Below are 55,069 nucleotides of genomic sequence, written 5' to 3' on the forward strand. Positions count from 1 at the left end.
TTGTAACCCGACGGGGTAGTGCCATGAGCCGTCAGGCGTTTTGGCAATTGATCAAAAAATATGCCCTGCTGGCGGATATCAATGCCCCGCTGTCCCCCCATGTATTACGTCATGCCTTTGCCACGCACCTGTTGAATCATGGGGCCGACTTGCGGGTGGTGCAGCTGTTGCTGGGGCATTCCGATATTTCCACCACCCAAATTTACACGCATGTAGCCCGAGAACGGCTTAAAGCCCTGCATGCACAACATCATCCAAGAGCTTGATCATATGGCTAAAGCAAAACACGTATCTGAAACCCCCGCAACCCAATTCCTGAAAAAAAACGGGATTCCCCATGTTGGTCATGCCTATGAGTATGTGGATCATGGTGGTACGGCAGAATCGGCCAGGCAGCTGAAGGTGCCAGAGCATGCCGTTATTAAAACCCTTATCATGGAAGATGAACAGGCAAAACCACATGTCGTGCTGATGCACGGAGACCTTGAAGTTTCGTTAAAAAACCTGGCACGACAAATCGGCACCAAAAAAATGCAACCCTGTCGGCCTGAGGTCGCTTCCCGGCATTCGGGATATCAGGTGGGTGGCACGTCACCTTTTGGTACGCGCAAGCAAATGCCGATATGGGTGGAAGCCAGTATTCTTGAGTTGCCCCTGATTTATATCAATGGGGGAAGAAGAGGGTATTTGGTGGAGATTGAACCGCGGGTACTGGTTGATATTTTGGGGGCGGTTGCGGTGAACGTGGGCAATGAATGAAGTGTTTCAAAATGATTGATTATGCACCTTATGGCTTGAAATACAGCCTGATTAGCCTTTAAAAAACCTGAAGTTGCCAATAAATAATACGGATGATGCGTTAAAACCAATCAGGAAAATAATAAATTCGTGGTTTTATAAGCAAAAAATATATTGATAATTCAATTGTTTATAAGGGTTTGCTTGCAATATTCTAGGGTTTACCCTATAATGCATACATGTTCCATAATATGAAAAAGGAGTTTGTAATGCGAAATTACAGTAATCAAATCGTCTTGTCAGATGAAGTAAAACGTGAATTGATGAAACAGGAAGCCCGTGAGGTGAAATTGGAAAGTATTGTTGCCCCTTTTGTCGCGGTGGCTGTTTCTGTTTACTCAGCCGTTCGTTTTTTTGTTGAAATGTTTGAAGACACCAAAGAAAATATTGCCGAAGTTGAAGAAAGCAGCCAGCATGTTGGAGGTTACTGGCTGTAAGGCGAAGCAGTTGCGGTATCAGGGTAACGGGTCTTGGATAATGATCGTTTACCTGTTTGTTGAACGGTAGATTGAGATTGCCTCAATCCTGTTTTTGGCATTCAGTAATTTGAAAATGGCTGATGCCTGGTTCTTGATGGTTTGAACCGCCAGATTTTTTTGTATTGCTATTTCCTGATTGGAATAGCCTTGGGCAATCATCGCCAGCAACTCAAGCTGAGGCGGCGAAAGCTCGCGTAATAAACCGGTTACCACCGGCGTTTTTCTCTCGCCCAGTCCAGACAGCACTGCCAACACATGACGTGCGTTTGACAAATCACTCAAATAATTCAAACAGATAGAAAAAAAATACTAAATGCCGGCTTGTCACTCGACACTTAAAGTGATGATGCCAGTACCGGACAATTGCGGCAAATTCGGGGCAATGATGTTTCCAGGCTGGAAGAATCTGCCATGCGGCCGTACCGGAAAAATATCCAGATGGTTTTTCAGGACCCGTATGTGAGCCTCAATCCGCGCCTGTCTGTGGTTGAACAGATCAGCCATCGCGTTGCCGTGCTGAATGCCGTGCCGGTTGCCGATCCTGAAAAACGGAGCAGGAAAAAACTGTTCATCAATAAAGGTGAAAAAAAATCACCCATCAAGCCCGTGGGTTACCAGCCTGAAACGCAGGAACACAGGGATTTTGGCAATGGACATATATGGTTTCGGGGGCGACTTAAGGTTTTGGTCAGCCTATCAACAAAAACATTGAATTTGATCATGGATAAATACGCTTGAATGGATATACTGATAGTGAAGGGTTGATCAAGGCATCATCCCCATAACCTGAAATATAAAAGGAACTATCTATGATCCGTGAAGTTGAAGGTGACATCCTGTTAAGCAAGGCACAGTTAATCGCTCATGGCATCGCGCCACAGGAGCATTTTGATACCGGTCTAGCTCGCAGCCTGCGTGAGCGCTGGCCATCACTGGTTCGCGACTACCGCCAGTCGACGCATGTGCACCCGCTCAAACCAGGAGAAATATGGGCATGGGGAGGTGTTAATGAAGATGGCAGCGTTCGTCGTATTGTCAATCTGTTGACACAGGACATGCTGGGAGAAGGTCCTGCAGCGCGTCCAGGCAAGGCAAATACGGAAAACGTAAGCCGTGCCCTGAAAGAATTGGCGCGTTTTGTAGAGTCCGAAGGAATTGAAAGCCTGGCAATCCCACGTCTGGCCACTGGTGTGGGTGGTTTGGAGTGGTCTGACGTTAAGCCTCTGGTGGAAAAACACCTGGCTGACCTGAAGATCCCGGTGATTGTGTACGAAACCTATCGTCAGGGTGAAGCGGCGCAAGAAGGCCTGTAAAGTTCAGTGCTGGTGAAAGAGGGGTGGGTTACCACCCCTTTTTTATATTGACATTGCTGCGATATTTTTTATAATACGAACAAATGTTTGTTATTCGGACAAAATGGCCGGGCAATTAGTATTGTGGTCTTAATGCTGTAAAAACACTACCCGTGGTGGTTATATTGTGCAGGAGGGTATCATTTTTGATACAAGTGGTTGCAAATTTCCTATAATTCACGCTTGCGTTATTTTTCTGTAGTGTGCTTCAAAAAATTGTCTCTGTGCAAATAATCGGGACAGCACTTTATATAATTTTTCAGGATTGGTATTTCAAATGAGTGAGCCGGACTTTGTTAATTCACTGGCACGGGGATTAAACGTACTGGGCTGTTTCGAAAAGGGTCACCAGAAAATGACCCTGACCCAGGTTGCAGCCAGAACAGACCTTACCCGGGGTACGGCACGAAGGTTTTTGCTTACATTGTGCACGTTGGGTTTTGTGGCTACGGATGGCAAGCTTTTCTGGCTCACACCAAAGGTACTTAAATTCAGCAGTGACTACCTGTCAACCTTTGGTCTGGGGGAAGCCGCTAATGCTATTATCCAGAAAGTCACCGATACGCTCAATGAGTCCTCTTCCATGGCCGTACTGGATGGCGATGAGATTGTCTATGTTGCCCGGGTTGAAAAACAAAGTGTTTATTCCAACAGCATTGAAGTGGGGACTCGTTTGCCGGTTCATACCACCTCAATGGGATTGGTGTTATTGGCGGGGTTAAGTGAAGATGAGTTTGAGCGCTGGCTTGAAAAATGCCACTTGACCAAATTCACCAAAAACTCCATCACCGATAAACGCAAGCTGAAGCGCCTGATTACCCAGATTCGTGAAGACGGCTATGCCATTAATGATGGCGGGCTGGAAATTGGTGTGCGCTCCATTTCTGTACCAATTCTGGACAGGGAGCAGAAAGTGATTGCCGCCATTAATGTGGCTACCCTGGCTGCCAGAACGTCACTGGAGCAAATGGAAAACCAGTTTCTTCCAGTGTTAAGAGATGCCGCCAGGAAAATCAGCATGGTGCTGGGGGTTGGTAATTAAAGTATGTAAAGTATGGCGTAGTGCACGCAGACCCGTCCAGGTGAATAGTCTGACAATGAGCAGTTCACCTGGACGGGAGTCAATCAATAAAAAATATCATTACCTGTCTGCGCTGGTTAAACCGTGGCAATGGGTGTAACGGGTGAGCCGACTGCGCCGGGCAATCGTAAAGGGGGCGCGGTTAGCATAAAACGTGAACGCTTGTTTTCCCGCAGCCATTTGGCCAGATCGCTTAGATACCATAGCTCTGCCAAAGGCATGCCCAGCTTGAAAATGCAATGATGATGCAATGGCAGCAGGGCGCAGCACCGGTCGGTTAAAGAGCCCCCCGGGTATTCAACCCCATAATTGTCTGCGGCAATCGCGGCAATGCCAGAATCACTGATCCATTGAAGCAGTTTTTCGTCCTGGCCATTCAGGGTCGTGCAGATATTATGTACGGTATGCGGATCAGGGTTTTTACCGGCTTCCAGCAGGTATTGGGCAAATTCCGTGTGCAGCACAAGAATATCGCCTTGCTCTACGACTACCTTGTCTTTTTCCATGACACGCATTAAATCATCGTAGCCAATGATTTTGGGTTCACGACCATAATGGGCCGCCAAATCGACCATAACGCCCCGGCCCTGAATGCCTTTGACGGCAAAGTTGGCAATGTCCAGCGCCTTGGCTGAAGAGTGTTTCAGGCCGGTATCATTTTGGGCAAAGTTGTTTCTTTCATCGTAATCGGCAGGTCCCTGGATATCCTGGTTGGGCTTGAAGCCGTTGTAATAAACCCGTTCGGCGTGACCGTCACCGTCGGCATCAAAAAGGGCACCGACATGGCTCAGACTGTCCCACTGTGAAGAGTATTGCAGGCAAAGGGTGACTTTGTCGTCGCTAAGCACGTCGTGGGCACCTGGAATCAGCATTGCCATGGGGAAGTTGAAGTAGGGATGGCCTTCGCGCTCGGTGGGCTGAAGTTGTGGCGGAGTACGGCGGGGGTTAAGTATATTGCCACCCGGGTAATCCAGCGGAAGGGAAAGGCAAAAGGTTTTGCCGGTTTTTATTTCGGCTGCCGCTTTCAGGACGACTTCTTCAGTGAGTAAATTTAATCTGCCCAGTTGGTCATCGGGCCCGTAATCGCCCCAATTGGATCCTTCCGGTCTGTTTTTCCAGCGCATTGTTGTCTCCTTTGATGACAGGTTTCATTTTTGTGAGTGGGTGTTAAACAGCATTTTAGGTTGTCTGCCCTTTTTCAGGTATTAGGGGAAAAAGATAATTGACAAAATAAGTTGCTTATCTATAATACAAACAAATGTTTGCATAGTGAACAAAATTAAATATTAAATTGATAGGAGATATAAATAATGTTGTATTGCGTAATGATGGATGTAAACGTACCGGCTGATATGGATCCGGCTGAATTGGCCAAACTGCGTGAAGCAGAAAAAAACCGTGCCATTGAAATGCAGAAATCCGGCAAGTTCGTGCATTTGTGGCGGGTAGCGGGGCGTCCTGCCAATATTTCCATTTTTGACTGTGAAAGCAATGATGAGTTGCATGACTTGCTGTCATCCTTGCCCATGTTCCCTTATTTTTCCATCAAGGTTGTGCCTTTGGCCAAACACCCCAGCTCAATCAAATAAAAATAATTAACACCCATCCACCGTCAAGGAAAGACAATGCAAGTTAAACAAATTGGCGATATTCGGGTAACCCGAATCCAGGAATATTCCGCCCCTTCACATGATCCCAAGTTTTTGCTGCCGGAAATGGATCAGCAGGCCCTGGAAGAAAATGAAAGCTGGATGGCCCCCAATCACTGGATTCCGCACATGAACAAGCTGATTGTGACCATCCAGTTATGGGTGGTGCACGCGGGTTCAAATATTATCGTGGTGGATACGGGCGTGGGCAACTTCAAGAATCGCCAGGATATTCCGCGCATGCACATGCTGAATAACCTGATTCTGGAGTGGCTGGAAGCGGCCGGTGCCCCCCCTGAAAAAGTAACGCATGTTGTGCTGACCCATTTGCACTCTGATCATGTGGGCTGGAACACGCGTTGGGTGGATAACCGCTGGACGCCAACTTTCCCGAATGCCAAATATTACATTCCTGAACAGGACTTCAGGTTCTGTGAACAAGGCAAGAACAAGGAAGAGAAAATAGACGTGTTCGGTGAGTCGTTTAACGATAGCGTCATGCCAATTGTGAATGAAGGCCTGTCTGTGATGATTCGCCCGGGGATGGAAATTGCGGATTGCCTGCAGGTGGAAGATGCTGCCGGACACAGTCCCGGTCAAGTGGCCTTCCGGATTCGCTCACAGGGTGAAGAGGCGGTTTTCAGTGGCGATATTTTCCATAGCCCCATGCAGATCGTGAAGCCGGAAATTAATTCAGGTTATTGCATTTACCCGGACGTGGCCCGTAATACCCGCTATGAGTTTTTAAACAAGGCGGCCGATACGGGCTCATTGATACTGCCCGTGCATTTTGGTGATCCTTATTGTGGCTACATCAGAAGAAATGGACAGGGTTTCAGTTTTGAACCCTCACCATTCTAACTCCATAAAAAACACCTAATTAAATTCACTCAAAAAAGAGTGAGAGGAGACAAAAATGGCAATAAGCAGGCGTGATCTTTTAAAAGCCGGGGCAGCCTTGGCCGTGGTACCTTCATTCAATGTTTTTGCGCAGGGCAAAGAAGCCTATCGGCTGGGAACGCTCTTTCCCATGTCAGGTTCGGTGGCAGAGTTGGGGGCTGTCTTTATGAATGGCGTGATGCTGGCGCTGGAGCATATCAAGCAGGATAACAAACTGTCACGCCCCATCGAACTGAAAGCCCAGGACAGTCTGGCAACCCCTCAGGGTGGTGCCGTGGGTATGTCGCGTCTGGTTAACGTGGACCATGCCCAATATGTGCTGCTGGGCGTGACCGGCGTCTCCAAGGCGGCGGCCCCTATTGGCGTTCGCCAGAAAGTGATCATGATGAATGGCGGAGGTGTCAGTCCCGAGCTGGGTGAGTTGTCTCCTTATTTCTGGAATATTATTCCTTTGGCCGACCAGGAAATTCCACCGGCCATTCAATGGCTGAAAACCCAGGGTAAAAAGAAAGTGGCCCTGGTTTATATTGATGATCCATTGGGGGCGGCGGTATTGAAGCAATTGAAAGCCGAACTGCCCAAAATTGATGGAGAGTTGGTGGACGCCTATAGCGTGCCACCTGGCATGGAGCAGTTTGCCGCGATTGCGGCAAAAATCCGCAATACCGATGCCGAGGCCATTTATTTTGCCAGTTACGGTTCGCAGCAACTGCAAATCGTCAAACAGCTCAGGGATGCCGGTCTGAAACAGTTGTTAATGACTTATTCAATTGGCAGCCTGCCTTCGGTGGCAAAACTGCCCGAAGCGGAAGGTCTGATTTTTACGACACAGCGTAATGACCTGACTTTAAGCGATAGCCTGACATCGCGGTTTATTAATGGCTGGCGTGAAAAGCATCAATCCGACCCTACCAGTTATGCCCAGAACTACTACAACGGGACCCTGCTTTTTGCCTATCTGTTAGAGCATCTTGAGAAGAAAGGTGAGCCGGTGAATGGCGATACCCTGCTGGCAGCTTTGCGTGAAATACGCAGCTTCAATTTTGCCGGTGGTGATATTGAGTTCAGTGATAACGCAACATCAATCATGCCGATCCAGATTAATCAGGTGGTATCGGGTGTGGCCAAAGTAATTGGATAAGCAGGGGGGAAAAATGACATCATCGTTGGAACAACGTTTGCAGAAAGTGGAAGATGAGCTGGAAATTATCAGGTTAAGGGCGCGGTATTGCCATTTGCTGGATGATATGCAGTGGGATGATTTTGTGGATCTGTTTACAGAAGACGGGGTCTTTGAAGGGCTGTCGAAAGTTTCCGGGCATCAGGAAATTATGCGGTTTTTTTCGCAGGATGTACCTAAAGTGGCCGAGCAGTTCTGGCATTTTTGTACCAATGGCACGGTCCAGGTTGATGGGGATACGGCCACGGGTCGTATCTCTATGGAATACATTTCCATTTCCAATGGCGTTTCTTACACGTCGGCGGGTCATTACGATGATGTGATGGTCAGGGAAAACGGGGTCTGGAAATTCAAGTCCAGGAAAATCACCTTCTATTTTTATAGTCCGGTTAATGAGGGCTTTACCGGATCGGCGCCACGCTCTTCCAAATTTGAGTAACGATGCCTTAATGGTTTGTACTGCATATTAGTACAAACCATATTACAAGCATTTTATTTTTTTCTTTATAATTTGGACAAATGTCTGGCATACAAACATTTTTAATGGCTGCCAGTGCAACCTGTCCTTGAAAATCAAATGATCAGGTAATTTATGATTTCAAAGTTTGTTAATTCAGTAGCGCAAGCGCTGGAAGGGGTACAGGATGGTTCAACCATCCTGCTGGGCGGGTTTGGTGCGGTGGGACAAGCGGTTCATCTGATTGAGGGTTTGATTGAGCAGGGAGCCAAAGACCTGACGATTGTGGCGAACAATGCCGGTTATGGCAAGATTGGTTTGGCCCGTTTGCTGGAAGCGGGTCGGGTGCGTCGCTTGATTTGCAGTTTTCCAAGGATTGCCGGTTCTACCATTTTTGAAAATCTGTATAAGGCAGGGAAAATTGAACTGGAGCTGGTGCCACAGGGGACGCTGGCAGAGCGCATGCGGGCTGCCGGTGCGGGCATTCCCGCTTTTTATACGCCAACGGGTGTGAATACACTGTTAAGCAATAATAAAGAAGTCCGTGAATATCATGGTCGCAAGTATGTGCTGGAAGAGGCCTTGCAGGGTGATGTCGCGCTGATTGAAGCCTGGCAGGCGGATCGCTGGGGCAATCTTACCTATAAGCAGTCGGGCAGAAACTTCAATCCAGTATGTGCCATGGCCGCCAAATTAACCATTGCCCAAACCCAGCATACCGCAGAACTGGGAGAGCTTGATCCCGAAGCCATTGTTACCCCTGGCGTCTTTGTGGATCGCGTACTGCATCTTCCATACGGATCACCCCAGCTCTAGGAGAAAAAAATGACAACATTAACAGAGAAAGCATTAGATGAAAACGTGAAGCCATGGAGCCGTCATGAAATGGCTGCGCGTCTGGCACGGGATATCAGTGATGGATGGTTTGTGAATCTGGGGATTGGCATTCCGACACTGGTGGCCAATTATGTAGGCGATGACAAAGAAGTGATTTTTCACTCGGAAAACGGGGTGATCGGTATAGGCCCGGCACCGGGTGAAGATGACATTGAGCCCTGGCTGATTAATGCCGGCAAGCAATATATCACCCTGAAACAAGGGGGTTCTTATGTACATCATGCTGACAGTTTTGCCATGATTCGTGGCGGTCACCTGGACTTATGCGTGCTGGGCGCTTATGACGTGAGCAAAACCGGTGATATTGCCAACTGGGCCTTGTCAGAAACAGATACCGCACCTGCCGTGGGCGGGGCAATGGATTTGGCGGTGGGTGCCAAAAGACTGTGGGTCTTAATGGAGCATACCACCAAAGACGGTAAACCCCGCTTGATGAATCAATGTGCTTATCCATTGACGGCTAGCGGGGCGGTATCACGGGTATATACCAATCTGGCTGTCCTGGATATTTCTGAAACAGGTTTCCGGGTGGTGGATATGGCACCGGGTGTAAGCAGGGAGTATTTGCAGGAAAGGACGGAAGCAGAACTTTCTTTTTAAAAAAAGCTGGAAAAAGTAATTCATATAACGGAGACATCAATGTACAAACACAGGAAAATTACTTCATTCATATCAGGCCTGGCCTTATTGGGTGCGGTTTCAATGAGCGCCAGTGCCCAGTCAGGGCCTTATGTGGTGGGAACCCTGTTCCCCATGTCCGGTCCGAATGCCGAGGCGGGCAGCATTTATACCAATGCCGTGCAACTGGCTTTTGATCATATCAGGGAAGATAAATTGCTTAAGGGCAATGTTGAAATCAAAAGTGCGGACAGTTTGGGTACGCCACAGGGTGGGGCGATTGGCATGAGCCGCCTGACCAGTGTAGACAAGGCTGTTTATACTCTTGTTGGCTTTACCGGTGTCTCCAAGGCGGCGGCACCGATTGGCCAGCGGGCCAAGGCCATGATGATCAACGGTGGGGCGGTGGGACCCGATCTGGCTTCATTGTCTCCCTATTTCTGGAATATTATTCCTTTGGCCAACCAGGAAGTGAAATTCCTGATTCCTTGGCTGAGTGAAAACAATATCAAGAAAATATCGGTCATTTATGTTGATGACGCCCTGGGACAGGGTATTTTGCAAGAGCTGAAAAAAGGATTGCCTGAAACGGGGGGCACGGTTACCTCTGCATACAGCGTTCCACCTGATCTGCAGCAGTTCTCTTCCATTATTGCCAAACTGCGCAGTGACAAGCCGGATGCCATCTATATTGCCAGCCCCAATATTTCCCAGATTGGTCACATCATCAAACAGGTACGTGATGGAGGCATCAAGCAGCAGCTGTTAACCTATGGGGCTGCCAATTTTCCATCCATTTCAAAACTGCCCGAAAGTGAAGGCCTGATTTTTACCAGTCAGGGTGCTGACTGGAAATCGGATCAACCCATCATGAAGCGCTTTGTAGAGAGCTGGCGTGAGAAATTCAAAACTGAACCAACTACCTATGGTCTTAATTATTACAACGGTGGATTGTTGTTTGGTTATCTGGCCAAAGGTCTGGAAGAGGCCGGTAAACCGGTCACGGGCGATACCCTGGTAGAGGAGCTGAAGCGGGTTGGCAAATTTGATCTGGCGGGTGGTGAGGCAACTTTCCATGACGGTACCGTAACCGCTGCCATGCAGATTAATAAAATCACTAACGGCGTGACAGAAAAAATCAAGTAATTGGCTTTGCCTGATTGCAACAGGATAAGGGCTGGTCTGGTGCTGTTATTGCCTACCAGCCTCTATCCGATTTTGTGGGTGTCTGGTTTTTGTATCACTGTTTCTAATGGTTCCTTTCAAAAGGGATAAATAATGCTTTTTCTTCAACTTCTGGCTTCAGGTATACAGACGGGCATTTTATATGCGCTGACTGCTGCCGGTTTTGCATTGATTTTTGGTGCAACCAAAATATTTCACGTGGCGCATGGCGCGACTTTTGTGATAGCCGGATATGCTTTTTATGAGTGTATCCAGCTGGGCATGTGGTGGCCTTTGGCAACCCTGGTTTCCTTTGTCATGGCGATACTGGCTGGCATCTTGATGGCCGTTTTTATTTATCGTCCCATCCAGCGCAGTGAGGGATCGTTTTTTACCGTGTTTGTGGCCGCCTTTGGGGTGAGTATTGCCGTACAAAGTCTGATCCAGTATTTTTTTGGTCGTGGTTCGGTCACGGTCAGTTCGTCACTGACCATGGCCAGTGAGGTGATTGAAGGCCTGTATCTGGCCCCCATACTGGCAGTGGCGATTGGCGTTTCAATTGTGCTGTTCGGCCTGGTCGTACTTTTTCTGGAAAAGAAAAATGCCGGACTGGGCCTGCGTGCCCTGTCTGAAAACCCGGGCCTGCTGGAAGCCTTTGGTTTGAATGCGAAGAATCTGACCGTGTTGGCTTTCGTGATTGGATCGGCCCTGGTGGTGCCTGCTGCCATCTTAACCAGTATTTCCATTGGCATTCAGCCCTCATCCGGCTCCAAGGTAATGCTGATCAGTCTTGCCGCCACGATTGTAGGGGGTATTGGCAGCCTGAAAGGGGCTGCGCTGGCGGGTTTGTTTCTGGGAATTATTGAAAATCTCGTCATTACCGTCGTGGATACGCAATGGAGTGAGGCAGTCAGCTTCTTTATCCTGTTCGCCTTTATTATGTTCCGTCCGAGTGGCCTGTTTGGAGCGTCAGTCAAACGATGATTAACTATATTCTTAACCTGTTAACACTGGCCACCATTTACAGTATTGCGGCGGCCAGCCTGAATGTGCTGGTTGGCTATGCGGGTATTTTCAGTATTGCCCATGCCATTTTCTTTGGCCTGGGAGCGTATGCCGGTGCCCAGTTTGCCTTGCTGATTGTGCCTGATGTTTTGTTAGCCAGCCTGATTGGTGCCGTAGTGTCCGGTGCCTTTTCACTTTTGCTTGCCTTGCCGGCATTGCGGGTGCGGGGTGAGTATTTTGTGGCCGCCGGTCTTGGTTTGCAAATGGTGGGCATTACCATTTTCAGTGAAGCCCATTCCCTGACGGGCGGGCATGGTGGCCTGGTGGGTATTCCACCGGCAACCCTGTTTGGCTTTGATGTCTCTTCGCCGGGGGCTTTTCTGGCAGTGTGTCTGGTTGCCTTGCTGCTCTCACTGGCTGTGATCCAGGTCCTCATGCGAAGCAGCTTTGGTCGTGCCCTGATGTCGATTCGTGACAATGAAAGCGCGGCAGAAAGTTTTGGCAAGAACGTTCCCTTGCTGAAGACCCTGGCGATGGTTGTCGGGTGTGCCATTGTGGGGGTGGCAGGTACGCTGTTTGCGTTCAATCTGGCTTTTATTAACGTTGAAAGCTTCACGCTTGAACAGTCTATCCTGATGCTGGCGATGGTGGTTATCGGGGGGGTTGGCACGCTTTCCGGCCCCTTGATTGGTGCTGTCTTTTTGCTGATATTGCCTGCCATTCTGACCTTCATTCCCTTTATTCCTCCTACGGAAATCGGTACGGTTCAGCAGTTTATTTATGGTTCACTCATGGCTGTGCTGATGATTTTCAAACCATCAGGCATTGCCGGTAAAACAGGAGGGAAATAAAAATGTCGAATGTATTGCTTTCTGTTCGTGGACTGAGCAAGAATTTTGGTGGTTTGGCTGCCGTGCAATCGGTAGACATGGACCTTCAGGAAGGGGTGGTAACGGCGCTGGCTGGCCCCAACGGTGCCGGTAAAACCACTATTTTCAACTTGATGACGGGTAACCTGGTGGCCAGTGCCGGTGACGTGCTGTTGCACGGAAAATCAATTATTGGCCAGAAGCCGCATCGTATTGCACAGATGGGCATCGCCCGAAGTTTTCAGGATTTGCGCCTGTTTACCCATATGAGCGTGCGCGATAATGTGCTGGTGGCCGTTGAGCCGGAATCATGGTTTTGGCAGCCGGGTGGCAAAGCGGCCTGGCATCAACGTCTTGAGACGGTTGAGAAGGCGCTTGAAAGGACCGGTTTGTCTGCCATGGCTGACAAGCGGGCGGTGGATTTGTCATATGCCGAAACCAAGTTCCTGTCTTTGGCGCGTATTCTGGCAACCGGTTCAAAAATCTGGTTGTTGGACGAACCCGCATCGGGTCTGGATCTTAACTCACGTAACCGGTTTATCAATATTCTGCGTGAAGCAACCGCAGATGGCGTCACGATTTGCCTGATTGAACATAATCTGGATGTGATGACCCAGCTTGCCGACCGTATTGCCTTTCTGGATCAGGGAAAAAAACTGGCAGAAGATGTTCCTGAGAAGGTATTGCGCGATCCAGAGTTAATTGCCATTTATTTTGGGAAGAGTCAGAGTGGAAACTAAAAACAATGGGGCAGCCACTGCTGCCGAGCAAGCAGTATCTGCGCTTGAGGCCAAAAATCTGTCGGCGGGCTATGATGACCATAATGTGTTTGAAAACATGAATCTTGAGCTGAGAAAGAATGAGATTTTATGTTTGATTGGCCATAACGGTGCCGGTAAGTCGACCTTGCTGAAAGTCCTGTTCGGACTGCAGCCTTATTCGGCGGGTGAGGTGTTGCTGAATGGTCAACATATTGTGCCTTCACCCAGTGATATGGCGGGGCATGGCATTTCTTATGTACCTGAAGGCAGGGGGGTGTTTCCCGGATTAACCGTCAAGGAAAATTTTGCGCTTGCATTATGGTCTGCCAAAATGACCGGGCAGGTGGCCGACGAGCGTGTTGAGGAAGTCTTGTCGGTTTTACCCAAACTGAAGGATTTCTGGACGCGCAAGGCAGGTCAGTTATCGGGTGGTCAGCAGCAGATGGTTTCCATTGGTCGGGCCATGTTATGCAAGCCTTCCATCCTTTTGCTGGATGAACCGTCTATTGGTTTGGCACCTAAACTGTTCCAGGATCTGCTGGAGCCGATCAGGGCCGTGCAGAAACAAAGAGGGATGTCTATTCTGCTGGTGGAGCAGCAGGTGGGCGAAGCGCTGAATGTGTCGGATCGAGTGGTGGTCATGAAATCGGGTGAAATCATCTACAGGGGTGTACCTGCCGATTTTGAGGGCGATCATGCAAAATTGATGGAAATGTTCTAAGGACTGATATGGCTTGGATGGAAGTGAATGATTGTGCTATCAGGTATGAATTCAGGCAAGGAAAAGGGCCTGTCTATGTATTGATGCATGAAATGGGTGGGACACTGGAAAGCTGGACGCAAACGCTGTCTTATTTCCCGGCATCGGCACAGGTATTGCGATATGACCAGCGTGGGTTTGGCCTGTCTGAAAAGATAGTTGATGAGGTCAGCATTGATCAGCATATTCAGGATCTGGCCATGCTGCTGGATAAGTTGGGTATAGCGCAACCAGTGGTGCTTGCAGGGGTAGCGGTAGGCGCGGGTATTGCGATCGGCTTTGCCGCGCGTTATCCCGAGCGGGTCAGCCACTTGGTGGCGTTTGCTCCGGCTTGTGGTATTGCCGCAGAAAAACGTGACAATGCGGTACTCAAAGCTAGCGAGATTGCCCAGAAAGGCATTCGTGCTGAAGGCCAGGCGATTTTTGATCTTGCTTTTCCTGAAAGCCTGCAAACAGACAAACAGAAATATCATGATTATCGTTGTGCCTGGCTGGCATCCGATTCAAGAAGTTTGGGGGCGATTTATAAAATGCTGGCGGGTCTGGATTTATCCGAAGCACTGGCTAAATTATCCGGCAACGTGGTGTTTATCGGGGGCGAGTTCGACGCGTTGCGTCCACCCGCCGAAATCAGAAGGCTGTCTGGCCTTTGTCCTGCTGCGCAAGCCCTGATTATTCCTTCAGGGCATTTCATGCAGGTGATCAGTCCGAAATACGTGGCCAATATGTTGTTGCGTATCGTGAATGATCAGGAAAGTGTCCAGCAACTTTCCGATGCGTTTTTAAATCATGAAGAAAACCGGGTGGGTGAAGTGCGGCATGCCGCTTGAAAGCGAGCTCCCTTCAGTTAAGCCGCAGGGGAAATAAAAGCCTATTGGCAAACGGTTTGAATGTGCTTGAGAGCCGTTTGCCAAAGTAAGCGCTTAATGTCTTGTGTCTGTCTGCAATGATAACGCCCAGTTTGTCATGGCTTCGCATACCGCCTCAGGCTGTTCTGGGACCAAGGCGTGGCCGGCATTGGGAATGACCGTTACCGTGACACGTTCACCCAGTTCACTTTTCAGATAGCTGGTGTATTGCCGTGGAACGACCGTGTCCAGCTCTGCCTGCAAATCCAGTACCGGCGCATTTCCTGCCTTGAAAAATGCATCAATGGGGGTAGCATGCCAGGCTTCCCACTGCATTTTTTTGGTTTCAGGATGCCAGCCTTGTAGCCAGGAACGGCAGTCGTTGCCAGGGGCAAAGAAGGCTTTGTTCAGGTGCGTGATTCTTTCTGCATCGCTGAGCGCCAGATTGCCACTTTGGCTGACGGATACCAGGATGTCGGGAGGAATGGAGGGATCACCTGAGGGTGTTTTGCCTGGAGAGCCGGCCACTAGCGCAACGCCACGCACTTGTTCTGGAAACAGGGTTGCTGTCATGCGGGCAATGAAATTGCCAAGCGCGTGTCCTGCAATAATACAGGGTGAAATATTTTCGGCTTTAATCACTGCAGCCACATCGGTGGCCAGATCTTTCAGGGTAATACCGGTCATGGGACCAAGGCTGGCGCCGATGCCTCTTGGATGTGGCCTTATTACCTTAAACCCCTTTTGTTCCATGAGCAGGGCTAATTCATCAAAATCATCTTGTCCTCTTCCCAGTGAAGGTAAAAATAGAATTGGCGTGCCGGAGCCCTGAACCAGATACTCAACAGAAACATGATCGTAGCTGGTTTTTTTTATGGTAGGAGACATTGCTTTTTTCCAGTTCCTGATAATGACATAACCCACATAAACAAAAAGACTGCTTATGTGGGATTTACTTATTGTTTATATTTGATCAAGTCGGGAGGACTTTATTGTGGTTCTATACCGGCTTCTTTGATCATGCCTCCCCAGACATCCAGTTGACCGGTAACGAATTGGCCGAAGTCTTGTGATGTGGATCCAAATGCATCAAACCCCATATCTGAAAGTTTTTTGTAGACTTCAGGATTGGCAATGATTTTATTGATTTCCGTATTAAGACGTTCAACGATGGCGGGATCCATATTGGCAGGTCCAAAAAAGCCCATCCATGCGCTTAGGTCAAAGTTATTGATACCTGCAGCTTCCATGGACTCCAGTTCTGGTGCAATGGCACTGGGTTTGGCGCTGGCTACCGCCATGGCCTTGATTTTGCCTGATTGAATGTAGGGCAGGCTGGAGGACAGGTCATTGAACATGACGTCAACTCGTCCGCCCATTAAATCGGTCAAGGCATTGGGTGAGCCTTTGTAAGGAACATGCAGCATATCAATACCAGCTCTTTTGGCAAAGGTCGCACCCGCCAGAATACCGGTGGCATTTCCGCTGGCATAGGTTACCTTACCCGGATTTTTTTTGGCCATGCTAACGAGATCTTGTACTTTGCTGGCTTGCACATTGTTATTGGCAATCAGGACAAAAGGGAGGTTGCCAATTCTTCCGATAGGTGTGAAGTCTTTGATGGGATCATAGCCAACATTTTTTAACAACCAGGGAGCTGCCGAAATTGGCGTATTGGTTGTTAGAAAAATGGTATGGCCGTCTGGCTTGGCATTGACCACATATTTGGCACCGATGGTCGCATTGCCTCCCGGTTTGTTTTCGACGACGACACTTTGTCCTAAGGCGTTACTAAGCTCTGAAGCAAAAATCCGTCCGATAGAGTCAGATGTGGTGCCGGCTGGAAAAGCAATGACCAGACTGATAGGTTTTTGCGGGTATTTTGAGGTACTGGCCTGGATGGCACTGAGGGGGCAAGGCTGAGGCAACTGGCAAGGCCCAGCAGGGCAAGCATTTTCTTGGAAAAAAACATTGAGAGTCTCCGTATTTTATATAATAAAAGTTCGCATGATGAACATATGTTCTTTTGATGAACTTGTGGTTATTATAAAGAAATATGAAGTCGTGTCAATGCTTGAAAATGTAAAACGCCCTGTCTGCCAGAAGGAGTCTGGCAGACAGGGCGCGGGTGATTGTTGTGTTGGTCTGTGTTATTGGATTGGCTGCGAGCAAGCAGAGTATCAATACCCTTCAGGATTCCTGCTTTGCCAGTTCCAGCCATCCCGGCACATATCATCTATGCTGCGAGTGGTTTTCCAGCCAAGCAGGGTTTCTGCCAACTCCGGATTGGCCCAGGCAGAGGCAATGTCTCCCTCCCTTCTGGCCTGAATAATATAGGGCACTTTAATATTGTTGACCCGTTCAAAAGCGCTCACCATTTGCAGGACACTGGTGCCGGTGCCGGTACCCAGGTTAATGGCTGTAAAGCCTCTATGGGCGCTTTCATTAACGTAATTCACGGCTTTTACATGCCCCAGTGCCAGGTCACTCACGTGCAGGTAGTCACGGACACCGGTGCCATCGACCGTATCGTAATCGTCGCCAAAAACATTCAGCTTTTCTAAGCGGCCAACGGCAACCTGGGTAATGAAGGGGAAAAGGTTGTTGGGAATATCTCGTGGGTTTTCACCGATCAGGCCACTTTCATGGGCGCCAATCGGGTTGAAATAGCGTAATGCAATGGCCGAAAATTCCTGATGGGCCACGCAGGTGTCTTTTAATATTTGTTCTACCTGAACCTTGGTCCAGCCGTAAGGGTTGGTGGCGCCAATTCGATGGGATTCGGTATAGGGCAGGAATTCGGGTTCGCCGTAAACAGTGGCGGATGAGCTGAAGACGATGCGGTTTACACCAGCGGCCAGCATGGCCTGTAGCAGGGTAACGGTACCGGCGACATTGTTTTCGTAATACTCAAGCGGGCGTTTGACTGAATCGCCCACGGCTTTCAGGGCCGCAAAATGAATGACCCCCTGGATGGGTGTATTCTGGGCGGCATGTTCTGCAAAAATATCATCCAGCAGTTTACGGTCGCGGATGTCTCCATTGATGACTTTAATGCCTGTCCCGGTAATGGTTTTTAAACGATCAAAAACTTTGTGGTTGCTATTGGAAAAGTTATCCAGTACAACAGGGGTATAACCTGCCTGCAGCATTTCTATAAGCGTGTGGGAGCCGATATAGCCGGCTCCACCGGTGACGAGGTAATGAAGACTCATGCTGTTGAAAACCTTGTGGGATTGACTTGCCGTGATTGTACTATTGTGTTTTATAAAGGTAGTACATCTTGGTTTAATTATTATTAAAAACAAGAAATTGAAAAAAAATGCAAATAACAGGTTGACCTCTTCAGACAGGTTTGTTGTTTACTTATGTGCTTATGTTTTTTACATATTGTTTCTTTTTGGTAATTTTAAGATACTTTAGGTATTATAATGCTGGAAAAACAGAAATTTTTACTGCGAATTTTAAAAAACGAGGGGAATTAAATGGTTTGCGCCACAGCGCCCCAGTATCATAAATATATCTGCTAACTGAGGCTTGAGATGGATACTTACATTTTTCTATTACTAGTCCCGGTCGTTGTATATCTTGTCTGGAAGTGGAATAAACCTTCCGCTTCATATATTAACCTGAACAATCAACGTGTACCCTTGTCTGAAGTAAAAAGTTTTTCGGAAGAAAAAATTGCGGCATTAGTTACCGAGATTTTTCAAGCCAAAGGATATCAGGTTAAAAATGCAAGCGGTGAATTGCAAAGTATTGCAGATTTTCTGATTGAAAAAGAAGGGAACCGTGGTTTTGTTTCTACCCGTCACTGGGGGGCGGCCAAGGTGGGTGTTAGCCAGATTTCGCAGGAAGTGATTGGCATGAACCAGCAAAAAAGTCATCACAGCTACATCTTTACAACGGGGAAGTTTGAGAAAGAAGCGGGTGAAATGGCAAAATACAACCGTAACCTGTTTTTAATTGATGGGCAGCAGCTGAATGTAATGATCGCCAATGCGAAACAGAATATTTAATATGCAGTTTGTACCATTTTTGTGTGCTTAAACCAATCGCCAGTCATGAGCCTGCTTACCAGCAAAATTATTTCTTCTGCCCTGTTAATTCCTTTTAACTTTATTATTCTGTTTTTGATTAGCTGGCTTTTGCTGGGTGGCCGGTTTAAAAAATGGGGGCGGGCATTATTGCTGTTTTGTATTGTGGCCTTCACCGTAGCAAGTATGCCTATTGTGGCCAATGCGCTGGTAAAGTTCTTGTATGACGAACCTGTTTTGTCCTTGGATCAGGCCAGGCAGGCCCAGGCCATTGTTGTTCTGGGGGGTGGGGTTAACCACGATCAGCCAGAGTTTGGTGGCAGTTCCGCCGCATCTTCCACGCTGGAACGTATTCGCTATGCCGCTTACTTGCACCGGGAAACCGGCCTGCCTATTCAGGTTAGCGGGGGCGGGTGGCCGGGGGAAGAACCGGTTGCCCAGGTAATGCAAAGAGAGCTGGAAACCCTGTTTCATACACCGGTTAGATGGGTGTTGCCTGAACCGGCCACGACGGCTGAAGAAGCCCGATATTCAAGGGATTCACTGACCCGGGAAGGGATCAATACTATTTTGCTGGTGACCAATACCGTGCATATGAAACGCGCCAAAATAACGTTTGAACGGGCCGGTTTCAATGTGATTGCAGCCCCTACCGTCAGGCCCGATTATCCGCCTAATTTTCTTAAATATATTCCCCGGGCTGACGCCTTGCGTATTTCCGGTAGCGTACTGCATGAATGGATCGGGATGGCTTGGTATTGGCTACAAAGTCGTGTGGTTCCATGAATCCACCAAGGCTATAATGCGCTCCTGTAAGAAGTTCATTAACTGGTGTGTTGCGGTTGTTGTGAATTTATTGGGAATGGTCAGGAAATACATGGCATTGCCTACTCCTTCGGGCATGTAGTCCTCAAGCACTTCCACCAGTTTTCCTTGTTTCAGTTCCTGGTGAACCGCGTAACGGGGCAAAAGCGTAATTCCCACTCCTTTGAGGGCCGCATCCAGTAAAAAAGTATAGCTGCCCGATTGAAGACTGCAAGACACGCGCTGTCGAATCAGGCTTCGTTCATGGACCAGTTTCAGAAAAAAATTCTTGCCCATGGCAGCCGGCATGACCAATTTATGGTGCAGTAAGTCTGAAGGTAGCAGAACAGGATTTCCTTTTAAGTAGTCAGGGGATGCCGACAAACACCACTGAACATCACATATTTTTCTGGCGACATATTCATTATTGGGGTTTGAGGTAATCTTGATAGCGAAGTCCACCTCAGACTCAATCAGGTCATCCAGCCGGTCATTGATAAGAATTTTCAAGTCTATTTCAGGATACTCTCGAATAAAGTCAATAAAGATGTCTGATAAATACAAATGACCAAACCCGGTTGGAATACGAACGCGGATATAGCCTTTCATGCTTTTTGAAAGATGATGGATGTCCGAACTGACCGACGCTATTTCTTCCAGGATTTTCTGGCTTTTGTCATATAGCAACTCACCTTGCTGGGTCAGTTCAATACTTCGGGTGTTTCTTCTGAAAAGCTGGGTTTCAAGCGTTTTTTCCAGTTTTTTCAGCCGCATGGAAACATTGGATCGTGTCATGCCCGTTCGGCGGGCGGCCTCTGCCAAAGATTTTGCTTCCACAATTTCAACAAACAGCTTCAGAAGGTTTAGATCCAGATTATTGTCAATCATAATTGAACACTGATGAGTAGTTTTAGCGTATTGTCGCATAATTCGCTTTGTCTTAGGATGGAGCTGTTGTGAATGGAAGACGAAATGATGAACGAAAATAACTGCTTTGCCGATTTGAAAGTACTTGATATCAGCCAGGGGGTGGCCGGACCTTACTGCGCCAATATGCTCTGGCAATATGGTGCCGAGGTGATCAAGATTGAACCGCCAGCCGGAGATTGGGGGCGTCATGTGGGCACAACCGTTTTCGGACAAAGTGCGTTGTCTATCAGCTATAACGTGGGCAAACAGAGTGTATGCATTGATGCCAAGCAGGAGGCAGGACGCCAGGCAATTCGAAAAATGGCCGCTGAATGTGATGTGTTCGTGCAAAACTTCAGGCCAGGAATCGTTGAAAAGCTGGGCCTGAGTTACGAGGATCTGAAAATAACAAATCCGGGAATTATTTATATTTCCATCAGTGGTTATGGACCTTCGGGACCTTACGCGTTTGCCCCTGCCACAGACTCCGTCATGCAGGCGGAAACCGGTATTATGTCGGCCAATTATGATCAGGAAGGTAATCCACAAAAAATCGGGATTCTGATGGTGGACGTTTTGTCAGGCATGTTTGCCACCCAGCAGGCTTTGGCGGCGATTTACCGTCGTCAATCTTCCGCAGACGCGCAAGGAGAACATATTCAACTGAATCTGTTTGATGCCTGTGCCGCTTTCCAGCAATCGAACCTGATTGAGCACACCTTGAATCCAGTGAAAATCAAAACGGCAGTCAGTGCTCCCAATGGTGTTTTCGATACACAAAATGGCAAGTTGAATGTCCTGGCTTTGAATAACGATCAATTTGAACGTTTGTGCAAGGCGTTGAGCAGGCAGGACTGGCTGGAAGATACCCGTTTTGTTAATAATACGGAGCGCATGAAACATCGGGCCGTGCTGCACGGTGAGCTGGCCAGGATTCTGGCGGCAAGAACGAATGAAGAATGGCAGGATGTTTTTCGTCAATATGAAGTATTGCACGCCCCCGTGCGCAATTATGATCAGGTCATGCAACACCCGCAGGCCGTATTCAACCAGACGGTGGATTATTTTGAACAGTCTCCCGGGCTGTCGCTTCCCTATGTGTTCATACCCGGTTTGTCACAAAAACCCATATTGAACAAGGCACCGGATATTGGAGAACACACGATTGATGTACTGCAAAAATTCAATTTCAGCCAGGAACAGATTGATGCCTTGATCGCGTCACAGGTTATTCGACAAATCAAGAAGGAAGAAATATAAATGAAAGCATTACATTGCAAAACGTTTGGGGCACCACGAGAGGTGCTTTCTGTTGAAGATGCACCCATGCCGGAAATAACCCGGCCCGATGAAGTTATTGTCAGGGTGCATTACGCCAGTGTCAGTCATGCTACCGGGTTGATGATTGAAGGAAAATATCAGCGCAAACCCCCATTTCCTTTTTCTCCGGGAACCGAAGCAGTCGGGATTGTTGAGCAAAAAGGCAGTGCAGTCACCCATTTATCTGTTGGTCAAAGAGTGGCCTGCATTTGTGATTGGGGCGCCTATGCGGAATATCTGAAATTGCCGGCCTATACGGTTTATCCCATTCCGGATGGGATTGAATATTTGTCAGCCTTGCCCATTCCCATTTCATACGGTACGGCCTATTTGGGTCTGGTACAGCGTTGTCGACTTACACCGGATCAGACCGTTCTTGTTCTGGGGGCGGGCTCTGGTGTGGGGCTGGCCGCCGTTGAAATTGCCTCAAATATGGGGTGTCGGGTCATTGCCTGTGCCAGCACGGCGACAAAGTGTGAGGTGGCGCAAAAGGCGGGTGCCAGTGATACCTTGACAGGTAGTGATCAATTGGCTGTACAGGTCAAGCAGCTTACGGGAGGCAAGGGGGTTGATATTATTTTTGACCCGGTTGGCGGATCGCTTTTTGCTTCAGCGCTCAGGGCAGCCGCACAGAATGCCCAGTTAATCAGTATCGGCTTTGCCAGCGGTCAATTGCCCGAGGTAGCCATGAATATTGTGTTGGTTAAAAACCTGACTCTTCATGGTTTCTTTTTTGGCCAATATACCGGTTGGACACCAGCGGATGAACGCAGCATTCATGCAGGCATGATGTCCAGGGTTATGGCGGTTTTATTTAGATGGGTGAAGGAGAAAAAACTGAATCCGGATGTCCAGAAAGTATTTTCTTTGGATCAGGTGCCTGAAGCGATTGAAACCCTGCACGGTAGAAGTGTGACAGGGAAACTGGCAGTAAAAATAGATTAAAAAAATCAACTAGGAGATGAATATTATGAAACGAACGAATATTAGTAAATTTATTGGCATCGGTTTAGTGACCGCTTGCGGTATTTTCAATATGCAAGCCTTGGCCGCTTCAGACAAATTCCCCGACCATTCCCTGCAGATGGTGGTGGGCTATCCGCCCGGAGGGCCTACGGATATTGTGGCCCGGATTGCCGCTGCTGAAATGTCCAAAGTATTAAAACAATCCATTGTTGTTGATAACCGTTCTGGCGCAAGCGGCATGATTGCTGCGGAGTTTGTCAGTAAAGCCAAACCTGATGGGTATACTTATTTGGCCAATGCGTCTTTGCATGTGATTAATCCCAGTGTGTACCCAAGCATGAAATATGATGCCTTGAATGACTTTACACCCATCACCCAGCTGGTGTCAGTGCCTTTGGTGCTGGTCGTTCCCAAGGATTCTCCATTTAATAGCGTGCAGGATATTATTGATTTTGCGAAAAAGAACCCTGCAAAGCTGAATTTTGGTTCGGCCGGCAATGCCTCTTCCCAGCAATTATCGGGTGAATTATTGAAAATTCTGGCCGAAGTGGATATGCAGCATATTCCCTATCGTGGCAGCTCGCCTGCCCTGACCGATTTAATCGGAAATCAGCTGGATTTCATGTTTGACTCCATGCCTTCGGCCATGCCGTTTATTAAATCCGGGCAATTAAAAGCACTGGCCGTGACGGTAAAAAAACCGGTTGATGCCTTGCCTGGTGTTCCCACTGTGGCGGACTCGGCTAACCTGCCCGAGTTTGATGTGAGTACCTGGTATGGTTTGTGGGCACCCAAGAATACACCTGATGAGGTAGTGCAAACATTGTGGAAAGCAGCCAGCGAAGCGTTGAAAGAACCCAAGGTGATTGAGCAGTATGCACAATTGGGTGCAGAGCCCGTTGCATCTGATCCGGCCACATTCAAAAAATTCAATGAAACCGAATTTGAAAAGTGGGGCAAGATTGTTAAGCTTTCAGGTGCGAAGGCAGACTAGAGAAATTAATAAAAAATTTCTTTCTTGTGGTAAGTGATAAATTTAGCTGTTTTTGAAAAGTAATGCCCTTAGTGAAATGGGCATTACTTTTATATTCGAGAGTGGGAAAAAACCGCTCACTTTCAGTTTTTCAGGGCTTTTTCCAGTAAGGCATTAACCACATCATTAGTGCTGGTGTTTTGTGCAATTGCCTGGGCACGAATTTCTTCTATCAGTGTTTGTTTGATTTTTACCGGGAATGAGACCAAGCCTTGTGCCTGGTCCAGTTTGCGTTGCTCGCGTCGGTCAAGTTGTGCGCCTGAATCGGTGGAAAAACGGTTGGGGATACCTTCCTGTTTCATTTTTCCTACTGTTTTAAGGGCTTTTTGTTTTTCCAAATCAGTTTTTTCATGCAGGTTCTTTGTTGAAGAGTTGTAATAGTAGATGAGTTTTAGCGCATGAATGACGATTTTAAATGAGGCCAGTATGCAAAAAAAGCTGAGCAGATAATATCACCATTTGAAAGTCACAAGGCACTTTTGTTTGAATGGCATATATTAATGGTTTTTATAAAAGACGCCACATGATTACAGTGGCGTCTTTGTTGATGCTGTTAAATAACAGGCATTAACTGGCGTTAATCGTTAATTAACAAATCTTCCAGTTGGTTGTTGGGGTTGGCGGCCAGATAGTTGGCAATAAATGCCGGTCTTTTGCCACGGCCAGACCAGGTTTCTTCCGGATTCTCTTTGCTGCGATATTTGGCTTTAACCGGTTTTGAGATTTTTGCCTGTTTGCCGGTTAAACCTTCAGCAATAATGGCAGGGTCTATACCCAGCGCCTGTGCCATTTTTTTGCCTTCCTGAATATAACGGTTCAGTTCTTCCGTACGGATTTCATTAACACGTTTTTCCAGCAGGTTTTGTACCGCGACGATGTCTGAGGCGGAAGGGAGGTTGGAAACGAGGGCTTCCAGAAACTGGCTGGTTGAAACATTGTGTTTATTGATTAATTCATTAAAAGAACCAATAAGTGCTTTGTGTTCTTCTTTAACGGATTCCAATGCTATAGAGCGAGACATGTTTTTATAGCCTTTAAAATTAACTTATGATAAATAATTGGTTTCTTGTGAATGATTAATAGAAAAACGATTAATCAAGCTAGAAAACTGGACTTAATTATAGATAAGGCAGCATTTATATGCTACTGTTTATTATAAAAATTATTTAAATGGCTGCCTGGGATAGGGTTTTTAAGTTTTTATTTATTAATAACAAAAATTTTCATTAATAAATATGGTTGATGGAACAATCATTAATTGTGAATGCAGTTATTAATTTTAGTGTAAGAGGCGGCCATCCAAAATTGGCAATTCAGTGATTAATGATAAATGAGCCATTCAGGCAAACAAGCAAAGCAAAAGGATGGTTTTGCAACACTTGGGGAGTAAATTTTTAAAAAGCCGAACAAAAACAAAACATGAATCAAAAAATAGGAGGATAATTCCGGTTGTTTATCAGCAGTAAGTACCGTTTTTATTGATCATTACCGGACCGACTATGTTTTATGTTTTCTCCAACCCCCAGGCAATTGCAGAACATGTAAGTGAATTGCTTATTGCACAAATCCAGAAGAAAAATGATTCGGTATTGGGGCTGGCCACAGGCAGTACCATGGAGCCTGTCTATGAAAAATTGTGTGAGCAGGTTGCACGGTTAAATGTGGATGTGTCGGGCTTAACCACCTTCAACCTGGATGAATATATCGGGTTGGGCAGCGATCATCCACAAAGCTATCGTTACTATATGCGGCAGCATTTGTTCAATCGCCTGGCTTTTGCGCAGCATCGCACCTTCCTGCCAGACGGTTTGTGTGCGGATCCGGTAAAACAATGCGAACAATACTCAGGTCAAATCCAGCAGGCGGGCCACATCGACTTGCAATTGCTCGGTATTGGCAATAACGGTCATATCGGCTTTAACGAGCCGGGCACCTCATTTGGCAGCCGCACGCATGTAGTGCCACTTACTGAACAAACCCGAATTGATAACAGTCGTTTTTTTGATTCTTTAGATGAAGTTCCCACCCAGGCGATTACGCTGGGTTTACAGGATATTATGGAATCAAAACAAATTATTCTTATTGCCACAGGCACCAACAAGGCGCAAATCATGGCAGAGCTTTATGAAAGCCCTGTTACCGAGCAGTTGCCGGCTTCGGTGGTCAAGTCTCATCCGAATGCGATGATCTTGCTTGATGAACAGGCGGCGCAATTTTTGCCGGCTGAATTGCGTGATGCGGTGGAGAGCTAAGAAACCAAGGCTTGTATGGGGTAATATGGCTGGCAGTTACACAACGTATTAACCCCTAAACATAAGTGCATCCCATGTTTCAGTCACTGCTTCGTTTTCTTAAAATTGACCGTTTCACTTTTTTGTTGGTGGTAGCTGTTTTGGTTGCCACGGTCTTGCCAGCCTCTGGCCGTGGGATGCCGGTGGCGCAAATGGTGACCAGCCTGGCCATTGCGCTGCTGTTTTTCCTGCATGGGGCTCGTTTGTCACGACAGGCCATCATTGCGGGTGCTACCCATTGGCGCCTGCATTTACTGATTTTTTCTTTTACATTCATTCTCTTTCCCGTGCTTGGCGTGATGTCCAGGCCCATTCTTGAACCCCTGTTTACGCCTGATTTGTACAAAGGAATCCTGTATTTATGCGTGCTGCCTGCAACCGTGCAATCGGCTATTGCCTTTACGTCGGTTGCGCGTGGAAATATTCCTGCTGCCATTTGCAGTGCTTCATCGTCCAGCATTTTGGGTATTTTCATTACGCCCATGCTGGTCAGCTTGCTGATAACCGATGGTGCAGCCACCAGTGATTCGCAGTTGGCCCTTGAGGCCATCTGGGAAATTACCCAACAACTGCTGATTCCGTTTGCCCTGGGGCATTTCAGCCGTCCTTTCACCGCCGGTTTTATAAGCCGTCATGGTTTTCTCATGAAGTTTGTGGATCAGGGTTCGATTCTGCTGGTGGTGTATGTGGCGTTTTCCGCAGCGGTAAATGAAGGCTTGTGGAGCCAGACGCCCCTGGTGGCTTTGTTGTTGCTTGTTCTGGTTAGTGTTGTGTTACTGGTTATTGTGCTGTTGTTGACGGCTTTGATTGGCAAGCTGATGGGGTTTTCTCTTGAAGACCGTATTACCCTGGTCTTTTGTGGATCGAAAAAAAGCCTGGCCAGTGGCTTACCTATGGCGCAGGTCCTGTTTGCTGGACAGGCAGTGGGGGCAATTGTGTTGCCCTTGATGATTTTTCACCAGATTCAGTTAATGGTATGCGCTTTTATTGCCGCCCGGCTGTCCGGGCGCAAGGAAGAGCTTGAATTTCTTGAGGAGGTTGAGGAGGTTGGGGAGGGCGCTGTTGTTTCATCGGCGGTGAAATAACGGGCTGTTTTTTTCTCTGGCTTCTGGCTCCTAAGCTGGAGTGAACTGACCCCAAAAAGTTGAATAGGTGTCCAACTTTTTGGGGTCAGTTCACATTCCCGTGATGGCCATACCGGTGACCTATGCAGGTTCGGAAATGACACAGATTTATGGCCTGACCGAAGCGGGTATCAAGACAACCGGGAAATCACCCGCCGTATTGCCCAAAGTGGTGATTTATGACCCTCTGCTAAGTCTTGATTTGCCGCTGGATTTGACGGTGGTGAGTGGGATCAATGCAATCGCACATGCGGTTGAAGGCTTGTATGCCCATGATCGCAGCCCAATTACCGAGTCATTCGCCATTCAGGGTGTAGTGGCCTTAATGAAGGCGATTCCGATTATTGAACAGTGTCTGTCAGAGGGAACCGTTTCCACCAAGGCTTATGTGGATGCGCGTTCCCAGGCCTTATATGGAGCCTGGATGTGTGGCGCGGTGTTGGGCAGTACCAGTATGGGGCTGCACCATAAATTATGTCATGTGCTGGGCGGCAGTTTCAACTTGCCGCATGCCCGGTTGCATACCGTCATATTGCCACATGCGATTGCCTATAATCAATTTGCGGCTTTTGGCCAGTTGCAAAAACTGAACGAGGCGTTGGGCGTGACGGATCTTGCGCAAACCATCCATGCGTTTTCGGCAAGGCATGGTGCAAGTGTTTCCTTGCGAGAACTGGGCATGCAGGAACAAGACCTGGATGTGGCCTGTGAACTGGCATTGCAAAAAGAATATCCAAATCCCAGGAAGATTGAAAAGAACGCATTGCGGCAATTGCTTCAGAATGCTTACGAGGGCGTGCTTCCTGCATAAAGGAGAATTCTGGTTCTTCTGGACTTTCTCTGGCTCCCCCCCCGCTCCTGCGTTTTTTTCTCTGGCTCCCACGCTCCCGCGTGGGAGCCGTTTTTGGTTTGTGTTGCTGGTTGGTGGGGGGGAGGCGTTACCACGCGGGAGCGTGGGAACGAGTACTACTTTCACACCGATATTATTTGCCAGTCTACAGGTAATCCCGTAGAAAATTTCATTTGACCAGTTGCTTGAATTGTTGATAAAGTGACAATGTCCGTACAAACTAATTTAAGAACTTATCGGAGGCACTGGATCAAATGGACAGAAGTATCGAGTTGGGTAAGGAGGCACAAAAAACGGATTTGATCAATGCAGATGTGCTTCTGCAATATTGTGCAAATAATGGTTTTTCAGCACCGGTGGCCGATATCCAGGATATCCGTCAAGCTGCATCAGCATTATCCTTGGCTGTTTCCAAAGCCAGTGCCGAATTGGGGATGGATGAAATTGCCGTGCCGTTTCAGGAAGTGTTGCTGAAGTATGCAGCAGAACCCCTGAGCAAGGTGACTCAAAGATCAAGACATGAGCCGCAATTTCCTGAGGGGGTTGCAGGCAGCGAGCAGTGGGTCAGACACTCCCTGGAAAAAATTGCCAATGTGGCACCCGGCAAGTTGGCCTGGCATGATATTTATGCCGATGAGGCCTTGCAGGATGCCATCAGGGCAGATAAGGAAACATCCGAAGGCAAATCGGCCAGTGCGTTGCACGGCATTCCTGTTGGCGTCAAAGACATGTTTGATCAGACAGGAAAACGGGCTGGCTGGGGCGGTACCCTAAGACAGTCAGAGGCCGTGGCCACGCAAGAGGCCACCATGATTACCCGCCTGAAGCAGGCCGGTGCCCTTATTCTGGGTACCCAGCATATGGCTGAATTTGCCATGTCGCCGACCGGCCTGAATGCAACTTACGGACCCGGTCAAAACCCCTGGAACACTGCCCATGTCAGTGGCGGAAGCTCCAGCGGAGCCGGTATGTCGGTGGGGGCAGGGCATGTGCCCTTGGCCTTGGGTTCTGATACGGGCGGATCAGTTCGTTTGCCGGCCGCCTTGTGTGGCGTGGTGGGTTTGAAAGCCACCCAGTACAGAACCAGCCTGCATGGTGTGATGCCATTGTCTCCCAATCTTGATGGTGTGGGTCCTCTGGCGCAAACGGTCCGGCTGGTGGGGGAGGCCTATGCAGCCATTGCCGGCCCGGACGGAGTTGATTTGTCTTGCCTGCCGGTCAAGCCAAACTTGCCTGACTGGGATACGCCCAATACCAACATGACCATCGCTTATCCGGTTCTTGAGGCTGGCAGCCTGTTAACTGAGGAAATGCTCAATGCCTTCAAGGCAACCCTGGCGACTTTCAAGGAAATGGGTTTTACGCTTGTTAAAACAAAACTGCCCGATCTGGACCTGCTGGGTCAACTGGCCTCGGTCATGCTCGCGGCAGAATCTGCCGCGGTTCACCGGCACTGGCTGATGACCCAGCCCGAGAAATACGGCCGTCAGGTAAGACGCCGTCTGTCACGCGGGTTCTTTGTTTCCGGCATGGATTATTACGATGTATTGCGTTTGCGTCCAGTATTCCTCAAGCGTTTTCTTGAAGAGTCCATGCCAGGCGCGGATGCGTTTTTATTGCCAACCACACCGGGTGAAGCGCCCAAAATCACAGATACGATTGGTTCAGATGAGACTATCCTTGAGAAAAGGTTTTCAGCCTTGTCGTACTGGACCAGAGGGATCAACTATCTGGGTGTGCCCGGCATCAGTTTCCCGGCAGGGAGGGGCGCGCAGGGCTTGCCTCTGGGCGTTCAATTAATTGGTCGTCCTTTGGGTGAAGACAGGATTCTGTCTATGGCCCATCAGTTTGAAATGCAGACAGGCTGGCCAAAGAAATAGCAGTACAAAAACAAAGCGGTACAGAAAGAAAAACAGTAAAGGAGGCCAAAACCGGATAAGCCGGAGTGCTGAACCGGTTTTGGAAAATTCAAGTCTTGCCTCGGCAACATCAACATTAACATCAACATCAATATTAATACTTCAGGAGACATTTAATGAAAGCGATTCAATTTACCGGACTGCTTGCCACCCTTTTGGCTGTTAACGCACACGCGGCAACAGAAATGATCATTACGGGTGAAATTCCCATTACCACCAACCCCAGCCCTTCCATCATGAAATTCATTGAAGAAGTGGAAAAACGAACCAATGGGGAGGTCAAGGGCAAGTATTTTCCTGCTTCACAACTGTATAACGATATTAACGGGATTGCCGCCATTGGTACCGGGTCGGTCCATATGGTCTGGCCGGTGACTTCGCGTCTGGAAGCGCTTGATCCCCGTATCGGCATTGTCAGCCTGCCATTTTCATTAACCACCCAGGAAATGACCAATAACTGTTTTGTTGAAGGACTGACCAAACAGGTTAACTCCTACATCGAGCCCAAGGGTGTGACGGTTTTAGGCTTTTTGCGTACCGCTGATTTGATGTTTTTAATGAAAGACAAGGATATCCAGAAACAGGAAGATGTTTCAGGCTTGAAGATCAGGGTGATTGGTGGACAGATCATGCTGGACCCGATGAAGTCGATAGGGGCAAGTCCGGTTTCCATGGCGGCTTCCGAAATGTCAGCGGCGTTGTCACAAGGTGCGATTGACGGGGTATTAAGCTCTCCGGCCGGATGGGCGGATGTGCTGGGCAGCACTGCCAAATTTGGTACTTCGGTGCCTGGCATGGCGCTTACCACCTCTGCCGTGGTGACCGATAAGGCCTGGCTGGACAGCTTGCCCAAAGAGCACAGTGACGTGATCAGAACGGTTCTTCAGGAAATCATTGTTGATCAGTGGAAGAGCTCTATTGTGAAAGATGAGGAGCTGATTCAGAAAATGGTTCAGCAAGGGGCGACATACCGTGAAATGGACCCGGCTGAAGTTGAAAAGCTGAAAGCCAGCTTTACCCGTGCCAACCAGAAGTTCGTGGAAAAAAATGCCAAGGCTGTCGAGGAGCTGGCCCAGGTGAAAAAGGAGTGCAAACTAAATGGATAACATTCTGGCTAAATCTGATGTTTTTATCGGCGAGCAAAAAATGATCAGGAAGCAGGCGGAAAAAAAATCCATTTCACACTTGAATGTCCTGGGCAAAATCATCTGGTCGGTGGCCACGCTGTTTTTATTGCTCTCTACATCCATCATGATTGTGGAAGGACTTAGCCGGTTTTTCTTCAACGTGAGTTATTTCTGGGCTGAAGAATTGGTGCGATTCCTGATGGTATGGGCGTTTTTCCTGACATTGGGCATTGCAGGCTTCCGGTTTTACCATATCCGTACTGAGCTGCTGGTGCAGCGACTTTCTGCAGGAGTGCAGAAAGTGACCTGGTTGCTTGCCGGTGTGGCCGGAATGACTTTTGCCGGCATTCTGTTTTACTCCTCAATTTTTCAGGTAATGCGTCTGCATAAGATGGGGATGGTTTCAGAGTCCAATCTGGAAATTCCTTTATGGATTGTTTCCCTGGCGGTTCCGGTCGGTGCCCTGGCGTTGTTCATGTATTACTTCATGGTGGCTGTCTATGCATTGAAAGGGATTGATCCTTTTGTTTCGGATGAACCAGAGGAAGGGATTGATGAGAACGTGCTGAATGCGGTTTCCAAAGGAGCACAATTATGACTTTGTTCGTCGCGCTTGCCGGTTTGCTGGGTATGCTGGCGCTGGGCTTTCATATTGCTGTCACGATGGGGCTGGTATCCAGTGCGCTGGTGCTGTCCATGCCCAGTGTGCCGGTGACTGTTATTGCCCAAACCGCTTTCCAATCCATCAACAGTTATCCCCTGATGGCGATTCCCATGTTTATCCTGATGGGTAATGTCATGACCCGGGGCAATATTGTGGGTGTTCTGATTGAGCTGATCGGCAGTATCGTCCGCTGTATTCGTGGCGGGCTGGCGATTACGGTGATGCTGTCGTGCATATTCTTTGCCGCGGTTTCAGGCTCCAGTGTGGGCTCTGCCGCTGCCATTGGTTCGGCAACCATCGAGGGCCTGAAGCGGGAAAAATATCCGGTAAAATTTTCTGCGGCATTGGTGGCCGTAGGCAGCACACTGGGCCTGATGATTCCGCCTTCCCTGGGGTTCATTTTGATTGGCTCGATTGTGGGTATTCCGGTAGACAAGCTGTTTATTGCCGGCATCGTTCCTGGCCTGATGGAAGCAACCATGCTACTGCTGACCACCATTTTTGTCGTTAGAAAAAACGGTTACGGTGAAGTGGCCTCAAAAGCCGATCTTAAGGGGTTTGTGCGGAGTACGCCCAAAGCGGCCGGTGCCATTACAATGCCCGTGCTGGTCTTGGGTAGTATTTACCTGGGTATTTTTACACCGACCGAGGTGTCTGCCGTTGCTGCGGGTTATGCCATTGTCCTGTGTGTGTTTGTGTACCAGACCCTGAAGTGGAAAGACATCTGGAGCATTTCCAAAGATTCCCTGCTGCAGGCAACCATGATTTTTGCGGTTGTGTTGGGAGGCAGCCTGATTGGCTTTATCCTGGCCAGGATGGGGGCAACCGCGCAGCTGATTGGTTTTATGGAACGGCTGGATATGGAGCCCTGGCAGTTTCTGCTCCTGGCCAATGCCGTGCTGCTGGTGCTGGGTATGTTTCTGGATGGGGTGGCCATGATTGTATTGACGGCACCCTTGCTGTTTCCCATGGCAACGCATTTGGGAATTGACCCTATTCATTTTGCGGTTATTATGGTGGCCAACGTTGAAATAGCCACATTGACACCACCGATTGGCCTGAATTTGTTTGTCATGAGCGGTATTGCCAAGATTCCGGTTGAGTCGGTGGCAAAAGGGGTAATGCCCTATTACTTGACCAGGGTTGCTGCTCTGGGCCTGATTACCTTTGTGCCGGCAATTTCCTTAATCCTGCTTAAGTAACTTAATGTAAGTTTATAATGCGTACAACGCTTACCAAGACTGCAAAAATATGTATACAAATCATGAAATAGATAGAGATGCTTTTATCAGAGGCAATCAGCCACGGTATGTTCAATTGGCCAACACGCTCATCAATGAAATCACCGATGGCAAATATCAAATTGGTGATTTACTGCCTACCGAGCAGGATATGTGTGTGCAATTTGGTGTCAGTCGTTTTACGGTAAGGGAAGCCCTGAAAAAACTGGTGCAATCCGGGCTGGTTACCCGTCAGCCCGGCGTTGGCTCAAAAGTCATCTCAACCCAGATGACAACGGCCTATAGCCAGAATATCATGGATATTTCCGACTTTTATCGTTATGCCACCGATACTTCGCTGGTTATCCAAAGCAGCGAAATCATTACGATTACGGCTGAGCAGGCCGATATGCTAGAGGGTTCGGCCGGTGAAACCTGGTTGTTTTTAATTGGAAACCGTTTCTCGGAAAAAAACGAACTGCCCATCAGCTATACCGAAATCTGGATCAATCCGGCGTTTCGCGCCATTAAGGGGATTATGGGTAAACGCAGTGAGGCCATTCATTCGGAAATTGAAAAGCAGTTTGGAGAAACCGTGGTTAAAGTCGAGCAAACCATTACGGCAACTTCGCTGACTAAAAAACAGGCCAATGCCTTACAGGTTAAAAGCGGCAGTCCAAGCCTGTGTATTGCCCGCAAATACCGCAATCGCAAGGGTGAACTGATCGAACTGTCCATCAGCCATCATCCCGAGACCCGGTTCAGTTATAACTCGGTCTTTGTGAAAAACAATATTCCAGCATAGTATCTGTATTAAAAGCCTCTGGCAGGACTGGTTTATCAGGTTGATGCCAGCCCGGCTTTATTTCAGACCTCAAATTTCTGTCCCATGCCAAGCATTTGCCGGCCGTTGAAACGGCTGGCATGACGGTTGTCTTCAGCGTTCCTCCCATTGTAAATCCCGTTCATCACAACACCGTGCCGCACCCGGGTGGACGGTATTTTATTTTCCGGATATTGCCCTATTTTTTGCTTGACAGTCTCTCAATTACTATTTATCATTTTCTTTAATTTGTACGGACAAACGAACAAATGGGCGTACAAATAGACAAACAAGTAAATACAAGGAGATAGAAAATGTTATTCCCTCAAAAAGTGGGTGAAAACCGTTACCGTGCCCGTTACGGCCGTTACTTCGAAGAGTTCAATATTGGCGATATTTATGAGCACCGTCCTGGCCGAACTATTACCGATGCGGATAACATTCAGTTTTCATTAATGACCATGAATTACCATCCCATGCACTGCGACAAGGCGCATGCGGAAAAAAGTGAATTTGGCAAACTGCTGGTCAATAGCGGGCTGACACTGGCTGTTGTGCTGGGTATGACCGTAAATGATGTCAGTGGCCAGGCGATTGCCAACCTGGGCTGGAAAGACATTGCGTTGACCAACCCGGTTTTTGCGGGTGATACCTTGTATGCCGAGTCTGAAGTGCTGGACAAGCGCGAATCCAAATCACGGCCAACGCAAGGTATTGTGACCGTCAGGACCAAAGCCTTCAACCAAAGGGATGAGCAGATCATGGTGTTTGAGCGTACCTTCCTGGTGGCTAAAGAAGGTTATGGCGTTGGTGATAAATAAACAGCGTAAAAATAAACTGCGTAAAAAAATATAAAACACCAACATTAATTGCCGCTAAAAGCGATTAATTATTAAACATATAAATAATTTAAGGAGTGGTAGAGTGAGACATATTATTCGCAGACACATCATAAGTGCCTGCACATTGGGGATACTGGCTTTCTCATTTTGTGCACAGGCGGCTTATCCGGAAAAACCCATCAGAATCGTAGTGGGTTTTCCTCCGGGACAGGCAACGGACATTATTGCGCGTCTGGCCGCCAAGAAACTGGAAGAAGGTCTTAATCAGCCGGTTATTGTTGAAAACAAACCGGGTGCAGCTGGCATTATTGGCACCATGGATGTGGTAAGGGCCAAGCCAGACGGTTATACCCTGCTGGTCGGTTCAAGCGGCACGCTTTCCATTAATCCCAGCCTGTATGGCGATTTGGCCTATGACCCCCTGAAAGACTTGAGCCCAATTGCCGAGCTTTCTGAAGTGCCGCTGTTTCTGGCGGTGAATGCCAACGTACCCGTGAATAACGCCAAAGAATTTGTTGAAATGGTGAAAGCCGATCCCACAAAATACAACTATGGCTCTGCAGGCAGTGGTGTGACCAGCCATTTGGCCATGGAGCTTCTGAAGCATGATCTTGGCCTGGAAATGGATCATATTCCCTACAAGGGAAGTCCGGCTGCCGTGACGGACCTGGTCGGTGGCAGGGTGACAGCCATGGTGGATACCGGGCCCGCACTGATTCCGATGGCCCAGAAAGGACATATCAAATTATTGGCCGTGTTAAGTGACAAGCGGGTGCCCGCACAGCCTGACGTACCCACATTGAAGGAAGCTGGCTTGGGTGATGTGCTGGCAACGGCCTGGGTTGGATTGGCCGCGCCCAAAGGCACCCCTGACGAGGTGCTCCAAACGCTGCACCAGTCACTGCAAAAAAACTGGCAAAGTGAAGATGTGGATAAAGTCCTGAATGGTCTTGGGTCGCTGTCTGTCCTGAACAGTCCAGAGGAATTCACCCGTTATATCGAATCTGAAATCAAAAAGTGGAAAGTTGCCGTGGAAGTGTCCGGCGCTAAAGTCAATTAAATAAAGGTGTAGAGACAATGAATCAAACCATTTCCTCGCTCATCAGCGATAAAATTTCAAGCATCAACTTTAATGCCATTCCTGAACAGGTCAGGGAAAGGGCAAAATATCTGATCATGGATGCCTTGGGCATTGCCTACGCGTCCACCCAGTATGACTTTGCTGAAAAAACCCTGGCAGGCATCCTGGCCATTTCTGAACCCACGCCCAATGGCGTACCGGTGATTGGCATGAATGTGTCTTTGCCTGCCCGTGATGCGGCGATTGTGAATGGTTTGCTGATTCATGGACTGGATTATGATGATACACACCCTAAAGGCGTGATTCATGCAACGGCACCAGTGCTGGCTGCCGTCCTGTCCCAGTCGCACCGCCTGCAAAAATCGGGTGAAGACTTGTTGACCGCTTATATTGTGGGTATTGAAGTGGCCACCCGTTTGGGGGCGGCTGCCAAGGGTAGTTTCCATCAAGTGGGTTTTCATCCAACCGGTTTGATTGGCGCGTTTGGGGCGACCCTGGCCGCTGCATGGCTGGATAAGCTGGATGCAGGTCAAATGACCCATGCCCAGGGTATTACCCTGTCACTGGCTTCGGGCAGCCTTGAGTTCCTGCAGGATGGCGCGTGGACCAAGCGTATTCATCCAGGCTGGGCGGCCAATGCCGCCATTACCTCGGCCTCTTTGGCCAAGCACGGTTTCCTGGGTCCCAGGGAAACGTATGAAGGGCGTTTTGGTTTATACGCCAGCCACCTGGGCGCCGACTTCAAACTGGAAGGTCTGGAAGAAAGCATCAGCACGATTGGTCAGGAATGGGAGCTGATGAATATTGCGGTTAAACCGATTCCGGCCTGCCACTTCACGCATGCATGTACCGATGCAGCTGCGATTATTGCCAAACAGTTCAATCTTGAAGATATTCTCAAGATTGAAGCCAAAGTGCCAGCGGGTGTCATGAAAACCGTTTGCGAACCTGCTGAAAACAAGCAAAAACCGGCCAATTCCTATGAAGCCCAGTTCAGTATTCCTTACTCTGTTGCCACCGGTTTGCGGTTTGGCCGCTTCTCTTTGGATGCCCTGGATGAGAAAGCTTATACCGACCCCGAAACCCTGGCGCTGGCAGCCAAAGTTATTAGCGTGCCCGATCCCGATGCCGACTTCCCCAGATATTATTCGGGCGAAGTCGTGGTGACACTGAACGACGGCAAGGTCATTTCCCATCGTGAGGCCATCAACCGTGGCGCCGATGTCCGCCCGATTACCAATGGCGAGGTGGAGGCCAAATACGTGGAAAACACCGGTAATCTGCTGGATGCCGGAAAAATTGCACAAATTTCTTCAGCCCTTAAAGGTCTTGAGAATCAAAGTGCCAGCCAATTGATGAATTTATTAAGTACCAAATAAGCAAGTGAGAATAAGATGAGTAAAGATAGCAATAACTACGATGTTGAACAGGAAACGCTGATTCTGGATATGCTGGATAAATTTCTGGCCTCTGAGGTTGCCCCGCATGTGCACCAGCTGGAGCATGATGATATTTATCCGGAAGAAATTGTTGAGAAAATGAAAGAGATGGGGCTGTTTGGCTGCATCATTGACCAGGAATATGGTGGCCTGGGTTTGTCGACCCAGACCTACGCCAAGATCATTGAGCGAATGTCCAAGGTGTGGATGTCCATTTCAGGCATTATCAACTCGCACCTGATCATGGCCATGGCCGTGCAGAAAAACGGGACCGAAGAACAAAAGCGTAAATACCTGCCGCGCTTTGCCACCGGTGAGTTGCGTGGGGGTGTTGGCTTGACCGAGCCGGATTGCGGTACCGATTTGCAGGCCATTCGTACGGTTGCACGCAAACAGGGCAATAAATATATTATTAACGGTTCAAAAATGTGGATCACCAACAGCATGTATGGCAACTGCCTGGCATTGCTGGTTAAAACCGATCCGGATGCCACCCCAAGGCATAAAGGCATGAGCCTTTTCATTGCCGAGAAGGGCAAAGGCTTTATTGTTAACCGGAAACTGCCCAAACTGGGCTACAAGGGTATTGATACCTGTTCGCTGAATTTTGACGACTATGAAGTGGATGAGTCATGCCTGATTGGCGGTGTGGAGGGTAAGGGATTGCAGTATGTCCTGAACGGGCTGGAGCTGGGTCGCATTAACGTGGCTGCCCGTGGATTGGGCGTGGCACAGGCGGCACTGGAAGAAGCGTTGCAGTATTCACAAATTCGTAAAACATTCGGCAAGCCCATTTGTGAGCACCAGGCTATCCAGCTGAAGCTGGGCGAGATGGCCACACGTACCGAAGCCGCCCGTTTGCTGGTGTATGCCGCTGCCGCCGCTTATGACCGTGGCGAACGCTGTGATGCCGAAGCCGGAATGGCCAAGTACTTTGCCACCGAGGCCGGCATGGAGAACTCGCTGGAAGCCATGCGTATTTTTGGCGGTTACGGTTATTCCAAAGAATATAACGTTGAGCGCCTGTATCGGGATGCGCCTTTGTTGCTGATTGGTGAAGGCACCAATGAAATGCAGCGCATTATTATCGCCAAACAAATGATAGAGAGAAACAAGGTATGAACCAGAACGCATTAAACAGTTTGCCCCTGAAGGGCGTGCGCATTATTGCGGTCGAGCAATACGGGGCAGGTCCATTCGGTACCCAGCACTTGGCGGATCTGGGCGCCGAAGTCATCAAGATCGAAAACCAGGCGGATGGCGGTGATGTTGGCCGTCATGTCGGCCCCTATTATTTTGGGGAAAATGACAGCCATTTTTATCAGGCCTTCAACCGGAACAAAAAAAGCATTACGCTTAATTTGAAGTCTGAACAAGGTAAGGAAATTTTTCATCGTTTGCTGAAAAATGCCGATATCGTGTTCAATAACCTGCGTGGTGATTTGCCCGAAAAACTGGGTCTCACCTACGAAGACCTGAAACAATACAATGAAAAAATCGTGTGTGCACACTTGTCCGCATACGGACGTGAGGGTTCCAGGAAATCCTGGCCTGGCTACGATTATCTGATGCAGGCCGAGGCGGGCTATCTGTCCCTGACCGGAGAGCCAGACGGGCCGCCCAGCCGCATGGGCCTGTCTATTATTGACCTGATGACGGGCACAACCGCTGCCATGGGTATGCTGGCAGGTTTGGTGGGTGCCCGTGCAACCGGCATAGGGCGTGATGTTGATGTCAGCCTGTATGATGTCGCCATTCATAACCTTGCCTATGTGGGTGTCTGGTACCTGAATGAGGGATTCTCCCTGAAACGTGAACCTTTCTCAAGCCATCCGTCCTTAACACCTAGCCAGTTGTACCGGACACAGGATGGCTGGGTGTTCCTGATGTGTAACAAGGAAAAGTTCTGGGGTACGCTTTGCATGGCCATTGAGCGTCCCGAGTGGATTAACCGCCCCGAGTACCAGCGTTTTCCGGATCGTCTTGAAAACAGGGATAGGCTGAAAGAAGAACTGGAGTCGGTTCTGGCGACACGTAGCACCGAAGAATGGATGAAGGCATTTGCCGGTAAAGTCCCTGCCGCCCCCGTTTACGATGTGGCTCAGGCGCTGGATAATGACTTCATTCAGGAGCAGGAACGCATTATCGAATTTGAACATGCCGGCAGGAATGTACGCACGATTGCATCTCCTGTCCGGGTGGGGGTACATCCTGCCCAAGCGGCACCGGCCATGGGAGAGCATAATCATGAGCTGCTGGGCGAGGTGGGCTATAGTGAAGAGGAAATCCGGTCGTTTAAAGACGAACATGTGATTTAGGCAGGAACAGGAGAAAAAAATGCCGACTGCAAAAAGCTACTTATTCGTGCCGGGTGACCGCCCGGAGCGCTTTGAAAAGGCACTCAACACTCATGCAGGGATGGTGATTCTGGATCTTGAGGATGCGGTGGCTCCCGATGCCAAAGACAGTGCCCGGGAAGGCATCCGTCAGTGGCTTGAAGCCAGCGACACGCGTGAATTTACCCAGCGGCTCATGCTGCGTGTCAATGATGTTGACACGAGCTGGTATGGCCGCGATGTGGCCTTGTTGGGGTCGGGTAAATTCCAGGGGGTCATGCTGCCCAAGGCACAAAGTGTTAAGGCCCTTGAACAGTTGTCGGCAACCCTTGAAGGTCAACAGGAAATCATTCCCTTGATTGAAACCGTACAGGGTTGGGACAACGCCCGTCAGCTGGGAGAGGCCACGCGCGTTTCCCGGCTGGCTTTCGGTTCAGTCGATTTTGCCATTGATGCCGGGATAGAGGGAGATCAGGAAGAACTTGATTATGTGCGTTCTTCCCTGGTTTTGCAGTCCCGTCTGGCAGGCAGGGCCAAACCGGTGGATGGCGTGACCGTTGATTTCAGGAACCAGGATGTTCTGAAGGCTGATGTGGCGCGTTCCCGTCGTTACGGTTTTGGGGCAAAACTGTGTATTCATCCTGCCCAGGTTGATGTCGTGAATGAAGGCTATGCGCCTTCTGCCAAAGAAATTGATTGGGCTCACAGGGTACTTGAAGGCGTGGAGAAATTCGGACTGGGTGCTTTTGCCCTGGAAGGAAAACTGCTGGATAAACCCTTGTTTATACGGGCACAGCGTATTCTTGCAGCGGCGTAAAAGGCCAGGCCGATAGGCAAAAAAAACAGGGGGCCTGGCCTCCTGTTTTTTTGCCTGCGTTTCTGTTCAGGTTTCAGTCGGCATATTTTTTCTCAAATTCCCAAATTTCCGGGAAACCAATCAGCTTATTGAAATCGGAAAAATTGTAAAGCATGGGTTCAAGCCCGACTGATGTGTGGTGGGTGGCCAAATGCTGGTAGGCATTTTGCAGTGCTTGGCCAGCGGCCAGAAACCCCAGGGCAGGATAGATCGCAATGGCATAGCCCATTTCCTGCAACGTGGCAGGGGGCAGAATGGGTGTGCGGCCGGTTTCCACCAGATTGATCAGCAGGGGCTTTTCAATCGTTTTGGCAATTTTCCACATCTCCTCTTCATTTTCAGGCGATTCGATAAAAATGATGTCTGCACCAGCCCGGGCATATTGTTCGCCCCGGCGCAAGGCTTCATCCAGTCCAAGACTGGTTCGGGCATCGGTGCGGGCAATAATCAGAAAATCGGGGTTTGAGCGGGTATCGACGGCCACCCTGATTTTCTTGACCATGTCAGCGGCAGGAGTCACCCGGCGTCCTGGCGTATGGCCGCATTTTTTAGGAAACGCCTGGTCTTCAAGCTGGATAGCCGCCGCGCCCGATTTTTCATAGGCGCGAACGGTATGGGCCACGTTCAGCAAGCCGCCATAACCGGTGTCTCCATCACAAATCACCGGTTTGCCGGTGGCATTGCAAAAGGCGGCTACCCGGTTGTTCATGTCGGTCATGGTGGCAAGGCCGGCATCCGGTAAGCCCAGATAAGAAGCCACGGTTCCGTAACCTGTCATGTAAAGGCAGTCAAAGTTCATTTGGCTGGCGATCTTGACGGAAATCAGGTCATACACACCGGGGGCGATCACCAGTTTGCCCGGGGAAATTATTTGTTTCAGCTTATGTTTTTCGTTGTTCATGGCAATCCGTCAGGCCTTGTATGCGGTTCAAGGCCTGTGTATTCAGGGTTAAGCGGGAATGAATCAAACGGGTTTCAAATCAATGGCCACCGCCAGGTTGCGCCATAGTTCAAAATCTTTTTTGACCTGTTCATTGAATTTTTCAACCGAATCACCCACCGGTTCGGCAGCCTGTTTTTGCAGGATTTCTTTCATGTCGGGCTGGTTAATGACCTGAGCCACGGCTTGTTGCATGCTGTCCAGCAAAGGTTTGGGTGTTTTGGCGGGTGCAAAAATGCTGTAAGTCACGTAGACGTTATCAAATTCTTTAAAGCCCAGTTCTGCCATGGTGGGTACATCTGGCCACATTTGGGTTCTGGACTGGCCGGTTACCGCCAACGGGGTAATTTTGCCAGACTGCACATAAGCACTGGAAGACAGCAAACTGCCTGTGGCCATGGTGGTCACGCCACCCGCAACATCAGCCATGAGCGGTGCCCCGCCTTTATAGGGAACGCTGATCATGTTCAGTTTATTGTAGTGATTGAACATATCTCCAACCAGACGGGTCATGTTTTCGGAGCTGCCATAGGCAAATTTGTTACCGGGTTTTTTGGCCAGCGCAAGGAAGTCTTTAATGTTTTTGGCATCCAGTGTAGAACTGCTTAAAAATGCCAGGGGAGAACGGGCCACCATGGTGACCCCAATGAAATCCTTGAATGTATCGTAAGGAATGTCTTTGGTGACCAGGGGATTGATCAGGTGGCTGTTGACCACCAGGGCGTAGGTGTAGCCGTCCGGTTTTGACGTGGCGACTGAACGGGTCCCGATAATGCCATTGGCGCCAGGTTTGTTTTCAACAATGACGGGTTGCTTGAATACCTTGGAAAGCCGGTCGCTAAGATGCCTGGCAATAATATCGGTGCCGCCACCGGCAGAGTAGGGGACGACCAGGGTAATGGGTTGTGTGGGGTAAGGGTCTGCGGCCAGGGCTGGTGTGGCAACAGCGATGCTGGTACCCATAAGAATCAAAGAAAATAGCCGTGTATGAGCTTGCTTCATTTTGTCTCCTGAAGAAAATTTTTGTTTTGTCGTATTGGAATCACCCGTGATGGGTGGCAATACATAGGGTTGGGCATCCTTTGGGAGTGCTGCTTTGTTGGATGTCTTATAAGAATTATTATATTTGTACGTATGTTTGTAATGTACGGACAAATTTAAGGGAGAATGCATTGGCTGTCAAGAAATAATTATTTACGCGTGATGTAGATCAAGGTGGGCTTTTTAATGGCTGGGAGGCGGGCTTTCCAACGCAGAGCATGGGAACGAGTATTGCGTAGCTTGCAAAAGATGATTAATGTGTTATTTACACGCATTATAGCGTGAAAATTGCTCACATTAAAAAATAAATAAATAACACTGGATTTATTAACTCATTGATATTAAACGATTTTTTTTATTAATGAAAATTGGCATGTATTTTGCTGTATGTAGTGTGGATTACGCGAATGCGTAAATTTTTAATGCCATACAAGAGAGTAGAAACATGAAATCGATGAAGATTATTTGTCCTAACGGTCATTTGGGTTTTGCCCCGTTGAGAACCGAAAGTTTTCATATTGGAGTTCAGGCGGCACCGGATTTTATTGCAGCGGATTCCGGCAGTGATGATGTCGGCCCCGTGCCTTTGGGTTCAGATACCTCCACCAGTCCGCAAGCATGGCAGATGCATGACCTGGAAGAAATGCTATTGGCTTCGCGCCGGCTGGGCGTACCCATGATTATTGGTTCGGCGGGTGATACCGGTTCCAATAGCCGGGTTGATATGTATGTCCGCATTATTCAGGAACTGGCGGAAAAACATAATTTGCCCAAATTCAAGCTGGGTTATTTTTATTCCGAAGTGGATAAGGAAACGGTTCGCATGAAAATCCGTAATGGGGACAGTGTGACCGGCCTGGATGGTTTTGATGACCTGACAGAAGCCGAACTGGATGCCACTGACCGTATTGTGGCCGTCGCGGGGGTACATCCTTATATCAAGCTTCTGGAGCAGGGGGCTGATGTTATTATTGGCGGAAGAAGTTCCGATGCGGCCGTATTTGCGGCACCGGCGATTTTCAAGGGCTTTCCAGAGGACAAAGCCTACTATCTTGGTAAGGTTCTGGAGTGCGCATCGTTTTGTGCCGAACCGTATGGTGGCAAGGAAACGGTGATGGGGGAAATCTCTCATGATGATGTCCAGGTGACCGCCATGCACCCGGAGCAGCGTTGCACGATTGCTTCGGTAGCCGGTCATGCCATGTATGAGCGTTCAAACCCCTTCGAAGAATTTTTTGCGGGCGGTAGACTGGATATGACTGATTGTCATTATGAACAGCTTACAGAGAAAACCACCCGAATTACGGGTTCACGTTTTCATCCTGCACAGCAGATTCGCGTAAAACTGGAAGGTTCAGGAAAAGTGGGGGAGCGGTTCATCGGGTTTTGTGGCGTGCGTGACCCTTATACCATTGCAAATATAGACCGGGTCATTGGCTGGGCCAGAGAAAAAGTACAAGAGCGGTTTGGTGATGAGGGTTATCAGCTGCATTACAGCGTATATGGCCGTGACGGTGTGATGGGAGCGCTGGAACCATTACGGCATCAGACAGGACATGAAGTGGGTGTCCTGGTACAGGGCGTTGCACCAACGCGTGAAATGGCGGAAGAGCTGACATTGATCGGTCTGCGCCAGATGTTTTATGCCCGCTTGCCTGATGTCAAAGGCACCGCAGGCTCGGTATCCTTCCCGTTGGATGAGGTGGTTGAAGCCAGTGCCGCCTATCGCTGGACACTTAACCACACCATGCCTGTTGATGATGTGCTTGAACTTTTCCCAACCAATATGATTACCGCTGGCGTATAACAAGGAGCCTTATCATGACAAGCTATAAACTGAACCAATTAGCCAAAACCATTCGCAGCAAAAATGCCGGTGTCAATAAAATCACGTTTGATATCATCTTCAGGGATCAGGAAACCTATCAGGCAGTTAAAAAATCAGGAGCGCTTTCCAGACAGACAGTATGTGATTTGTACAATATTTCTGATGAGCGTATTTCGGATTTTGTTGAATACGATCCGGGTCTGGCGATCAAATTCACAATATACCGTCAAAGACCCAGTGGTTCGGCCGGTGATGGCGATATTTTTGGCGCACAACAATACGCGCCATTGCTGGAGCTGCCTGTCGATCTTTAATGAATGAAATTTCATTCAAATAACGTAACCTATAATTAGCTAATATAAAGAGACAATCATGAAATACTTCATCAGCAAAGCAACACTTATCTTAAGCTCTGTATTATTGCTGGCTTCCCAGGCTAATGCAGCCTCACCCATCACGCTTGTGGTGCCTTTTTCCACCGGGGCCAGCAATGATTCAATTGCCCGTGTTATTGCTCCGTTACTTTCTGACAAACTCAAGCGCCCTGTGATTGTTGAAAACAGGGCGGGTGCGGCAGGGGTCATTGGATCAAATTATGTGGCAAAGGCGCCCAATGACGGTTCCACTTTGCTACTCACCTCGTCTACATTTGTAACAACCGCGGCCACGCAACCGTCTTTGCCCTATGACCCCATCAAGAGCTTTACGCCCGTTGCCATGATCGGGCAGGGACCACTGGTGATCGCGGTTCCCGCGCAGAAGCCCTATGCCTCATTGTCGGATGTCATGAACAAAGCCCGCATGAGTCCTGGTGCCGTCAATTATGGATCATCGGGAATTGGCTCACTGGCGCACTTGGCCACAACATTAATGGAAGATTCGGCCGATGTGAAAATGACGCATGTGCCATATAAAGGAGCGGCCAATGCGGCTGCCGACCTTGCCGGTGAACGGCTGGACATTATGCTGGCCAACTACAGTTCTTTGGCGCCATTGTTGCCCACCGGCAAGGTAAAATTGCTGGCAACAACGGCACCGGGCGTACATCCTGCATTTCCTGACTTGCCGCCCGCTTCACAAACCCTGCCGGGCTATGACGTGGATATTTGGGTGGGGATTTTTGCACCTGCGGGCACATCGCCCGAATTCATTGAAACCCTGAATGAGGCACTGAATGAAATCAGTCAGTCCAAACAGCTGGCACGTTTGCTCGAGATGGATGGGACGGTTCCCTCTGCCATGAGCAGTGAGGAGTTTGCCCAGCGCGTTTCGGGTGATCTTGAGCGATGGAAAAAGCTGGCGGACCAACACCAGATCCAGGCCAACTGATGTCGGTTTCTGTGGGCTCAGGGCGTTATTCCAAGCCTGGACAGTTGGTGACGCAAGGCATGACGGGATATGCCCAGGATGCTGGCAGCCAGAGTCTGGTTGCCGGCACTGCGTTTTAGGGCCTGCAAAATGAGTGACTTCTGGAAGCGTGCCGTCTGTTCGAAATAATCACTGGCTGATAGGGCGTCATCATGACCGGTGCTGCCTGCCGTATTATCCGGGATCATGGCGCTTTGTCCGTTTGCCTCGCGGATAATACGAGATGGCAAGTGTTTTTCAGTAATGACTTCCCCTTCCTCCAGAATACAAATCCGCTCCAGTAAATTGCCAAGCTCACGGACATTGCCTGGCCAACGGTATTGTTGGAAAATTTCCTTGACGGCGGTGCTTATTTCCGTGAAATGAGCATCATGCAGGGCATTGTATTTTTTCAGGAAACGGTCCACCAGTACAAAAACATCGTCTCCGCGCTCCCGTAAAGGAGGAATGTTGATGGAAACCACCTGGAGCCGATAATAAAGATCGTCCCGAAACTTGCCGGCCGACACCTCATTGAGCAGTATCTTGTTGGTGGCGGCAATAAAGCGCAGGTCGGTAGACTGCTCCTGCACCGAGCCAATGCGCCGGAAACGGCGGCTGTCCAGTAGAGTCAGGATTTTGGCCTGCATAACAGGGTCAAGTTCACGTATCTCATCCAGAAACACGGTGCCACCGTTGGAAACTTCCAATAAACCCATTTTTTTATCGACCGCACCGGTGAATGAGCCCCGCTCGTGTCCGAACAGTTCTGACTCGAGCAGGTTGCCAGGAATGGCGGCGCAATTGATTTCCGTAAAGAGGTGACTGGCGCGGCTGGATTGCTCATGAAGCGTGCGTGCAACCAGCCCCTTGCCGGTGCCGGTTTCGCCGTAGATCAGGACCGTGCTGACTTTGCTGCGGGCCACCTTGGTGATCAGGTTTTTCAATTCAACCATGGAAGGATGGTTGCCAATTATCTCATTAACCGGTGTGGGGTTTGACATGCCGAAATCTTCAAATGAGCGTGAGACGGAGAAATGACATTATAGTCTCAAGTCTTTGGATAGCAATCACCAGGCTGGCCGCATAAGCGCCGTCAATTAACCGTGATACCACTTTTCCTGATGATTTCCCCTGCCTGTTTGGCCCGCTCATCAACATAAGACTTGAAGGCTTCCGGTGTGGATGCTACAGGATACATGCCCAGAACCTCCAGTTTTTCACGGACGGCAGGTATTTCAAGTGCTTTGGTTATTTCCGCGTTCCAGCGATTGACAATCTCTTTGGGTACGCCTGCCGGCATGATTACCCTGTTCCGCGCTCCCCCTGAAGTTTTTTACTTTATTTTATTTTATGTTTTTCAGGCCTTCCAGTACTAACGTGGTGGCCACGTCGGCATACTCTTCGCGTGTGATGGGCCCGTTGGGCTTGAACCACATGTAAACCCAGTTGAGCATGCCAAACAGGGACATGGTTACCGGTTTAAGTAAAGGACGTTTCTTATTGATTTCAGGGTTAATGTCGTGAAGGGCATCGGCAATCCGCATCACGATGCGCCTTTCAAGTTCATTTATTTCGTTGGTTTCTTCTTCCGCCAGCAAGCCGCGACAATTTAATTGAACAATATGCTTGTCATCGGCATCACGGTAGCATTCCAGTATTTGACGGACCAGTTTACGCAGGCGCAGTTCAGGCAAGTCGTTGTGCGACTCATCGGCAACGGCTTGCAATGCCTGATCCAGCTCTTCCAGATGTGAGCGGATAATATCAAAGATCAAAGCACTTTTACTGGGGTAATAGTGGTAAAGAAGTGCTTTGGAAACCTTACTGCGGGCAGCAATTTGTGACATGGAAGCTTTTTCCATGCCCAATTCTGCAAAAACTGCGGCAGCATTAACCAGGATGTGAAGTTGTTTTTCCTCGAAATCTGCTGCGCGGACGCGTGCCATACTGATTTACTGTCCTATAAAAATAAAAACCAAAAACGCTATTCTAGCTTACTTCTGATTGGGGATTATACCTAGACCCTACTCAGAACAACAGTATTTAGCGTTTTGGACGATTATCAATGACCCGTTTGGCTTTTCCTTCGGAACGCAAGAGCGTGCCGGGCAACGTAACATTAACGATTGTGCTGATCCCGACAATGCTTTTTATATGATGCGCCAGTTCTTTGGCCGAAAAATTCCGGGCATTTTCATCTTCGGCACCGGGCTGGCATTCCACATTGATCGTCATGCTATCCATACGCGAGCTGCTTCTGTTCAGTTCAATCTGGAAATGGGGAGCCAGGCCATGGCATTTCAGAATCTGTTCTTCGATCTGGGTAGGAAAGACATTGACCCCGCGCAGAATAATCATGTCATCACTGCGACCGGTAATTTTTTCCATACGGCGCATAGTACGTGCCGTACCGGGCAGAAGGCGGGTCAGGTCGCGGGTGCGGTAGCGGATAATTGGCAAACCTTCTTTGGTCAGGGTCGTAAAGACCAGTTCTCCTTCTTCCCCATCGGGTAAAACCTCACCGGTTTCAGGATTAATGATTTCAGGATAAAAATGGTCTTCCCAGATATGCAGGCCATCTTTGGTTTCCACGCATTCATTGGCAACACCGGGACCCATGACTTCAGACAGGCCGTAAATATCAACAGCATGCATATCAAAGGCCTGTTCAATTTCCTGGCGCATGGCATTGGTCCAGGGTTCTGCGCCGAAAATACCAATGGCCAGTGATGATTCGCGTGGATCCAGCCCCTGACGATGGAATTCATCAAGAATGGAAAGCATGTATGACGGCGTGACCATAATGATGCGGGGTTTGAAGTCTTGAATGAGTGACACCTGGCGTTCGGTCATGCCACCGGAAATAGGTACTACCGTACACCCCAGTTTTTCGGCACCATAATGCGCCCCCAGGCCTCCGGTGAACAGGCCATAGCCGTAGGCATTATGCAGGACATCACCAGGCCGGCCACCGGCAGCGCGGATGGAGCGGGCCACCAGGGTTGCCCAAACCTCAATATCATTTTTGGTGTATCCCACAACCACCGGTTTGCCAGTGGTGCCGGAAGAGGCGTGAATGCGTGTCAATTTTTCGCGTGGCACGGAAAACATGCCGAAAGGATAGGTATCACGAAGATCTGTTTTTTGGGTAAAAGGGAATTTGGCCAGATCTGACAGGGTTTTCAGATCGGATGGATGAACCCCGGCTTTATCAAAATGCGCTTTGTAAAAAGGTGAATTTTCATAAGCATGATTAAGTGTCCATTGCATGCGTTGCAATTGCAGGGCGGACAGCTCATCACGGGATGCAATTTCGATGGGGTCCAGGTCTTCTTTTCTGGGGGTCAGGTTTTCCATTTTGTTTCCTCTAGCTTTATGTTTCTTTATTGTGTTTTTGACGATGGATCAGTCAAGATTGTGTGGTGGGCAATAAGGTGCCTTTAATCGTGCGGGCATGACCGCGAAATTCGGCGATATGTTTGCCGTTCTGGTTGCGAATAACGACGTCATAAAGCCCGCTGCGTCCCTGTTTGCTGATTTCACGGGCATATGCCGTCAATTCGTCGTTTTCAAATGCCGGTTCCAGGTAGGTGATTGAGCAATGCTGGGCAACGGTGCGTTGATTATAAGTATTGCAGGCAAAAGCAAAACAGGTATCCGCAAGGGTAAAAATATAGCCGCCATGGCATGTGCCGTGGCCATTAAGCATGTGGGGCTTGATGCGCATTCGCATGCAGGCCTTGCCGGTTTCAACTTCAAGCAGTTGCATGCCCAAGTGCTGGGCGGCAAGATCGTCTTGCCACATGGCGTCAGCGCAGTCCTGGGCCAGGGTGGGGGAAAGGGTGTGATCGGACATGTTTATTTTCCTTTGAAAGCGGCTGGACGTTTTTCCAGAAAAGCGCTGACGCCCTCGGCATAATCTTCGCTGCATCCGGCCTGGCGTTGCAGCTTGCGTTCCAGCTCCAGTTGCTGGTCCAGTGTGCTGCTTGCCGCAGTCTGGATGGCCTGTTTGATCAGGCCCAGGCCGAAAGTGGGACCTTTAGCCAGTTCCCGGGCAAGTTCAGTTGCCCGGATTTGCAATTGATCATCTTCAATGACTTGCCAAATCATGCCCCAGTTGGCCGCAGTGCTCGCATCAAGTGGGGCCGCGGTTAATGCCAGCGCTTTGGCACGGGCCTCTCCGATAAGGTGGGGAAGTGTCCAGGTGCCGCCTGAATCGGGAATCAGGCCGATTTTGGAAAAAGCCTGGATGAAACGGGCGGAACGGGCAGCCAGCACAATATCGCAAGCCAGAGCCAGGTTGGCACCGGCACCGGCTGCCACCCCGTTGACAGCGCAAATGACCGGCTTGTCCAGTTCGCGGATTTGCCGTACCAGAGGGTTGTAATACTGCTCAATGGTTTCACCCAGGTCTGGTGCGGTATGGCCGTTTGCAGGGTTTCGCTCGGACAGATCCTGGCCGGCACAAAACCCCCGGCCTGCACCTGTCAGCAAAACAGCCCGCACAGCAGGGTCTTCTGCCGCCTGTGTGAGGCCTGCCCGTAATGCCAGATGCATATCGACATTGAACGAATTTAATTTGTCAGGACGGTTCAGGGTTAGATGCAAAACATGCTCTTCAAGTTTTATTGCAACACTTTCATGTGACTGAAGTCCCATGTTGTCTCCTTTAATTCGGTTTATTCAGTTGGGATTTATGGCTTTCCCGGATTTTTTTTGTATTTGATGTTCGATACTATTGCATAAACCGGCCGGTTGGTCAATAATGTGTTGAAAATAATTTCATACAGGAAAATCAGGAATGTCTAGTTTATTTGAAAAGCATGGTTCTACGCTGGAAACGGCACTTGAGGTTATCAGGCATCGTGGGTTCTGGTCTGCCTATCCGGAAATGCCCAGTACCCGTTTCTATGGGGAACAAGCCAAAGAAGAGGGGCAGCAGGCCTATGATGCCCTCTTGAACAAAGATTTCAGCTTGCCCGGTCATCCCGAACAGGGCCGGGCCGGAAATGAACAATCCCCTTATGGTGTGGCATTGGGCATACGCTATCCGGTTGCCAGTGCAGAAACGCTGGTGAAGCAATCACGGGAAGCCGGTAATGTCTGGGCCGATACGCCCCTGGACGTGCGTATGGGGATTTGTCTGGAAATTCTTGCTCGTCTTAACAGCATGAGCTTTGAAATAGCCAATGCCGTGATGCATACTTCCGGGCAGGCTTTCCCAATGGCATTTCAGGCCGGTGGTCCGAATGCACAGGACAGGGCCCTGGAAGCATTGGCTTACGCCTGGGCGGAAATGAGTCAGATTCCCGGACAGACCGACTGGGTCAAGCCACAGGGCAGGGCAGGTGATCTGGTTCTGGAAAAGCATTGGCGCATTATTCCACGCGGCGTTTCGTTGCTGATCGGATGCCAGACATTTCCAACCTGGAACAGCTACTCGGCATTTTTTGCCAATCTGGTGACCGGCAACACGGTTATTGCCAAGCCGCACCCATCGGCCATTCTGCCTATGGCCTTAACAGTACGGGTGGCCCGCGAAGTGCTGTCAGAACAGGGCCTGCCTGCAGATGTCGTGTTATTGGCGGCTGAAGAGGATGGCATGGGCATGGCAAAACAACTGGCTTTGCATCCTGACGTGGCGCTGATTGATTACACGGGGTCAAGCGCTTTTGGACAGTGGCTGCGTACACAGGCGGCGACCCCGCTGGTGTATACCGAAGAGGCCGGTGTGAACAGTATTGTGCTGGGCTCTACCGATAACTTTGATGCCATGTGCCAGAACATTGCTTTTTCCCTGACCCTGTACAGCGGACAAATGTGTACAACACCGCAAAACCTGTTTGTGCCGCGTGACGGGATCTTGGTCAATGGCGAGCGCAAAACGTTTGATGAAGTGACCGCCGGTATCGCCAGTGCCGTGGATGCCCTGCTGGTTGATCCTGCGCGGGCGGTCATGGTTACGGGAGCCATTGCCAATCAGGCTACGCTGGAACGCGTTGCCACCATGCGGGGAGCCGGACGCCTGATCCGTGATTCGGCTGCCTTGCCTGGCATGGAACAGGTACGTACGGCAACACCCTTGATTCAGGCATTGGATGCCAGTGATGAAAACGTTTACGGTGCCGAATGCTTTGGCCCGGTTTCTTTTGTGATTGCCGTGGACGATGTGGAAGAGGGCATACGTCGTGCCACGCAGCTGGCACGTACCAAAGGGGCGATTACAGGGGCTATTTATGAAACCGATGAAAAGCGTCTGGCTCAGGCGGTTGATGCATTTGCCCGAGCGGGTGTGAACCTGTCCGTTAATTTGGTGGGTGGGATTTTTGTCAATCAAAGTGCCGCTTTCAGTGATTTCCATGGTACGGGAGCCAATCCGGCGGGTAACTGCTGTTATGCGGACTCCGCTTTTGTGGCCAATCGGTTCAGGGTGGCGATGTGGCGTCGCCTGAAAAATAATTAAGCTGTGTTTGTTTCCGGCCGGTGTCGTCAGGTACAGGCCGGAAAGTATTTAAATGTCTGAAAATAAACAGGAGACAAAAAATGAGTCATAACAAAACAGGAAAAACAGGACGTAAATGGGCAGGGTTGCTTGCCGCTTTATGCTTTGCAACAGGCGTACAGGCAGAAATCCGCATCGGTTCCACGGTTTCGGCGACGGGGTTTGCCTCTTATCTCGGAGAGCCCGAAGCGCAAACCCTGAAAATGCTGGTGGATGACATTAATGCCAAAGGCGGTGTGCTTGGCAAGCAGCTTAAGCTGATCGCCTATGATGATGCCGGTGATGCCAACAAAGCACGTACCTTTGCCACCCGTTTGGTGGAAGATGACGAAGTGGTCGCCATTATAGGAGGCACCACAACCGGTGCAACAATGGCGATTATACCCACCGTGCAGGAAGAGGGGATACCTTTTGTGTCTCTGGCCGGTGCGATTGAAGTTATCAAGCCGGTACGCTCCCATACCTTCAAGACGCCACATACGGACCGCATGGCCTGCGCCAAGATTTTTGAGGATATGAAAAAGCGGAATCTGTTAACGGTGGGCCTGATATCGGGTTCAGACAGTTTTGGTGCATCCATGCGCAAGCAATGTCTGGATATCGTGGGTGATTATGGTATTACCGTAGTGGGCGATGAAGTCTTTGGCCCCACTGATGCGGACATGACCCCACAGTTGACCAATTTACGCAATAAAGAGGGCGTTCAGGCAATCCTGAGCCTGGGACTGGGGTCGGGACCTGCCATTATTACCCGGAATTATGCACAACTGGCCATTGATTTGCCGCTGTACCAGTCGCATGGGGTGGCCTCGGATGCCTTTATTAAACTGGCGGGCAAAAAAGAGGCGGAAGGCGTGCGTTTGCCGGGAACCCCCTTATTGGTTGCCGAGTTGCTGGCAGAAGACGATCCGCAGCGGGAAGTGGCCTTGCGCTATAAACAACAATACGAAAGCATGGCTGGCAAGCCGGTTTCCACCTTTGGCGGATATGCGCATGATGCCTTATATCTGGTGGTGGATGCCATAGAGCGTGCCGGAAAAGCAGAACCTGCCGCCATTCGGGATGCGTTGGAAAACACAAAGGGTCTGGTAGGCACCACCGGTACTTATACCATGTCGGCTGCAGATCATCTGGGTTTGGATCTTAGTGCTTTCCGGATGCTGGAAATCCAGGACGGCAAATGGAAGCTCATCGAGTAACGCCATTTTTGTGGAGGCGCATGCCTCCATTCATCATTACGATCAGATGAAATTCCGGAGACGTACATGTCTGAGTTCATGCAGTTTTTGCTGTCCGGGCTAACCGTTGGCGCCGTCTATGCGCTGGTGGCCCTGGGTTTTACCATTATTTATAACGCGTCGGACGTGGCCAACTTTGCCCAAGGTGAGTTTGTCATGCTGGGAGGCATGATTACGGCTGCCGCCTATACGGCGGGTGCCCCCTTGTTATTGGCGGCAACCCTGGCGATTGTGCTGACGGCAGCCATTGGCATCCTTTTGAACAAGCTGGCCATTGAACCGGCCCGTGGTGCACCCGTGGCCAGCCTGATTATTATTACCATCGGGGCATCCATTTTTATTCGCGGGTTAACGCAGATATTGCTGGATAAAGAGCTCCATCGCTTTCCCGCTTTTTCTGGCGATGATCCCATTCATGTACTGGGGGCGACCATTCTGCCACAGAGTTTATGGGTGATTGCCGGGGCATTGCTGGTGTTTGTGGCGTTATGGCTGTTTTTTACCCGGACGTTAACGGGGCGGGCAGTGCTGGCAACCGCCAATAACCGTATCGCCGCTTTGCTGGTGGGAATTAATACCCGTTATATCATGGCCTTGTCCTTTGCCTTATCTGCCGCCATTGGTGCCCTGGCCGGGATATTGATTACACCCATTACCCTGACAAGTTACGACATTGGCATGACGATGGCGCTGAAAGGTTTTGCCGCAGCCATGCTTGGCGGCATGGGAAATCCCAAAGGCGCCCTGGCAGGCGGCCTGGTGCTGGGTTTGCTTGAGGCCTTGACAGCGGGCTATCTCAGTTCGCAGTATAAGGACGCTGCTGCATTTGTGGTGATTCTGGCGGTGCTGTTTTTCATGCCCCAGGGTATGTTTGGCCGTAAAGTTGCCGAGAGGGTTTAAGCAATGAAAAGACTTTCTTCCAAACAGGTAACCTTGCTGGTATTGCTGGCGTTGATTGCGCTGGCCCCTTTGTTTTTCCCTTCCTCTTATTATTTGCGCATAGGCTCCCTGGTGTTTGTCAATAGTCTGTCGGTGATCAGTATTGTGATCCTGACGGGGTATGTCGGGCAGATCAGCCTGGGACATGCCGGCTTTATCGGGATAGGGGCCTATGCCTGTGCCCTGGCCCCGGTTCATTTCAATGTTTCGGTGTTAACCGCTTCCGTTCTGGGGGCCGTTGTTTCCGGTGTTGTGGCCTGGGTGGTGGGGCGGCCCATCCTGCGACTGCGGGGTTACTACCTGTCTGTCGCCACATTGGGATTTGGCATGCTGATCTTTATGGTGCTGAACAACGAGGCCTGGCTCACCGGAGGACCTGATGGCATGGTGGTTGCCGATCCCGGGATCAGGGCTTTGCTCAAAAGCTGGGGAATCTCGCTCAACAATGCCGAGTTCTGGTATGCCTTCAATGGGTTTGTTCTGCTGATCGGTGTCTGGATAGCCCTGAACTTAAAGCATAGCGCGACCGGTCGTGCCTTGCATGCCTTGCATGGTTCAGAGGTGGCGGCACGTACTGTTGGTATCGATGTGGCCCGGTTCAAATTGCGCGGCTTTGTTATTTCCGCCGTTTATGCATCGATCGCCGGTTCTTTACTGGCCATGCAAAACCGCTTTGTCACCCCCGATGTGGCGGGTTTCATGCATTCGGTTGAAATCGTTACCATGGCGGTACTGGGTGGCGCGGCGTCAGTGGTCGGGGCGATTCTGGGAG

60 protein-coding genes (2 of these 60 running past the window's edge) are annotated in these 55,069 nt (G+C 49.3%); 44 read left to right on the plus strand and 16 right to left on the minus strand.

Going from position 1 to position 55,069, the window contains the following annotated elements:
• The 3 genes from xerD to HCX92_RS05185 form a co-directional block, all read left to right on the plus strand.
• Positions 1–266, plus strand: partial view of a site-specific tyrosine recombinase XerD gene (gene xerD, locus HCX92_RS05175; RefSeq protein WP_169293862.1) — the end only. 628 nt of this gene lie to the left of the window's left edge; only the last 266 of its 894 coding nucleotides appear in the window; the start codon falls outside the window, past its left edge; it ends in the stop codon at positions 264–266.
• Between the two features lie 4 nt (positions 267–270).
• Complete coding sequence (locus HCX92_RS05180; RefSeq protein WP_169293863.1) at positions 271–759, plus strand: aminoacyl-tRNA deacylase; 489 nt, start codon at positions 271–273, stop codon at positions 757–759.
• A 248-nt stretch (positions 760–1,007) separates the two neighbouring features.
• On the plus strand, positions 1,008–1,235 hold the full coding sequence (locus tag HCX92_RS05185; protein ID WP_169293864.1) for a hypothetical protein: 228 nt from the start codon (positions 1,008–1,010) through the stop codon (positions 1,233–1,235).
• 48 nt (positions 1,236–1,283) lie between these two features.
• Here the strand turns inward: HCX92_RS05185 and HCX92_RS05190 are convergent, their stop codons facing one another.
• Complete coding sequence (locus HCX92_RS05190) at positions 1,284–1,559, minus strand: response regulator transcription factor (protein ID WP_169293865.1); 276 nt, start codon at positions 1,557–1,559, stop codon at positions 1,284–1,286.
• 177 nt (positions 1,560–1,736) lie between these two features.
• Here HCX92_RS05190 and HCX92_RS05195 point away from each other — a divergent pair, with 177 nt between their 5' ends.
• The 3 genes from HCX92_RS05195 to HCX92_RS05205 all read left to right on the plus strand — a co-directional run bounded on the left by HCX92_RS05195 (position 1,737) and on the right by HCX92_RS05205 (position 3,671).
• Positions 1,737–2,015: a hypothetical protein gene (locus tag HCX92_RS05195; protein ID WP_169293866.1), complete on the plus strand. Its 279-nt coding sequence runs from the start codon at positions 1,737–1,739 to the stop codon at positions 2,013–2,015.
• A 71-nt stretch (positions 2,016–2,086) separates the two neighbouring features.
• Complete coding sequence (locus HCX92_RS05200; RefSeq protein ID WP_169293867.1) at positions 2,087–2,590, plus strand: macro domain-containing protein; 504 nt, start codon at positions 2,087–2,089, stop codon at positions 2,588–2,590.
• A gap of 316 nt (positions 2,591–2,906) precedes the next feature.
• Complete coding sequence (locus HCX92_RS05205; RefSeq protein ID WP_169293868.1) at positions 2,907–3,671, plus strand: IclR family transcriptional regulator C-terminal domain-containing protein; 765 nt, start codon at positions 2,907–2,909, stop codon at positions 3,669–3,671.
• A gap of 116 nt (positions 3,672–3,787) precedes the next feature.
• Here the strand turns inward: HCX92_RS05205 and HCX92_RS05210 are convergent, their stop codons facing one another.
• Positions 3,788–4,834, minus strand: a complete 1,047-nt coding sequence (locus HCX92_RS05210; RefSeq protein WP_169293869.1) for a cyclase family protein — start codon at positions 4,832–4,834, stop codon at positions 3,788–3,790.
• 186 nt (positions 4,835–5,020) lie between these two features.
• Here HCX92_RS05210 and HCX92_RS05215 point away from each other — a divergent pair, with 186 nt between their 5' ends.
• The 12 genes from HCX92_RS05215 (at position 5,021) to HCX92_RS05270 (ending at position 14,800) form a co-directional block, all read left to right on the plus strand.
• On the plus strand, positions 5,021–5,299 hold the full coding sequence (locus HCX92_RS05215; RefSeq protein ID WP_169293870.1) for a muconolactone Delta-isomerase: 279 nt from the start codon (positions 5,021–5,023) through the stop codon (positions 5,297–5,299).
• Between the two features lie 36 nt (positions 5,300–5,335).
• Positions 5,336–6,220: an MBL fold metallo-hydrolase gene (locus HCX92_RS05220; protein ID WP_169293871.1), complete on the plus strand. Its 885-nt coding sequence runs from the start codon at positions 5,336–5,338 to the stop codon at positions 6,218–6,220.
• A 55-nt stretch (positions 6,221–6,275) separates the two neighbouring features.
• On the plus strand, positions 6,276–7,400 hold the full coding sequence (locus HCX92_RS05225) for an ABC transporter substrate-binding protein (RefSeq protein WP_169293872.1): 1,125 nt from the start codon (positions 6,276–6,278) through the stop codon (positions 7,398–7,400).
• Positions 7,401–7,413: 13 nt separating this feature from the next.
• Complete coding sequence (locus HCX92_RS05230) at positions 7,414–7,878, plus strand: nuclear transport factor 2 family protein (protein ID WP_169293873.1); 465 nt, start codon at positions 7,414–7,416, stop codon at positions 7,876–7,878.
• A 153-nt stretch (positions 7,879–8,031) separates the two neighbouring features.
• Positions 8,032–8,712: a 3-oxoacid CoA-transferase subunit A gene (locus tag HCX92_RS05235; RefSeq protein ID WP_169293874.1), complete on the plus strand. Its 681-nt coding sequence runs from the start codon at positions 8,032–8,034 to the stop codon at positions 8,710–8,712.
• 9 nt (positions 8,713–8,721) lie between these two features.
• Positions 8,722–9,393: a 3-oxoacid CoA-transferase subunit B gene (locus tag HCX92_RS05240; protein WP_169293875.1), complete on the plus strand. Its 672-nt coding sequence runs from the start codon at positions 8,722–8,724 to the stop codon at positions 9,391–9,393.
• Positions 9,394–9,432: 39 nt separating this feature from the next.
• Positions 9,433–10,557 (plus strand): ABC transporter substrate-binding protein, encoded by a 1,125-nt coding sequence (locus tag HCX92_RS05245; protein WP_169293876.1) that lies wholly within the window; start codon positions 9,433–9,435, stop codon positions 10,555–10,557.
• A gap of 132 nt (positions 10,558–10,689) precedes the next feature.
• Positions 10,690–11,559: a branched-chain amino acid ABC transporter permease gene (locus HCX92_RS05250; RefSeq protein WP_169293877.1), complete on the plus strand. Its 870-nt coding sequence runs from the start codon at positions 10,690–10,692 to the stop codon at positions 11,557–11,559.
• Positions 11,556–12,431 carry a branched-chain amino acid ABC transporter permease gene (locus HCX92_RS05255; RefSeq protein WP_169293878.1) on the plus strand — a complete coding sequence of 292 codons (876 nt, stop codon included), beginning with the start codon at positions 11,556–11,558 and terminating at the stop codon, positions 12,429–12,431. Before HCX92_RS05250 ends, HCX92_RS05255 begins: the two co-directional genes overlap by 4 nt.
• Before the next feature lie 2 nt (positions 12,432–12,433).
• Positions 12,434–13,189, plus strand: coding sequence for an ABC transporter ATP-binding protein (locus HCX92_RS05260; protein ID WP_169293879.1), 756 nt, complete (start codon positions 12,434–12,436; stop codon positions 13,187–13,189).
• On the plus strand, positions 13,179–13,931 hold the full coding sequence (locus HCX92_RS05265; RefSeq protein ID WP_371808392.1) for an ABC transporter ATP-binding protein: 753 nt from the start codon (positions 13,179–13,181) through the stop codon (positions 13,929–13,931). The genes HCX92_RS05260 and HCX92_RS05265 overlap by 11 nt, the downstream gene beginning before the upstream one ends.
• An 8-nt stretch (positions 13,932–13,939) precedes the next feature.
• Positions 13,940–14,800, plus strand: a complete 861-nt coding sequence (locus HCX92_RS05270; protein WP_169293880.1) for an alpha/beta fold hydrolase — start codon at positions 13,940–13,942, stop codon at positions 14,798–14,800.
• Between the two features lie 93 nt (positions 14,801–14,893).
• Here HCX92_RS05270 and HCX92_RS05275 read toward each other — a convergent pair whose 3' ends face one another.
• From HCX92_RS05275 to galE, 3 genes are all read right to left on the minus strand, one after another.
• Positions 14,894–15,706 (minus strand): alpha/beta fold hydrolase, encoded by an 813-nt coding sequence (locus HCX92_RS05275; protein ID WP_169293881.1) that lies wholly within the window; start codon positions 15,704–15,706, stop codon positions 14,894–14,896.
• A 101-nt stretch (positions 15,707–15,807) separates the two neighbouring features.
• Positions 15,808–16,746 (minus strand): tripartite tricarboxylate transporter substrate binding protein, encoded by a 939-nt coding sequence (locus HCX92_RS05280; protein WP_169293882.1) that lies wholly within the window; start codon positions 16,744–16,746, stop codon positions 15,808–15,810.
• Positions 16,747–16,998: 252 nt separating this feature from the next.
• Positions 16,999–18,033 (minus strand): UDP-glucose 4-epimerase GalE, encoded by a 1,035-nt coding sequence (gene galE, locus HCX92_RS05285; protein ID WP_169293883.1) that lies wholly within the window; start codon positions 18,031–18,033, stop codon positions 16,999–17,001.
• Positions 18,034–18,360: 327 nt separating this feature from the next.
• Between galE and HCX92_RS05290 the strand changes: the two genes are divergently transcribed.
• Together HCX92_RS05290 and HCX92_RS05295 are read left to right on the plus strand one after the other, a co-directional pair.
• Positions 18,361–18,837, plus strand: a complete 477-nt coding sequence (locus HCX92_RS05290; RefSeq protein WP_169293884.1) for a restriction endonuclease — start codon at positions 18,361–18,363, stop codon at positions 18,835–18,837.
• Positions 18,838–18,882: 45 nt separating this feature from the next.
• Complete coding sequence (locus HCX92_RS05295) at positions 18,883–19,641, plus strand: YdcF family protein (RefSeq protein ID WP_169293885.1); 759 nt, start codon at positions 18,883–18,885, stop codon at positions 19,639–19,641.
• On the opposite strand, the gene HCX92_RS05300 is transcribed toward HCX92_RS05295, so the two are convergent.
• A complete protein-coding gene (locus HCX92_RS05300) occupies positions 19,618–20,547 on the minus strand; it encodes a LysR family transcriptional regulator (protein WP_169293886.1) in 930 nt (309 codons plus the stop codon). The two genes, HCX92_RS05295 and HCX92_RS05300, sit on opposite strands and share 24 nt — an antisense overlap.
• 84 nt (positions 20,548–20,631) lie before the next feature.
• On the opposite strand from HCX92_RS05300, the gene HCX92_RS05305 reads away from it, so the two are divergent.
• Genes HCX92_RS05305 through HCX92_RS05315 form a run of 3 tightly spaced genes read left to right on the plus strand, consistent with a single transcriptional unit; the run spans position 20,632 to position 23,848 of the window.
• Entirely contained in the window at positions 20,632–21,828 is a 1,197-nt protein-coding gene (locus tag HCX92_RS05305) for a CaiB/BaiF CoA-transferase family protein (protein ID WP_248290000.1), read from the plus strand.
• Complete coding sequence (locus tag HCX92_RS05310; protein WP_169293888.1) at positions 21,829–22,833, plus strand: NADPH:quinone oxidoreductase family protein; 1,005 nt, start codon at positions 21,829–21,831, stop codon at positions 22,831–22,833.
• Between the two features lie 25 nt (positions 22,834–22,858).
• Positions 22,859–23,848 (plus strand): tripartite tricarboxylate transporter substrate binding protein, encoded by a 990-nt coding sequence (locus HCX92_RS05315; RefSeq protein ID WP_211182279.1) that lies wholly within the window; start codon positions 22,859–22,861, stop codon positions 23,846–23,848.
• 122 nt (positions 23,849–23,970) lie between these two features.
• On the opposite strand, the gene HCX92_RS05320 is transcribed toward HCX92_RS05315, so the two are convergent.
• Complete coding sequence (locus HCX92_RS05320) at positions 23,971–24,189, minus strand: hypothetical protein (protein ID WP_169293964.1); 219 nt, start codon at positions 24,187–24,189, stop codon at positions 23,971–23,973.
• Positions 24,190–24,464: 275 nt separating this feature from the next.
• Positions 24,465–24,908, minus strand: a complete 444-nt coding sequence (locus HCX92_RS05325) for an H-NS family nucleoid-associated regulatory protein (protein ID WP_169293890.1) — start codon at positions 24,906–24,908, stop codon at positions 24,465–24,467.
• A 478-nt stretch (positions 24,909–25,386) separates the two neighbouring features.
• Between HCX92_RS05325 and nagB the strand changes: the two genes are divergently transcribed.
• The 14 genes from nagB to HCX92_RS05395 all read left to right on the plus strand — a co-directional run bounded on the left by nagB (position 25,387) and on the right by HCX92_RS05395 (position 40,420).
• A complete protein-coding gene (gene nagB / locus HCX92_RS05330; protein ID WP_169293891.1) occupies positions 25,387–26,139 on the plus strand; it encodes a glucosamine-6-phosphate deaminase in 753 nt (250 codons plus the stop codon).
• 74 nt (positions 26,140–26,213) lie between these two features.
• On the plus strand, positions 26,214–27,263 hold the full coding sequence (locus HCX92_RS05335; protein WP_169293892.1) for a bile acid:sodium symporter family protein: 1,050 nt from the start codon (positions 26,214–26,216) through the stop codon (positions 27,261–27,263).
• A 103-nt stretch (positions 27,264–27,366) separates the two neighbouring features.
• Entirely contained in the window at positions 27,367–28,113 is a 747-nt protein-coding gene (locus HCX92_RS05340) for an iron-containing alcohol dehydrogenase (RefSeq protein ID WP_256368578.1), read from the plus strand.
• Between the two features lie 293 nt (positions 28,114–28,406).
• Positions 28,407–30,032 carry an amidase gene (locus HCX92_RS05345; protein ID WP_169293894.1) on the plus strand — a complete coding sequence of 542 codons (1,626 nt, stop codon included), beginning with the start codon at positions 28,407–28,409 and terminating at the stop codon, positions 30,030–30,032.
• 155 nt (positions 30,033–30,187) lie between these two features.
• Positions 30,188–31,177 carry a TRAP transporter substrate-binding protein DctP gene (gene dctP / locus HCX92_RS05350; protein ID WP_169293895.1) on the plus strand — a complete coding sequence of 330 codons (990 nt, stop codon included), beginning with the start codon at positions 30,188–30,190 and terminating at the stop codon, positions 31,175–31,177.
• Positions 31,170–31,796, plus strand: coding sequence for a TRAP transporter small permease (locus HCX92_RS05355; protein WP_169293896.1), 627 nt, complete (start codon positions 31,170–31,172; stop codon positions 31,794–31,796). Before dctP ends, HCX92_RS05355 begins: the two co-directional genes overlap by 8 nt.
• Positions 31,793–33,064, plus strand: a complete 1,272-nt coding sequence (locus HCX92_RS05360) for a TRAP transporter large permease (RefSeq protein ID WP_169293897.1) — start codon at positions 31,793–31,795, stop codon at positions 33,062–33,064. The genes HCX92_RS05355 and HCX92_RS05360 overlap by 4 nt, the downstream gene beginning before the upstream one ends.
• A 49-nt stretch (positions 33,065–33,113) precedes the next feature.
• Entirely contained in the window at positions 33,114–33,887 is a 774-nt protein-coding gene (locus HCX92_RS05365; RefSeq protein ID WP_169293898.1) for a GntR family transcriptional regulator, read from the plus strand.
• 332 nt (positions 33,888–34,219) lie between these two features.
• Positions 34,220–34,726 (plus strand): MaoC family dehydratase, encoded by a 507-nt coding sequence (locus tag HCX92_RS05370; protein ID WP_169293899.1) that lies wholly within the window; start codon positions 34,220–34,222, stop codon positions 34,724–34,726.
• A 103-nt stretch (positions 34,727–34,829) separates the two neighbouring features.
• Positions 34,830–35,807 (plus strand): tripartite tricarboxylate transporter substrate binding protein, encoded by a 978-nt coding sequence (locus HCX92_RS05375; protein WP_169293900.1) that lies wholly within the window; start codon positions 34,830–34,832, stop codon positions 35,805–35,807.
• Positions 35,808–35,824: 17 nt separating this feature from the next.
• On the plus strand, positions 35,825–37,207 hold the full coding sequence (locus HCX92_RS05380; protein WP_169293901.1) for an MmgE/PrpD family protein: 1,383 nt from the start codon (positions 35,825–35,827) through the stop codon (positions 37,205–37,207).
• 15 nt (positions 37,208–37,222) lie between these two features.
• Positions 37,223–38,389 (plus strand): acyl-CoA dehydrogenase family protein, encoded by a 1,167-nt coding sequence (locus HCX92_RS05385; protein ID WP_169293902.1) that lies wholly within the window; start codon positions 37,223–37,225, stop codon positions 38,387–38,389.
• The gene (locus HCX92_RS05390) at positions 38,386–39,585 is read left to right on the plus strand and encodes a CaiB/BaiF CoA-transferase family protein (RefSeq protein WP_169293903.1); all 1,200 of its coding nucleotides are present in this window, start codon (positions 38,386–38,388) and stop codon (positions 39,583–39,585) included. Before HCX92_RS05385 ends, HCX92_RS05390 begins: the two co-directional genes overlap by 4 nt.
• Before the next feature lie 19 nt (positions 39,586–39,604).
• Complete coding sequence (locus HCX92_RS05395) at positions 39,605–40,420, plus strand: CoA ester lyase (RefSeq protein WP_169293904.1); 816 nt, start codon at positions 39,605–39,607, stop codon at positions 40,418–40,420.
• 73 nt (positions 40,421–40,493) lie between these two features.
• Here the strand turns inward: HCX92_RS05395 and HCX92_RS05400 are convergent, their stop codons facing one another.
• A complete protein-coding gene (locus HCX92_RS05400) occupies positions 40,494–41,360 on the minus strand; it encodes an oxaloacetate decarboxylase (RefSeq protein ID WP_169293905.1) in 867 nt (288 codons plus the stop codon).
• A gap of 63 nt (positions 41,361–41,423) precedes the next feature.
• Positions 41,424–42,401, minus strand: coding sequence for a tripartite tricarboxylate transporter substrate-binding protein (locus HCX92_RS05405; RefSeq protein ID WP_169293906.1), 978 nt, complete (start codon positions 42,399–42,401; stop codon positions 41,424–41,426).
• A gap of 484 nt (positions 42,402–42,885) precedes the next feature.
• On the opposite strand from HCX92_RS05405, the gene HCX92_RS05410 reads away from it, so the two are divergent.
• From HCX92_RS05410 to HCX92_RS05420, 3 genes are read left to right on the plus strand one after another with little or no spacing between them, the layout of a single operon-like run.
• Entirely contained in the window at positions 42,886–44,247 is a 1,362-nt protein-coding gene (locus HCX92_RS05410; protein ID WP_169293907.1) for an acyclic terpene utilization AtuA family protein, read from the plus strand.
• Between the two features lie 14 nt (positions 44,248–44,261).
• Positions 44,262–44,582 (plus strand): DUF4387 domain-containing protein, encoded by a 321-nt coding sequence (locus tag HCX92_RS05415; protein ID WP_169293908.1) that lies wholly within the window; start codon positions 44,262–44,264, stop codon positions 44,580–44,582.
• Between the two features lie 58 nt (positions 44,583–44,640).
• Positions 44,641–45,597 carry a tripartite tricarboxylate transporter substrate-binding protein gene (locus HCX92_RS05420; RefSeq protein WP_169293909.1) on the plus strand — a complete coding sequence of 319 codons (957 nt, stop codon included), beginning with the start codon at positions 44,641–44,643 and terminating at the stop codon, positions 45,595–45,597.
• A 17-nt stretch (positions 45,598–45,614) separates the two neighbouring features.
• Here the strand turns inward: HCX92_RS05420 and HCX92_RS05425 are convergent, their stop codons facing one another.
• The 6 genes from HCX92_RS05425 to paaG all read right to left on the minus strand — a co-directional run bounded on the left by HCX92_RS05425 (position 45,615) and on the right by paaG (position 50,277).
• On the minus strand, positions 45,615–46,619 hold the full coding sequence (locus HCX92_RS05425; protein ID WP_169293910.1) for a sigma-54-dependent Fis family transcriptional regulator: 1,005 nt from the start codon (positions 46,617–46,619) through the stop codon (positions 45,615–45,617).
• 92 nt (positions 46,620–46,711) lie between these two features.
• Positions 46,712–46,918, minus strand: a complete 207-nt coding sequence (locus HCX92_RS05430; RefSeq protein ID WP_169293911.1) for a tripartite tricarboxylate transporter substrate-binding protein — start codon at positions 46,916–46,918, stop codon at positions 46,712–46,714.
• Between the two features lie 43 nt (positions 46,919–46,961).
• On the minus strand, positions 46,962–47,564 hold the full coding sequence (locus HCX92_RS05435; protein ID WP_169293912.1) for a TetR/AcrR family transcriptional regulator: 603 nt from the start codon (positions 47,562–47,564) through the stop codon (positions 46,962–46,964).
• Between the two features lie 97 nt (positions 47,565–47,661).
• Positions 47,662–48,975 carry a phenylacetate--CoA ligase PaaK gene (gene paaK, locus HCX92_RS05440; RefSeq protein ID WP_169293913.1) on the minus strand — a complete coding sequence of 438 codons (1,314 nt, stop codon included), beginning with the start codon at positions 48,973–48,975 and terminating at the stop codon, positions 47,662–47,664.
• A gap of 52 nt (positions 48,976–49,027) precedes the next feature.
• Positions 49,028–49,474, minus strand: coding sequence for a hydroxyphenylacetyl-CoA thioesterase PaaI (gene paaI / locus HCX92_RS05445; RefSeq protein ID WP_169293914.1), 447 nt, complete (start codon positions 49,472–49,474; stop codon positions 49,028–49,030).
• A 2-nt stretch (positions 49,475–49,476) separates the two neighbouring features.
• Positions 49,477–50,277 (minus strand): 2-(1,2-epoxy-1,2-dihydrophenyl)acetyl-CoA isomerase PaaG, encoded by an 801-nt coding sequence (gene paaG, locus HCX92_RS05450; RefSeq protein ID WP_169293915.1) that lies wholly within the window; start codon positions 50,275–50,277, stop codon positions 49,477–49,479.
• 142 nt (positions 50,278–50,419) lie between these two features.
• On the opposite strand from paaG, the gene paaN reads away from it, so the two are divergent.
• From paaN to HCX92_RS05470, 4 genes are all read left to right on the plus strand, one after another.
• The gene (gene paaN / locus HCX92_RS05455) at positions 50,420–52,081 is read left to right on the plus strand and encodes a phenylacetic acid degradation protein PaaN (RefSeq protein ID WP_169293916.1); all 1,662 of its coding nucleotides are present in this window, start codon (positions 50,420–50,422) and stop codon (positions 52,079–52,081) included.
• 80 nt (positions 52,082–52,161) lie between these two features.
• Positions 52,162–53,319 carry an ABC transporter substrate-binding protein gene (locus HCX92_RS05460; RefSeq protein ID WP_169293917.1) on the plus strand — a complete coding sequence of 386 codons (1,158 nt, stop codon included), beginning with the start codon at positions 52,162–52,164 and terminating at the stop codon, positions 53,317–53,319.
• 66 nt (positions 53,320–53,385) lie between these two features.
• Entirely contained in the window at positions 53,386–54,258 is an 873-nt protein-coding gene (locus HCX92_RS05465) for a branched-chain amino acid ABC transporter permease (RefSeq protein ID WP_169293918.1), read from the plus strand.
• A gap of 3 nt (positions 54,259–54,261) precedes the next feature.
• Positions 54,262–55,069 carry the 5' portion of a branched-chain amino acid ABC transporter permease gene (locus tag HCX92_RS05470; RefSeq protein ID WP_169293919.1) on the plus strand. It continues 149 nt past the right edge of the window, so the window shows 808 of its 957 coding nt (coding positions 1–808); the start codon lies at positions 54,262–54,264; the stop codon falls past the right edge of the window.

It is taken from the genome of Advenella sp. EE-W14, from assembly GCF_012923605.1.
Lineage (GTDB): Bacteria > Pseudomonadota > Gammaproteobacteria > Burkholderiales > Burkholderiaceae_B > Advenella > Advenella alkanexedens.

What these genes read in the sequence shown, in the direction of transcription:
- HCX92_RS05180 (WP_169293863.1), top strand. Translation starts at nt 271, where the DNA reads ATGGCTAAAGCAAAACACGTATCTGAAACCCCCGCAACCCAATTCCTG.
- HCX92_RS05185 (WP_169293864.1), top strand. Translation starts at nt 1,008, where the DNA reads ATGCGAAATTACAGTAATCAAATCGTCTTGTCAGATGAAGTAAAACGT.
- HCX92_RS05200 (WP_169293867.1), top strand. Translation starts at nt 2,087, where the DNA reads ATGATCCGTGAAGTTGAAGGTGACATCCTGTTAAGCAAGGCACAGTTA.
- HCX92_RS05205 (WP_169293868.1), top strand. Translation starts at nt 2,907, where the DNA reads ATGAGTGAGCCGGACTTTGTTAATTCACTGGCACGGGGATTAAACGTA.
- HCX92_RS05210 (WP_169293869.1), bottom strand. Translation starts at nt 4,834, where the DNA reads ATGCGCTGGAAAAACAGACCGGAAGGATCCAATTGGGGCGATTACGGG.
- HCX92_RS05215 (WP_169293870.1), top strand. Translation starts at nt 5,021, where the DNA reads ATGTTGTATTGCGTAATGATGGATGTAAACGTACCGGCTGATATGGAT.
- HCX92_RS05220 (WP_169293871.1), top strand. Translation starts at nt 5,336, where the DNA reads ATGCAAGTTAAACAAATTGGCGATATTCGGGTAACCCGAATCCAGGAA.
- HCX92_RS05225 (WP_169293872.1), top strand. Translation starts at nt 6,276, where the DNA reads ATGGCAATAAGCAGGCGTGATCTTTTAAAAGCCGGGGCAGCCTTGGCC.
- HCX92_RS05230 (WP_169293873.1), top strand. Translation starts at nt 7,414, where the DNA reads ATGACATCATCGTTGGAACAACGTTTGCAGAAAGTGGAAGATGAGCTG.
- HCX92_RS05235 (WP_169293874.1), top strand. Translation starts at nt 8,032, where the DNA reads ATGATTTCAAAGTTTGTTAATTCAGTAGCGCAAGCGCTGGAAGGGGTA.
- HCX92_RS05240 (WP_169293875.1), top strand. Translation starts at nt 8,722, where the DNA reads ATGACAACATTAACAGAGAAAGCATTAGATGAAAACGTGAAGCCATGG.
- HCX92_RS05245 (WP_169293876.1), top strand. Translation starts at nt 9,433, where the DNA reads ATGTACAAACACAGGAAAATTACTTCATTCATATCAGGCCTGGCCTTA.
- HCX92_RS05250 (WP_169293877.1), top strand. Translation starts at nt 10,690, where the DNA reads ATGCTTTTTCTTCAACTTCTGGCTTCAGGTATACAGACGGGCATTTTA.
- HCX92_RS05255 (WP_169293878.1), top strand. Translation starts at nt 11,556, where the DNA reads ATGATTAACTATATTCTTAACCTGTTAACACTGGCCACCATTTACAGT.
- HCX92_RS05260 (WP_169293879.1), top strand. Translation starts at nt 12,434, where the DNA reads ATGTCGAATGTATTGCTTTCTGTTCGTGGACTGAGCAAGAATTTTGGT.
- HCX92_RS05270 (WP_169293880.1), top strand. Translation starts at nt 13,940, where the DNA reads ATGGCTTGGATGGAAGTGAATGATTGTGCTATCAGGTATGAATTCAGG.
- HCX92_RS05275 (WP_169293881.1), bottom strand. Translation starts at nt 15,706, where the DNA reads ATGTCTCCTACCATAAAAAAAACCAGCTACGATCATGTTTCTGTTGAG.
- galE (WP_169293883.1), bottom strand. Translation starts at nt 18,033, where the DNA reads ATGAGTCTTCATTACCTCGTCACCGGTGGAGCCGGCTATATCGGCTCC.
- HCX92_RS05290 (WP_169293884.1), top strand. Translation starts at nt 18,361, where the DNA reads ATGGATACTTACATTTTTCTATTACTAGTCCCGGTCGTTGTATATCTT.
- HCX92_RS05295 (WP_169293885.1), top strand. Translation starts at nt 18,883, where the DNA reads ATGAGCCTGCTTACCAGCAAAATTATTTCTTCTGCCCTGTTAATTCCT.
- HCX92_RS05300 (WP_169293886.1), bottom strand. Translation starts at nt 20,547, where the DNA reads ATGATTGACAATAATCTGGATCTAAACCTTCTGAAGCTGTTTGTTGAA.
- HCX92_RS05305 (WP_248290000.1), top strand. Translation starts at nt 20,632, where the DNA reads ATGATGAACGAAAATAACTGCTTTGCCGATTTGAAAGTACTTGATATC.
- HCX92_RS05310 (WP_169293888.1), top strand. Translation starts at nt 21,829, where the DNA reads ATGAAAGCATTACATTGCAAAACGTTTGGGGCACCACGAGAGGTGCTT.
- HCX92_RS05315 (WP_211182279.1), top strand. Translation starts at nt 22,859, where the DNA reads ATGAAACGAACGAATATTAGTAAATTTATTGGCATCGGTTTAGTGACC.
- HCX92_RS05320 (WP_169293964.1), bottom strand. Translation starts at nt 24,189, where the DNA reads ATGAAACAGGAAGGTATCCCCAACCGTTTTTCCACCGATTCAGGCGCA.
- HCX92_RS05325 (WP_169293890.1), bottom strand. Translation starts at nt 24,908, where the DNA reads ATGTCTCGCTCTATAGCATTGGAATCCGTTAAAGAAGAACACAAAGCA.
- nagB (WP_169293891.1), top strand. Translation starts at nt 25,387, where the DNA reads ATGTTTTATGTTTTCTCCAACCCCCAGGCAATTGCAGAACATGTAAGT.
- HCX92_RS05335 (WP_169293892.1), top strand. Translation starts at nt 26,214, where the DNA reads ATGTTTCAGTCACTGCTTCGTTTTCTTAAAATTGACCGTTTCACTTTT.
- HCX92_RS05340 (WP_256368578.1), top strand. Translation starts at nt 27,367, where the DNA reads ATGGCCATACCGGTGACCTATGCAGGTTCGGAAATGACACAGATTTAT.
- HCX92_RS05345 (WP_169293894.1), top strand. Translation starts at nt 28,407, where the DNA reads ATGGACAGAAGTATCGAGTTGGGTAAGGAGGCACAAAAAACGGATTTG.
- dctP (WP_169293895.1), top strand. Translation starts at nt 30,188, where the DNA reads ATGAAAGCGATTCAATTTACCGGACTGCTTGCCACCCTTTTGGCTGTT.
- HCX92_RS05355 (WP_169293896.1), top strand. Translation starts at nt 31,170, where the DNA reads ATGGATAACATTCTGGCTAAATCTGATGTTTTTATCGGCGAGCAAAAA.
- HCX92_RS05360 (WP_169293897.1), top strand. Translation starts at nt 31,793, where the DNA reads ATGACTTTGTTCGTCGCGCTTGCCGGTTTGCTGGGTATGCTGGCGCTG.
- HCX92_RS05365 (WP_169293898.1), top strand. Translation starts at nt 33,114, where the DNA reads ATGTATACAAATCATGAAATAGATAGAGATGCTTTTATCAGAGGCAAT.
- HCX92_RS05370 (WP_169293899.1), top strand. Translation starts at nt 34,220, where the DNA reads ATGTTATTCCCTCAAAAAGTGGGTGAAAACCGTTACCGTGCCCGTTAC.
- HCX92_RS05380 (WP_169293901.1), top strand. Translation starts at nt 35,825, where the DNA reads ATGAATCAAACCATTTCCTCGCTCATCAGCGATAAAATTTCAAGCATC.
- HCX92_RS05385 (WP_169293902.1), top strand. Translation starts at nt 37,223, where the DNA reads ATGAGTAAAGATAGCAATAACTACGATGTTGAACAGGAAACGCTGATT.
- HCX92_RS05390 (WP_169293903.1), top strand. Translation starts at nt 38,386, where the DNA reads ATGAACCAGAACGCATTAAACAGTTTGCCCCTGAAGGGCGTGCGCATT.
- HCX92_RS05395 (WP_169293904.1), top strand. Translation starts at nt 39,605, where the DNA reads ATGCCGACTGCAAAAAGCTACTTATTCGTGCCGGGTGACCGCCCGGAG.
- HCX92_RS05400 (WP_169293905.1), bottom strand. Translation starts at nt 41,360, where the DNA reads ATGAACAACGAAAAACATAAGCTGAAACAAATAATTTCCCCGGGCAAA.
- HCX92_RS05405 (WP_169293906.1), bottom strand. Translation starts at nt 42,401, where the DNA reads ATGAAGCAAGCTCATACACGGCTATTTTCTTTGATTCTTATGGGTACC.
- HCX92_RS05410 (WP_169293907.1), top strand. Translation starts at nt 42,886, where the DNA reads ATGAAATCGATGAAGATTATTTGTCCTAACGGTCATTTGGGTTTTGCC.
- HCX92_RS05415 (WP_169293908.1), top strand. Translation starts at nt 44,262, where the DNA reads ATGACAAGCTATAAACTGAACCAATTAGCCAAAACCATTCGCAGCAAA.
- HCX92_RS05420 (WP_169293909.1), top strand. Translation starts at nt 44,641, where the DNA reads ATGAAATACTTCATCAGCAAAGCAACACTTATCTTAAGCTCTGTATTA.
- HCX92_RS05425 (WP_169293910.1), bottom strand. Translation starts at nt 46,619, where the DNA reads ATGTCAAACCCCACACCGGTTAATGAGATAATTGGCAACCATCCTTCC.
- HCX92_RS05430 (WP_169293911.1), bottom strand. Translation starts at nt 46,918, where the DNA reads ATGCCGGCAGGCGTACCCAAAGAGATTGTCAATCGCTGGAACGCGGAA.
- HCX92_RS05435 (WP_169293912.1), bottom strand. Translation starts at nt 47,564, where the DNA reads ATGGCACGCGTCCGCGCAGCAGATTTCGAGGAAAAACAACTTCACATC.
- paaK (WP_169293913.1), bottom strand. Translation starts at nt 48,975, where the DNA reads ATGGAAAACCTGACCCCCAGAAAAGAAGACCTGGACCCCATCGAAATT.
- paaI (WP_169293914.1), bottom strand. Translation starts at nt 49,474, where the DNA reads ATGTCCGATCACACCCTTTCCCCCACCCTGGCCCAGGACTGCGCTGAC.
- paaG (WP_169293915.1), bottom strand. Translation starts at nt 50,277, where the DNA reads ATGGGACTTCAGTCACATGAAAGTGTTGCAATAAAACTTGAAGAGCAT.
- paaN (WP_169293916.1), top strand. Translation starts at nt 50,420, where the DNA reads ATGTCTAGTTTATTTGAAAAGCATGGTTCTACGCTGGAAACGGCACTT.
- HCX92_RS05460 (WP_169293917.1), top strand. Translation starts at nt 52,162, where the DNA reads ATGAGTCATAACAAAACAGGAAAAACAGGACGTAAATGGGCAGGGTTG.
- HCX92_RS05465 (WP_169293918.1), top strand. Translation starts at nt 53,386, where the DNA reads ATGTCTGAGTTCATGCAGTTTTTGCTGTCCGGGCTAACCGTTGGCGCC.